The sequence below is a fragment of the Streptomyces griseorubiginosus genome (assembly GCF_017614965.1).
Taxonomy (GTDB): domain Bacteria; phylum Actinomycetota; class Actinomycetes; order Streptomycetales; family Streptomycetaceae; genus Streptomyces; species Streptomyces griseorubiginosus_B.
In genome coordinates this window covers 1-42,995 of sequence record NZ_WVUG01000038.1, presented here as the reverse complement: position 1 = coordinate 42,995, position 42,995 = coordinate 1, and the positions used below count along the sequence as shown (strand labels likewise).

Sequence of the window (42,995 nt, the reverse complement as noted above, 5' to 3'; positions counted from 1 at the left end):
CCCCCTGTACCGCGACCCCTGCGCCCCCCTCGACGCCCGTGTCCAGGACCTTCTGGCCCGTATGACCCTCCGGGAGAAGGTCGGGCAGATCAATCAGCGGATGTACGGGTGGGACGCGTACCGCCGTTCCCCCGACGGCGGTTACGAGCTCACCGACGCCCTGTACGCCGAGACCGACCGCTTCGAGGGGCTCGGGGCCCTCTACGGGCTGATGCGGGCCGACGCCTGGTCCGGGGTCGCCCACGGCAGCGGGCCCGGAGCCGAGGACAGCGCCCTGCTCGCCGAGCTCGTGCAGCGGCACGTCGTCGAGCGCAGCCGTCTCGGCATCCCCGCCCTGTTCGTCGAGGAGGTCCCGCACGGCCACATGGCCCTCGACGGCACCGTCCTCCCCGTCAACCTGGCCGTCGGCGCCACCTGGGACCCCGCCCTGTACGAGCGCGCCGCCGCCCACGCGGCCGCCGAACTGCGCGCCCGCGGCGGCCACGTGGCCCTGGTCTCCGCGCTGGACATCTCCCGCGACCCCCGCTGGGGCCGCACCGAGGAGTGCTTCGGCGAGGACCCCTGCCTCGCCGCCCGCCTCACCGAGGCGCTGGTGCACGGCATGCAGGGCGATCCCGGCGAGTACTTCGCCGCCGACAAGGCCCCCGTCGTCCTCAAGCACTTCGCAGGGCAGGGCGCCACCGTCGGCGGCCGCAACTCCGCCGAGTCCGAGCTGGGTCTTCGGGAGCTGCACGAGATCCACCTCCCCGCCGCCCACGCGGGCGTCCGCGCCGGGGCCGCCGCCGTCATGGCTGCCTACAACGAGGTCGACGGCATGCCGTGTTCGGGCAACCGGTGGCTGCTCACCGAACTGCTCAGGGCGGACTGGGGGTTCGAGGGCCTGGTCATGGCGGACGGGCTCGCCGTCGACCGGCTCGCCCGGATCACCGGCGACCACGTCTCCGCCGGGGCCCTGGCCCTCGACTCCGGTGTGGATCTCAGCCTTTGGGACCGGGGGTTCACGCTGCTGGAGGAGGCGGTCGAGCGCGGCCTGGTGAGCGAGGAGACCCTCGACCGGGCCGTCGCCCGTGTGCTGCGCCTCAAGTTCCGGCTGGGGCTCTTCGAAAGGCCGTACACCACGGCCCGGATGCCGGCCGGCGGCGAGGAGCTGAGCAGGGAGGTCGCCCGGGCCGCCGTCACCCTGCTGCGCAACGACGGCGTGCTGCCCGTCGCCGCGAGCGTCACCCGGATCGCCGTGCTCGGCCCCCAGGCCGCCACCACGGCACACCAGTCGGGCGACTACACGGCCCCGCAACGCCCCGGCACCGGCAGCAGCGTCCTCGACGCCCTGCGCCGGCTCGCCCCCGTCGGCCTCGACGTCCGTCACGCCCCCGGCTGCTCCCTCACCGGCACGGACCTCTCGGGCATCCCGGCCGCGATCGCCGAGGCCGCCGCGTCCGACCTCGCCGTGCTGGTGCTGGGCGGCAGCAGCGCACGCGCGCCCGAGACGGAGTTCGACGCCAACGGGGCCGCGCTCACGGCCCCGTCCGAGATGACCTGCGGCGAGGGCGTCGACCTCGCCGGGCTCCGGCTTGGAGACGCGCAGTACGCGCTGCTGGACGCCGTCGTGGCGACGGGCACCCCCACCGCGGTCGTGCTGGTCCAGGGGCGGCCCCACCTCGTGCCGGACACCGCCGCCGCCCTGCTCACCGCCTGGTACCCCGGCCCGTGGGGCGGCGACGCGATCGCCGAGGTGCTGCTCGGGCTGACGGACCCGAGGGGCCGCCTGCCGCTCTCCGTACCCCGCTCGGCGGCCCAACTGCCCGTGTACTACAACCACAAGGACACCGAGTACCGCGGTTACGCCGACGAGAGCGCCGAGCCGCTGTACTCCTTCGGGCACGGGCTGTCGTACACGAGTTTCGCCTACGGCACACCGCGCACCACGGGGCGCACCGTCGAGGTCGATGTCACCAACACCGGGCGGCGGTACGGGCGTTCCACGGTCCAGGTGTATCTCCGCCGGCTGGTCACCGCATCCTGGCCGCGCACCCTCGAACTCTGCGCGTTCGAGGGTGTCGGCCTGGAGCCGGGCGAGTGCCGCACGCTCACCCTGCCCCTCCCGGAGCTCACCGGCACGGCCGAGATCAGGGTCGCCGCATCGGCCCGGGAAGCGCTCGACGCGCCGGGTCAGAGCTTGACGGCGCCCGCCGCCACTCCCCGGTAGAACCACCGCTGGGTGATCACGAACAGCACCAGCACCGGGATGACCGAGATCACGGAGCCGGCCATCACCACCCGCTGGTCGTAGCCGAAGGACGAGCTCTGCAGCCGGGAGAGGCCCAGCGTCAGCGTCATGTGGTTCTCGGAGCGCAGCACGATCAGCGGCCACAGGAAGTCGTCCCAGGCGCTGATGAAGGTGTTGATGGTGACCACCATGATCGCGCCCCAGGCGGAGGGGAGGTAGAGGTGGCGGAAGCGCTGCCACTCGTTCGCCCCGTCGAGCATCGCCGAGTCCTCGATCTCGCGCGGGACCGCGAGGAACGCGCCGCGCATCAGCAGCACGTTGATGGCGCCGACGAAGCCGGGCAGCCAGACGCCCGCCAGGTTGTCGACCAGGCCCAGGTCCCGGATGCTCAGAAACAGCGACACCATGATCGACTCGAAGGGGAACATCATGGAGGCGACCAGCACCACCCAGACCGCCTTGCGGCCCTTCCAGCCGGGCTTGGAGAGCATGTAGCCGGCCGTGGTGGAGAACACCAGCTGGCTGGTGATCGACAGGGCCACCACGATGAGGCTGTTGCGGATGTACGTCGCCACCGGGACCTGGTCGAAGACCTCGCGGTAGGCGCGCAGGGTCGGATGGTGGGGCAGGAGGGAGGCGTTCGCGCCGAACACGTCCTCGCCCACGCCCTTGAGTGAGGCCAGGAACTGCCAGAGCAGCGGGCCCACCGTGATGCCCAGCACGAACAGCAACAGCAGGTAGCGGACGACCAGTTCACGGGGGCGGCCGTAGTCCCGCCAGCGCGGTACGAGGCGCCGGGGCTTGTCGACGGCGGTCGTCATGCCTCGTCCTCCTTCGTCAGGCGCTGCGCCAGCAGGGTCAGGCCGAGGGTCAGTACGAACAGGGCGACGCTGACCGCGGAGCCGTAGCCGGCGTTGCCGGTGATCGGGTCGAGGCCGACGTCGCGGATGTAGAACGGCAGGGTGCGGTCGGCGCCGCCGGGGCCGCCGGTGGAACTGCCCAGCATGAAGATCTCGGTGAAGACCCGCAGACAGCCGATGCCGGTGAGCGTGCCGACCAGCATCATGGCCTGCCGCACGCCCGGCACGGTGATGTGCCAGAAGCGGCGGACCGTGCCGGCGCCGTCCATCTGCGCCGCCTCGTGCAGCTCCTTGGGGACGTTCCCGAGGGCGGCCAGGTAGAAGATCATGTACCAGCCGAGGCCCTTCCACAGCGTCAGGCCCATCGCCGACAGCAGGATCAGCCAGGAGTCCGACAGGAACGGGATGGCCGACCTGATCAAGTGGGCCTTCTGCAGCCAGGTGTTGACCAGTCCGTCGTCCGCCAGCAGCCACTGCCAGCTCAGACCCACGACCACGCTGGAGGCGAGCACGGGCGTGTAGAAGGCGGAGCGGAAGAAGCCGATGCCGGGGAGGTTCTTCTCCACCAGGACGGCCAGCATCAGCGGCAGGAACACCATCAGCGGGACGACGACCACGGCGTACAGGACGCTGTTGCGGGTCGCCAGCCAGAAGTCCGGATCGCCCAGCATCCGGCGGTAGTTGTCCAGCCCGACGAAGCCCGCCGCGCCGCCTAGGGGCTTGGCGTTCGTGAACGACAGGATGACGGTGTTGAGGAACGGGAACACGCCGAAGACGACCGCGCAGCCGATCGCCGGGGCGGTCCACAGCCAGGGCAGCCACCAACGCCGGTACAGGGCCGCTCCGTTGGCGCCCGCGGCCGGGCCGGGCAGCACGGCCCCGACGACGCGCCGGGCACGGGAGGGGGCCGTGACCGGCGCGGAGGCGATGCCCTCCGCGCCGGACACGGACACCGGCTTCGCGGTCTGGGTCGCCACCATCAACCCGCCTGCTTCAGCAGCTCGTCGGCCTTGGCCTGCGCGTCCTTGACGGCCTGTGCGGGGCTCTTCTTGCCCTGCATGGCCAGCTGCACCTGCCCCACGATCGCGTTCTGCACGGCCGGGGAGAGGTTGGTCTGGTTGGTGTCGGCCGTCTTGAGCTGGTCGGCGACGAGCTTGCGCGCCTGGGAGAAGGGATCACTGCCGGTCACGTTCTGGAAGAACGGGTCGTCGAGCGAGGCGGTCGTCGTCGGGAAGATGACGACGTCCGGGTCCTTGCACCAGGCCGTCTGGTTCTCGGCGTCGGTGAGGTACTCCGCGAAGGACAGCGCAACCGCGGCGTGCTTGCTGGTCGCGGCGACCGATATGTACTGCGGGGCACCGGCGGAGGCGCGGCCGAGGGCGTCGTAGGGCTGCTGGCCGACGGCCGTCTTCGCGTAGACCGAGGGGCTGTTCTGCTTCACGAACCGCACGAAGCTCGGGTTCGTCGAGCCGTACGCCACCTTGCCCTGGCTGTAGAGGGTGGACGGGTGAGGCCGCAGCCGGCGGCCGTCAGCGTCAGGGCGATGATTCCCGCCACGGATGCGGTGAGTCTTCCAGCGCGCATGTCCACCCTCCTGGGACCAGCCGAGGTGGCTGGTTCAATCAACCAACTTCGACTCCGATTGATGAAAAGGTGGACCAGAATTCATCGGAGGTCAATGGGTTCCCGTGTTGCGTTTGGGTTCCGGCCGTGATCAGTGGCGGTGTTCGTGGTCCTGGTGCGAGGGATCGCCGGGGTGTTCGTGCCCGGCTGCGTACACCACATCCGCCCGAGCCTGGTCGAACCAGTCGAAGAAGGCCCGCCGCCCCGCCGCGCGCCGAAGGTCGCGTTCTATGCCGTCGCGGACCTGCTCGTACGCCAGGAAGTCGGTGGGTGCGGCGCGTCCGAAGGGATCGACGCCGCGCCGCAGGGCGTCCCGGGTGAGAAAGCGGTCCGGATTGCGCTCGTAGTAGTCCCGTACGGCCGTCTCGGGCACGGTCTGCTCGGCTTCCAGCTCCGTCAGCAGCAGACGGGCGGCTGGGGAGTGGGTGAGGGCGGCGGCGACGATGCTTCCCACCTCCTCGACGGTGAGCAGATGGGCCGGGGACACCTCGTCCGGCAGGGCGAGGTTCCGTTCCTGGCAGGCTCGCCGGGCGAGTTCGTCCGCGACCACCACTTGCGTGGCCCAGCGCCGTCGCTGGCGTTCCGCGGAGCCGGAGAGCGCGGCGGCGGGTGGCCGGCCGGCCGGCCCGTCGTCGTGGCCGGTCGCGCGGTTTCCCGCGCCGGCGGGGGGCGCGGAGGTGACCGTCTGCAGAAAGGCGTCCACGCGGGCCTTCGCCACCGGACTGCCGTGCACCACCGCCGCGTGGTCCGTCACGGGGTCACCTCCAGGGGGATCGCCTCGGTGTAGGCGACCCGGCCGTGGCAGGCGATCTTCGCCAGCAGCCAGTAGGAGCCCGGGGGTGTCGCGGCGCCGTCGACGTCGACGAAGACCTCCCGCCGCTCGCCCGGGGGCACGGTGAAGCCCTGGCAGGCCGGGGTGACGCCGGCCCAGGTGCCCCACGAGGAGACCGCCCACACGGTGCCGCCGACCGGACCGCGGGTGGGGTTGTGCAGGGTCACCGGGACGCGGGCGCGTTCGTCGCGGGCGACGGTCAGGCGGTCGACGCCCAGGCCGGTGACCAGAGTTGGGCCCGGCGGCGCACCCGGGACGTCGAGGGAGACCACGTCCTCGTAGGTCTGGCCCTCGTACGTCAGACGGGCGGTCAGCCAGTGGCGGCCGGGGACGGCGTCGGGCGGGGGTGTCACCGTGACCTCGGTGAGGGTGAAACCGCCCGGGGCGAGGCCGTACGGCAGTTCTGCGGGCTCGGCGGACCAGCCGGGCGGGACGCCGACCGACACGGTGCCGTAGACGGGCGCGTCGGTCAGCTCCGAGGCGACGCGGACCGTCGCGGTGACCGGCCGGCCGCCGGGGGCGGTGAGCGAGCCGGGCGAGAGGTAGACGGTGACCGGCATGTTGCCGCGGGGCGCCGGGCCGGAGTTGTGCAGCCAGTAGCGGGTGGCGACCGGCTGGGCCTGTTCGTGGGCGGCGATTCCGGGATCGTAGGGGGATCGCGCGGTCTCGGGCGGTGTGGCCAGCACGGTCGCCACCTCGAAGCCGGTCAGGCCCAGGCCCAGCGCCCCCTGCCCGTCCGGCGCGAGCGCCTCACCCGGGGTCTCCAGCACGTCCGCCCGGGCGCCGCGCACCCACCCCCTGGGCCCGTGCACCCGGGCCCGTACCGGACGCCCGTTCACCTCGTGCATCCGTACGACCACCCCGCGCCCCGGGTCGACCGGTGCCACGCTTCCCCGGGCGAGCGGTGAACCGGCCGGCTTGAGTGCGTCGAGCAGCACCTCGCCCGCCGGTTCCAGGGACAGCAGGACCGACTGGCGCGGCAGCGGGCCGCCGTCCGCCGTCCCCCGCACCCGGGCGGTCAGCGGGTGGTTGAACTCATGGCCCAGGCGCGGCAGTCGCTGCTGCCGCCAGTCGCCCTCGCCCGCGACGACCGCGTACTCGAAGGTGTGGGACCAGCGTTGGAGCTGGAAGCCCGAACCGTCGGGGGCCGTGCGGCGCGGCGGATCGACCCAGACGCCCGACGGCCAGCCGGTGCAGGAGCGCATCAGGGACATGTGGAGATCGCCCGAGGAGGTGACCACACAGCCGGGCGTGCCCCGGTTGAGCACCGCGAAGCCGCGCCCGTCCCAGGCGTCGCCCGGCGGCAGTGCCTCGCCGCCGCCCGCCGCCGTCGCCGTGACGACCGCGTCGTCCAGGTCCGCGACCAGCGCGTCCACCGCCTTCGCGTCCCCGTCCGCGTCGGCGCCCGCGATCACCAGCATCGGAAGCCGCTCCAGGTCCCGCAGATCGGCCCCGGGCACCCATTCCTCGCGCAGCCCGGCACGCGGCGCGACCCACACGGCGGCCACCCCGGTCTCGGCCACCTGCCGCCGCAGCTCGCGCCCGGCCGCCGGATCCCAGGCCAGCGCCTCGGCCACCACGGCGTTGCGCTCCGGGGCGCCGACGGCGATCCGGATGTCCGGCAGGTTGGAGTCGACCTCGAGGTCGCCGTAGCGGGGACCGCCGGCGATCGTCGAGGTCGCCGTGACCCCGGCGCGGACCAGCGCGGCGGCGAGCGGGGTGCCCAGCTCGCCGGCCTCCTCCCAGGAGGCGTACACCAGCTCGGCGACCCCGATCGACCGCCGGCCCGCCACCTTCCCCGTCTCGTCCCGCAGCTCCACCCGGGCCGTGGAGCCGAGCCCGAACCAGGTGTTGGCCGGGTTGTCCAGCGTCCACGGGAACCGCTCGCTGTCCACGTCCACGAACCCGAAGCCGCGCCCGATCACCGCGTCCGCCACCTCGTGCACCGGCAGCCCGCCCCGCACGTCGGAGGGCCAGCGGACGCGGATCAGCCGGTCGGCGCCGTCGTAGCCGTCGATCGTGGTGGTCACGTCGAGGCGCGGCACGCCGGTCCAGAGCGTCAGGCGTTGGGTGTACCGGAAGAGGCCGAGGTCGGCGCGGACGGTGATGCGGGAGCCGGCCGGGGAGTGCTCGACATCGATGTCCGCGCGCACGTCCCGGCCCCGGGCGGCGGTGGTGCCGGTCGGAGTGAGGTGCCAGGGACCCTCGCCGAAGCGCGGGTGTCTCGGGTACTCCTCCTGGACGACCAGCTCGTTGCCGATGTCCCCGGCGCGCAGCAGCTCCCGGCCGCCCTCGGCGAGCGCGCGCAGGCTGCTGACGCCGCCGCCGCGCGCGGGGTCGACCGTCACCTCGTAGAACGCGTTGCGGATGGTCGTGCCCTCGCCGAGCGCCCACTCGGGGACGGAATCGTCGGTGAGAGCAAGGGCCTTGTAGCCCATGCCCGGCAGGTCCGGTACGACGACGTGCAGGTGGCCGTTCTCGCGGACCGCGGGCAGGCCGGCGGGGGCGAGCCCCGGGTCGTCGATCGTCAGCACGTCCCCGCGGGTCCAGGTCGAGGGGTTGAAGACGACCAGATCGGGTCCGTCGCCGGGCGTGACGTGGTCGGCGAGGGCCTGGGTCGCGTCGGCGTGGACCAGCCGGGCCAGGTCGTACAGTTCGCGCCAGCCGGTCATCAGGTCGATGTAGACCTGGTCCGACTCCGAGCCGGTGATGGCGTCGTGGTGGGCGCCGTAGACCAGTTGCCGCCAGGCCTTGTCGAGGGCGGCGTCCGGGTAGGGCCGGCCGGTGACGAGGGAGGCGAGGGTCGCCCAGGCCTCCGCGTCGGCCAGCAGCGTCTCGCCGTATCGCTGGGCCTGCTTGGTGTCGATGTAGGAGACGTCCTTGCCGGTGTAGACCGGGTTCATGTCGCGTGTCTGGGGCGAGGCCTTGCGGCCCTCGGCGTCGAGTTCGGCGCGGACGGCGGCGAAGAAGTCGCGCGGGGTGCCGCTGACGAACCGGGGCCAGACGTAACGGGCGTTCCAGTCCCGGTGGATGTCCATCACCCAGCGGCACGGGGGCGCGTAGTCACCGCCGACCGGGAGCAGGACGTTGCGGGTGAGGGCGACCGACCTCAAGCCCCGGAACAGCTTGAGGGCGGCCGCCTCCGCCGCCGGCAGGGAGGGGGCGTTGTCGATCGCCCAGCCGGCGCCGTAGTGGTTGACCATGTAGGCGGTCAGAAGTCCCCGTCCGGACGGGGCGATCCAGCTGAACTCCGCCGGGAACTGCATCCGCCCGGGATCGCGCGGCTCCTCGCCGAACACCGACAGGGCCGGCCCCCACTGGTGGAACGGGCCGCGCGCCCAGGAGCTGGAGCCGATCCCCGCGTCCGCCATCAGCCCGGGGAACTGCGGATCGTGCCCGAACGCGTCCAACTGCCAGGCCGTTTCCGGCGATCCGCCCATGATCCCGCGCTGGAACCCGTCGCCGTACAGCGCGTTGCGCACGGTCGCCTCGGCGCCGGTGAGGTTGGTGTTCGGCTCGTTGTAGGTGCCGCCCATGATCTCCACGCGGCCGGTGCGCATCAGCTCGCGCAGGAAGGCGCGCTCCTCCGGGAAGGCGTCCCAGTACGGCTTGAGGTAGTCGACCTCGGCCAGCACGAAGGTGTACGCCGGGTCGCGCCGGGCCAGGTCGCAGTGGGCGCGCACCAGGCTCATCCCGGACTGGCCGCGCGAGTCGAAGGTGCGGGCCGGCAGGCCGGTGACGGCGGGCTCGTCGGCGACGTCCCAGGTCTCGGTGTAGGCGCCCTGGGTGTTCCACCACACCGGGTCGTAGTGGAAGTGGCTGACCATGAACATGGTCCAGCCGGGCTCGGCGGTCGTGAACTCGAAGCTGTGCCGGGCCACTTGGGCACCGTCGACAGCGGTGAGCGTGACCTCGCGCCGGTCGCCGGGCACCGGTCCGTCGACGGTCACGGGTATCTCCGCGCGTACCGTCTGGTCGTCGCCGGTGTCGACGACCGCGTCACCGGATACGCCCGGGCCCTCGACGGTCAGCAGCACCGTCCGTCCGGGGGAGTGCTCGATCTCGACGGCCACCACCTGCTGCGGATGCTCGGCGGTGCCGACGAACAACTCGGTCGACTCGGCAGCGGTGACGCGCATGGGTCTCCTACCAGGATGCTCGGCGGAGCCCCATCCTGGCACCGTGGGGATGATTCAAACAACCATCCCCACGTTTTATCGGTGGTTCATCCATACAGATCCGCCCACCGCCGGCCGCCGCGGCACGGATGCGCTCATCGCGTCCGGCGTGACTTCGCCGCGTGCTGCGGGGTGATGTGGTCGGTCAGGGCGAGCGAGGCGCTGGCGCGCTGGTAGGAGAGCTGGCCGACCCGGACGTAGAGACAGTCGACGATCATCAGGACGGAGTGGCGGCCGCCGATGCTGCCGGTGCGGAAGCTGGTCTCGGAGGTGGCCGAGATCAGCCGGATGTCGGCGGCCCGGGCCAGCGGAGAGCGCGGATCGGTGGTGATCGCGATCGTGGTGGCGCCCCGCTCCTTGGCCATCTCCAACGGCTCGAGCGTCTCGCGCGTCGCGCCGGAGTGGGAGATCCCTATGGCCACGTCCGCCGGGGTGAGCAGGGCCGCGGAGGTGGCCGCGCCGTGCACCTCGGTCCAGCCGCGGACCTGGCAGCCGATGCGGAACAGCCGCGTCTCCGTCTCCTGGGCCACCGCTCCGCTGCCGCCGACGCCGTACACGTCGATACGGCGCGCCTTGGCCAGCGCCTGGGCCGCGCGCTCCAGCGCGTCGAGGTCGATGCGGTCGATGGTCTGCTGGATCGCGCGCAGATCCGCGCTGCCGACGACCTGGACCACCCGCTCCAGGCTGTCCTCGGGGGAGATGTCGGTGTCGATCTCCGTCGAGCCCCAGGCGGAGACCTCTCCGCGGCCGCGCTCCTGGGCCAGCTCGATCAGCAGATGCTGGTAGGAGTCGAGGCCGATGGCCCGGCAGAACCGGGTCACCGTCGCCTGGGAGGTGCCGGTGCGGCGGCCGAGTTCCGCGGCCGAGCAGTGGGTGACGGCCGCCGGATCCTCCAGGATCAGCTCGCCGACCTTTCGCAGGGAGCCGGCCAGGCGCGGCAGCTCGGTCCGGATCAGTGTGGTGACGTCCGTGGAGGGCATGCACAGAAGGTATCAGCCACCCTTTGGGGCATGGATTGAATACCAGGACCACAAAGGAGAGCAGTGTTCAACCATTGTCCGCGGCCATTGCTCGCCGCATGAGCCATATGATTTATTGATTCATCTGTGACGGTGTACGGGGTGGTTCAATCCACCAGTGGGGAGTGTCGTGTGTCCGACGAGTCCGTGAGCGCCGAGGGCTTCGCGCGGGAGAGTCTGGCCGTCCTGCGGGATCTCACCGAGTCCGCGCGCGAGGAGGTCGCACGCGCCGCCGAACTCATCGCCGGGTGTGTGCGCTCCGACGGGGTGATCCAGGCCTTCGGCACCGGCCACTCCCAGGCGATCGTCCTCGAACTCGCGGGCCGCGCGGGCGGGTTGGTGCCGACCAACCGGCTGAGCATCGCCGATCTGGTGCTGTACGGCGGTGACGGCCCCGGGGTCCTCGACGATCCGCTGCTGGAGCGGCGGGAGGGTGTCGCCGAGCGCATCTACCGGCTCGCCGAACCCCGCCCCCAGGACCTGTTCGTGATCATCTCCAACTCGGGCGTCAACAACGTGATCGTGGAGACGGCGCTGCTGGCCAAGGAGCGGGGGCACCGGCTGCTGGCCATCACCTCCCTCGCCCACACCCGGGCGGTGCCCGCGGGGCATCCCAGCGGCAAGAAGCTCGCCGACCTGGCCGACGTCGTCCTCGACAACCGGGCTCCCCGGGGGGACGCGCTGCTGGAGCTTCCGGGCGGGGGCGCGGTGTGCGCGCTGTCCACGCTGACCGGCGTGATGCTGGTCCAGATGGCGGTGGCGGAGGCGTCGAAGCTGCTCCTGGACGCGGGGGAGCGGCCTCCGGTCTACGTCTCCGCCAATGTGCCCGGCGGCTTCGAGGGCAACCTGGAACTGGAGAAGCGGTACGCCGGGCGGATCCGGCGCACCGCGAGTTGACTGCCGTCGGCGGTGCGGGTGCCAAGCCGCGGGTCGGTGGGGGCTGGTCGCGCAGTTCCCCGCACCCCTGGGGGGTGAGGGTCACCCCCAGTGGATAGGGGCCGGGCGCGAAGGAGGGTTCCCGCCGTCCTGCAAGTGGTCGAGGTTGTGGCCTGTGTCACAGTGGGTCTACGGTGATACGGCCTGGAGGAAGTGATCGCGGTGTCCGTCGCCTGGGACGACATCGGCGGGCTCGTCGATGCCCACGAACGTTTTCTCGCCGGCGCGCGCGTGGAAGCGGACGTCCGGGGCGCCGTGCTGGAGTCCTGGAAGCGGTGCCGCTCCGCGGGGCTCGAACCCCACCAGCTGCTGGTCCCGTACGCGCAGGACCTGACCCTGGACGATCGGTTCCTGCGGGCGGCCGACCCGGTGCTGCAGCGGCTGACCGAGTCCCTCGCCGAGGTCGGCATGACCATCGCGCTGTGCGACGCGCACGGGCGCATGGTCCAGCGGCTCGGCGGTGACGCGCGGCTGCGCGACCGGCTGGACGCGGTGAACTTCGCGCCAGGGTTCGACGCCTCCGAGCCGGTGGTCGGCACCAACGGCGTGGGCACCGCGCTCGCCGAACGCGGGCCCGTCTACGTCGTCGGCCGTGAGCACTTCGCCGACTGTCTGCAGCCCTTCGCCTGTGCGGGGGCGCCGGTGCGGGACCCGCTCAGCGGGCACATCGAGGCCGTGCTCGACCTGACCTGTCTGCGCGACGACGGCGACCCCACCATGGTGCGGCTGGTCCGCGAGGCCGCGCGGAGCATCGAGGCGCGGCTGCTGGAACAGTCCACGGCGCGGGAACGCGCGCTGATCGCCGCCTACCGGCGCGCCGATCTCGCGACCGGCGGACGGCCGGAGGGGCGCGGCGGGGAGGACCTCGGCCGGATCGACCTGGCCCTCCTGCGCGAGCGCGCCGAGGAACTCATCGCCTCCCCCAACCGCACCCTGGACGAGGTGGCCCTGCCGGGCGGACGCGTGGCCACGCTGCTGCGCCGCCAGGTCATGGGCGCCGCGGGGGAGTCGGGGGTGGCGGTCGAGGCACGGATCCTCGGCGGGCCCCGGCTCGGCGGGCCGGCCCTGAGGCTGCCGGGCGCATCCACCGCAACGGCTCCGGCGCGGGACACACGGGCGACGCCCCCGGTCCCCGCCGCGCGCCCCGTCGCCGTACGAGCCGTCGTACCCCTGGTGAACCGACCTGCCCCCGCTCCCCCCGAGACCGTCGGCGACATCATCGACGACGGGGAGAGCCGGCTGCTGCTGGTCGGCGAGCCCGGGGTCGGGCGGCTGGCCGTGCTGGCGCGCCGGCGGCTGGAGTGGCTGCACGACGCCGGGGTGCGGGTCGGGACCACGCTCGACGTGACCCGGACCGCGGAGGAGCTGGCCGAGGTGACCGTGCCCCGGTTCGCCGACTTCCTCGCCGTCGACCTGCCCGACGCGGTGCTGCGCGGCGAGGAGCCCGGCCCGCTGGGCGCGGACACCCCGCTGCGCCGGGTCGCCCTGGGCGCCGTCCACGAGGAGTCGCATCTGTACGGGGTCGGCGACACCGTCGAGTACGTGCCGTCGACACCGCAGGCCCAGAGCCTGGAGAGCCGGCGGTCGGTGCTGGAACCCGTGCTGGCCGACGCGGGCGGCTGGATCGCACAGGACCCCTCCCGGCTGGAACGCACCCTCGCCGCGGGCATCCACTCCCTGATCACGGTGCCGCTGCGGGCGCGCGGCACGACCCTCGGCGTGGTCAGCTTCTACCGCTCGGAGAAGCCCGCCCCCTTCGAGGACGACGACCTCTCGCTGGCCCAGGAACTGGTCGGCCGCGCGGCGATCTGCATCGACAACGCCCGCCGCTACACCCGCGAGCACAACACCGCACTCGCGCTGCAGCGCAGCCTGCTGCCGAAGGGGCGGCCCGAGCAGAGCGCCGTCGAGGCCGCCTACCGCTATCTGCCCGCGCAGGCGGGAGTCGGCGGCGACTGGTTCGACGTGATCCCGCTGTCCGGCGCGCGGGTCGCGCTGGTCGTCGGGGACGTCGTCGGGCACGGTCTGCACGCCGCCGCCACGATGGGCCGGCTGCGCACCGCCGTCCACAACTTCTGCTCCCTGGACCTGCCCCCGGACGACCTCCTCACCCACCTCGACGACCTGGTCGGACGGCTCGACCGGGGCGAGGGCTGGGCGGTGGACAGCACCCAGGCCGACTCCGGCATCGTCGGCGCGACCTGCCTCTACGCCGTCTACGACCCGGTGTCCCGGCGCTGCACGCTCACCCGTGCCGGGCACCCGCTGCCCGCGGTCGTACGGCCGGACGGCACCGTCGACTTCGTGGACCTGCCCTCAGGTCCGCCGCTCGGCCTCGGCGGCATGCCTTTCGAGACCGCCGAGCTGGAACTGGCCGAGGGCAGCCAACTGGTGCTCTACACCGACGGGTTGGTCGAGGACCGGCTGCGGGACATCGACTCGGGACTGGACCGGCTGCGCAGCGTCCTCGCCGTGGCCGACCGGGCTCCGGAGGACACCTGCGAGGCGGTCCTGGACGCGCTGCTGCCGGCCCGGCCCGGCGACGACGTGGCCCTGCTCGTCGCCCGCACCCATGTCCTCGGCCCCGAACGCGTCGCCGAGTGGGTGCTGCCCAGCGAGCCGGAGGTCGTCTCCCGCGCCCGCACGGCCGTCACCGAACAGCTCGCCGCATGGGACCTGGACGACCTCGCCTTCACCACCGAACTGGTCGTCAGCGAACTCGTCACCAACGCCATCCGCCACGCCACCGGCCCCCTCCAGCTCCGCCTGCTGCGCGACCGCGCCCTGATCTGCGAGGTCTCCGACGGCAGCAGCACCTCACCCCGGCTGCGCCGGGCCCGCACCGAGGACGAGGGCGGCCGCGGACTCTTCCTGGTGGCCCAGCTCACCGAGCGCTGGGGGACGCGGTACACCCCCGACGGCAAGGTGATCTGGACGGAACAGCCGCTGCCCGCTGCTCACCAATACGTCAGCAGCAGGTGATTGACGAGCAGCGCCAGAACCGCCTGCGCGGTCAGCCAGGCCCGCGGACGCGGCAGGAGCGCGCACGCCGGGAGCAGCCACACCGCGAACGGCAGCCAGATCCGCTCCGTCTCCGCCTTGCTCATGCCGGAGACGTCGGCGATGAGCAGGGCGAGGAGAGCGGCGGCCGTCACAACGGCCAGCCGCAGGGCGGGAGTCGGGGCGCGCTCGACCAGGGCGGTACCGGCGCGCCGCAGGGCGGCCGCCGTCGCCGGGCCCACGACGAACACCGTGCAGGCGAGGTTCGCCCACACCCAGTAGGCGTACGGCCTCACCCCGCCCGATCCCTGGTAGTAGCGGGTGACCAGCAGGCGGTACGCCTCCCACCAGTTGAATCCGAGCGCGGTGAACACCGCCGGGACGACCGCCAGTCCGGCCAGGAGGAAGGGGAGCGGGCGGGCACGGCGGGAGCCCAGGAGCAGGACGGCGGCGACGACGAGGGCGAGAAGCGTCAGGCCGTAGGAGAGGTAGGCGGTCAGGCCGAGCAGCAGGCCGGCGGCGAAGCCCGTCGTCCGTGGGCGGCGCCCCGTCACCGCGAGCGCCAGCAGCGCGACCGCCCACGCGGAGACCCCCGTGAAGTAACCGTCCGCCGAGGTCCCGACCCACACCGCGCCCGGCATCAGCACCAGGAACGGCGCGGCACGCCGGGCCAGGTGCTCGTCGGCCAGCGCCCGTACGGCGACCAGGACCGCGGCCGCCGCTGTGGCACCGACGGTGATGACGAAGGCGCCCGCCCAGCCGCCCCCGCTCAGCCCGATCCGGTCCAGCAGGACGAAGCTGACGGTCGCACCCGCCGGATGCCCGGCCACATGGGCGGGCCAGTTGTCCGGACTGCCGATCAGGATGTGCCGGGTGAAGTCCCGCAGGGTGTCGGGGATGTCGTGGAAGCGGCCGATGACCTGGAGGTACTCGTTCCTGGTGGTGAGCCGCCGGGCGACGCCCCGGTCCCAGCCGTCGACCAGCGCGAGCGACCATGTCCAGGCCATGGCCCCGCCCCAGGCCGTCAGCAGCAGCGGGCGCCAGGGCAGCCGTACGGCGAGGGCGGGGCCGTACGCCACCACGGCGACCGCCACCACGATCGCCGCCGGGGTGCCGGGACCGAGGTGCGGGTCCCAGTCCGCCAGCAGCGGAGGCCAGCCGACGCGCAGTGAGCCGTCACGGTGCTGGATGCCGGTGCCGACGACCGCGGCCACGACGACGAGCACGGCGGCGGCCGAGGCGGCGTACAGGTCTCGGTTCAGGTCGCGGTTCACGCTCGACACGCTAGGCCGGGGAGCGGCGCCCGGACGCCTGACGTGCGCGGACGTCAGAGTTTCGTCATGGTTCGCAGCGCCGCTCCGGGGCCCGTGCGGACCTACGGTCGGGACATGGCACGGTCACCCTTCTCACCCGCCTTCTGGCGCAGCCCCCTGCGCGGCCCCTGGCTCACCTCGGTGCTGGGCCTCGTCCTGCTCGGCGGCATCACGGTGCTGTTCGTGACGGGACTGCTGTCGTACGCCGCCTACAACCCGGACCTGTCGCCGGTGAACGACAAGACACCCGGCAAGGGCCTCCTCGGCTTCTACCTCTTCGCCTGGCCGACCGACCCGCACTGGCTGTACCGCCTCACCCAGGGCGTCCACGTCACGCTCGGCATCACCCTGATCCCCGTACTCCTGGCCAAGCTGTGGTCGGTCGTGCCGAAGCTCTTCACGCTGCCGCCGGCCCGTTCCGTGGCCCACGCGCTGGAGCGGATCTCGCTGCTCCTGCTCGTCGGGGGCGGCCTGTTCGAGTTCGTCACCGGCGTGCTCAACGTCCAGCTCGACTACCTCTTCCCCGGCTCCTTCTACCCCCTGCACTTCTACGGCGCCTGGATCTTCTTCGCCGCGTTCGCCGCACACGCCGTGCTCAAGACACCGGCCGCCTTGCGCAACCTGCGTCGACTGAAGGAGGAGCGGAGCGAGTTGACGTCTCCGGCGCCCGACGCGCCGACCGTCACCCGCAGGGGCGCGCTGGGGCTGGTCGGGGGCGGCTCGCTGCTGCTCTTGGCCACGACCGTCGGGCAGGACTTCGACGGACTGCGCTGGACCGCGCTCTTCGCCCCCCACGGCCGCCGCGATCCCGGCACCGGCCCCGGCGGCTTCCAGATCAACAAGACCGCCGCGTACGCCGGCATCCACCCGGCCGAGACGGGCGAGGAGGCGTGGCGGCTGGTGGTCACGGGACGCACGGGCACCGTCCGCCTGAGCCGTGCCGAACTCCTCCGACTCCCCCTGCACAGTGCCGCGTTGCCCATCGCCTGCGTGGAGGGCTGGTCCACCTCCGACCAGTGGTGGCGGGGCGTACGGCTGCGGGATCTCGCGGCACTCGTCGGGTACGACGGCGATCCGCCCGACGTGTTCGTGGAGTCGCTGCAACGGCACGGCTCCTTCCGGCGGGCCGCCCTGCGGGCCAACCAGGTCGCCGACCCGCGTTCCCTGCTCGCCCTGTTCGTGAACGGCGAGGACCTGACCCCCGACCACGGCCACCCCGCGCGGATCATCGTGCCCGCGGCACCCGGTGTGCTCAACACCAAGTGGGTGGCCCGGCTGACCTTCGGAGACCTGTGATGCGCCCGCGGATCGTCATCGGCAGCCCGCTGCAACTCCTGCTGCTCACCTGCACGTTCGCGCTCGCCGCCTACGCGGGGCTGCGCCTGTTCGACGGGGACTGGTTCGGGATCGCGCTGTGGGTGGCGGGCGCGGCCCTCCTGCACGACCTGGTGCTGCTGCCGCTTTACGCGGCGGCGGACCGGGCGCTGACCGGGGTGGCGGGCCGGGAACGGGTCATGTACGTCCGGGTGCCGGCCGCGCTCTCCCTGCTGCTCCTGCTCGTGTGGTTCCCGCTGATCGGCGGACAGGTGGCGGCGCGCTACACCGCCGCCACCGGGCTGTCCGCCGACGGCTACCTCGCCCGCTGGCTGCTGGTGACCGCCGCGCTCTTCGGCGGCTCCGCGCTGCTGTTCGTGCTGCGCCGAGTGCGTCCGCCGCGCCGGTCACGCCGGGCGCGCGGGCTGCGCAGGGCGACGAAGGAGCGGCCGCCGGTCGTCCACTGAGCGACGGCCCGCCAGCGCGGTGCGTGCCGCAGCAGGGCGGTCGTGCCGAGCCGGGCCCAGGGGAAGGGGGTGCCGGCGGCTCCCCGGGCGTCGGTGACGTGCACGAGGACGCGTTCGTCGACGTCCGGGTCCGGGACCGTCTCGACGATCAACAGACCTGCTGGAGTGAGGAGTTGGCTCATCCTGTCGAGCAGGACGCGCGGGTCGCCGCCGATGCCGATGTTGCCGTCGATCAGCAGGGCCGTGCCCCAGCGGCCCTCGGCGGGGAGCTCGTCGAAGACGCTGCGGTGCAGGGCCCGGCCGCCGAGGGTTCTGGTGCGGCGGACGGCCTCGGCGCTCACGTCGATGCCGAGGGCGGGGTGGCCGCGGGTGGCCAGGGCCGCGACGAGGCGGCCGGGACCGCAGCCGACGTCCAGGACCGTGCCCTCGCAGTGGCGCAGTACGTCCAGGTCGGCGGCGTCGGCTTCGGCGCACCAGCGTTCCACGTCCAGGGGGAGGAGCCAGCCGTCGGGGCGGCGCAGGAAGAGGGGGCCCTGGCCGGTGTGCAGGGCGTGGGTGTAGGGGTCGGTGGACCAGGGGTGGGTGTCGAGAGTTGTGGGTGCTGTGGTCATGTGGCCGCGGGTTCGTCGTGGTTGATCGCGCCCCGCGGCGGAGCCGCACATTGATACAGCCCCGCGCCACTGAGGGGCGGCGCGTTCAGTTGCCGTAGCTTTTCAGCGAACCGGCTGTTCGGGGCCTCCTCGGCGACCAACCTCGCGTCCTGCGCCGTGTCCACGTCCCGCAGGGGCGGTAGGTCCCGGACGTGCAGGCCCGTCAGTCTTGCCCTCTGGGCCGCGCCCGTGTGGGGAGTCGACATGGGGACGCCCCGGAGCAGCCGGGGATCCGGAACCGCCAGTCCCAGCGCCCAGAAGCCGCCGTCCTCCGCGGGGCCGAAGTACGCGTCGCAACCGGCCCAGTCGAGGGTCAGGAGGGGCGGAGTCACCTGGGGGGTGTCCATGCCGATGAGGAGGGTCGGGCCCGTGCAGTGGGCGAAGGCGGCGGCCAGGCGTTCGTCGAGGGTGCCCGCGCACTGCCGTACGACCTCGAAGCCGGGCGGCAGCCAGGGCCCCGGTTCGCCCTCCAGGGCCAGGACGCGGCGGTGGGCCGGGGTGCGGGCGACCGTGTGCAGGGTGTCCGCCAGGGACGCCTCGGCCAGCGCGGCGGCCTGCCGCGGGGTGAACGGCGGAGTCAGGCGGGTCTTGACCCTGCCGGGGCGGGGTTCCTTGGCGATGACGAGCAGGGTGGTCACGCGCCGGCCTCCTTCTCGGCCAGGACGCGGCTCATGTCCCGTACCGCCTGCCAGGTGCCGCGCCAGGTCCCCGTGACCTTCGAGACGCCCGTACGGGGGCGGTACGGGACGTCGTACTCGGCGATCCGCCAGCCCGCGTCGGCGGCGCGGACGACCATCTGGAGCGGGTAGCCGCTGCGCCGGTCGGAGAGGTCAAGGGCGAGCAGCGGCTCGCGGCGGGCGGCGCGCAGCGGGCCGAGGTCGCGCAGGCGCAGGCCGGTGCGGCGGCGCAGGAGGCGGGCGAGGGCGAGGTTGCCGGCGCGGGCGTGCGGTGGCCAGGCGCCCCGGGTCTGCGGGCGGCGGCGGCCGAGCACCAGGTCCGCCTCGCCGGTGATGATGCGCCGGGTGAAGGGCACCAGGTCGGCCGGGTCGAGGGAGGCGTCGCAGTCGCAGAAGCAGACGAGGTCGGCGGTGGCCGCCAGCAGTCCCGCGTGGCAGGCGGCGCCGAAACCGCGCCGCCGCTCGGACACGACGGTCGCGCCGAGGGACCGGGCGAGGTCGGCCGAGCCGTCGCTCGATCCGTTGTCCACGACGAGCGCGCGCCAGCCGGGCGGGATGCGGCGCAGCACCCACGGCAGGGCCTCGGCCTCGTCGAGACAGGGCAGGACGACGTCCACGGACGCCGCGAGCTGTTCTCTTTCGTCGGAAGGGGTCGTCACCCGTCTCACCCTACGGACGTAAAACCGGCGAAACGGGCGGCGGCTCCTTACGAAACACGGACGTCGGAAGCCGACGGGCCCGCTCGCGCGCGCGGGGTGCGAGGCTGGCTCCATGGAGCAGCAGCAGGATGGACGGGCCGGGGCCCGGGTGCTCGTCGTGGACGACGATCCCACCGTGGCCGAGGTCGTCACCGGGTATCTCGACCGGGCCGGATACGTCGTCGACCGGGCCGGCGACGGCCCGGACGCGCTCGCGCGGGCCGCCGCGCACTGGCCGGACCTCGTGGTCCTCGACCTGATGCTGCCCGGCATGGACGGGCTCGAGGTGTGCCGGCGGATGCGCGGGTACGGGCCCGTGCCGGTCATCATGCTCACCGCGCGCGGCGACGAGGACGACCGCATCCTCGGCCTGGAGGTCGGCGCCGACGACTACGTCACCAAGCCCTTCAGCCCCCGCGAACTCGTCCTGCGCGTCGAGTCGGTCCTGCGCCGCACCCGGCCCGCCCAGCCGGCCGGTCTGCTGCGCGCGGGCGGGCTCTCGGTGGACCCCGGGGCCCGTCGCGCCCTCAAGGGCGGCACCGAACTCGCCCTCACCATCCGCGAGTTCGACCTGCTCGCGTTCTTCCTGCGCCATCCCGGCCGGGTCTTCAGCCGGGAGGACCTGATGCGCGAGGTGTGGGGCTGGGACTTCGGCGACCTGTCGACCGTCACCGTCCATGTGCGGCGGCTGCGCGGCAAGGTCGAGGACGATCCGGCCCGGCCCCGGCTGATCCAGACCGTGTGGGGCGTCGGCTACCGCTTCGACGCCTCGGACCAGGGGGCCTGACCGTGCGCGCCAACCTGCTCATCGCCCTGTTCGCCTTCCTCGGCGCCGCCGTCGCCGGTCTGCTCGGCGCCGGTGTGCTGCTGCTGATCCGGCGCCGATCGCTCGCCCTGCACCTCGGTGTCGTCGCGGCCGTCGGCGTCACCGCCATGTTCGCGGGCACGCTCGCGGTCGCGCAGGCCATGTTCCTGTCCGGGCACGACCTGAAGGTGGTCACGACCGTCGTCGCGATGGCCGCCGTGGTCTCCCTGGCCACCGCCCTGCTCCTCGGCCGCTGGGTCGCCGCCCGCAGCCGTGCCCTCACCCTCGCCGCCCGGTCCTTCGGCGACGGCGGCGACTTCACCTCTCCCGCCGGTCCCGCCACCGCCGAACTCGCCGAGCTCAGCCGCGAGTTGGAGATCACCAGCGCCAAACTCGCCGAGTCCCGGGAGCGCGAGCGGGCCCTTGAGTCCTCGCGCCGCGAACTGGTCGCCTGGATCTCCCACGACCTGCGCACCCCGCTCGCCGGCCTGCGCGCCATGTCCGAGGCCCTCGAGGACGGTGTCGCCGCCGATCCCGACCGCTATCTCAAGCAGATCCGCACCGAGGTCGAGCGCCTCAACGACATGGTCGGCGACCTCTTCGAACTCTCCCGCATCCACGCGGGCGCGCTGGCGCTGAGCCCGAGCCGTATCTCCCTCTACGACCTCGTCGGCGACGCGCTCGCGGGCGCCGACCCGCTGGCGCGCGAGCACGGCGTACGGCTCGTCGGTGACGGGGTCGAGCCGGTGCCGGTGGAGGTCGACGGCAAGGAGATGAGCCGGGTACTGGGCAACCTGCTGGTCAACGCCATCCGCCGGACCCCGGCCGACGGCACGGTCGCCGTGGCCGCCGAGCGCTCGCCCGAGGGGGTCGTGCTGTCCGTCACCGACGGCTGCGGCGGCATCCCCGAGGAGGACCTGCCCCGCGTCTTCGACACCGGCTGGCGCGGCACGCACGCCCGGACTCCCCCCGCCGGAGCGGGACTCGGCCTCGCCATCGTCCGGGGAATCGTGGAGGCGCACCGGGGCACGGCGACCGTGCGCAACGTCCCGGGCGGCTGCCGCTTCGAGGTGGTGCTGCCCGCCGCCGCTTCCTGAAAGGCGGACAGCACCACCGGTCGTGGAGGGGCCGGACCCTATGCCTCCCGCATCCCGGCCCCCGCGAACTCCCGCATCCCCTCCGCGAAGCCCACCTCGGGCTTCCAGCCCAGTTCGGCGCGGATGCGCGTCGAGTCCGCGGTGATGTGCCGTACGTCGCCGAGGCGGTACCCGCCCGCGACGACCGGCTCGGGACCGCCGTAGGCCGCCGCCAGCTCCCGTGCCATCTCGCCTACGGTGTGCGGTTCGCCGCTGCCGGTGTTGTACGCCGTCAGCGCACCCGGGCGCGCATCCGCCCGCAGCGCCGCCACGTTGGCCTCCGCGACGTCACGTACGTGCACGAAGTCACGGCGCTGGCGCCCGTCCTCGAAGACGCGCGGGGACTCGCCGCGGGCCAGGGCCGAGCGGAAGAAGGAGGCGACCCCGGCGTACGGGGTGTCGCGGGGCATGCCCGGTCCGTACACGTTGTGGTAGCGCAGCGACACGGCCGAGCCGCCCGTGGCACGCGCCCAGGCGGCCGCGAGGTGTTCCTGGGCGAGCTTGGTCGTGGCGTACACGTTGCGCGGGTCGACCGGGGCGTCCTCGCCGACCAGCCCGGGGACGAGGTCGTCGCCGCACTCCGGACACGGCGGCTCGTAGCGGCCCGCGTCCAGGTCGGCGACGGCACGCGGACCGGGGCGTACGACGCCGTGCCGCTCGCAGACGTACCGCCCCTCGCCGTAGACCACCATGGACCCGGCCAGCACCAGCCGCCGCACGCCCGCCTCGGCCATCGCGGTGAGCAGGACGGCCGTACCCAGGTCGTTGCGGGAGACGTACTCCGCCGCGTCCGCGAAACCCGTGCCGAGTCCGACCATCGCCGCCTGGTGGCACACGGCGTCCACTCCGGCCAGCGCCCGGCCGACGGCGTAGGGGTCGCGCACGTCCGACGGAGGCTCGGAGCGGACGTCGTACACGACCGTCTCGTGCCCGTGGACCCGCAGAGCGCTGACGACATGGGACCCGATGAATCCGGCACCGCCGGTGACCAGTACGCGCATGCCGCCACGCTAGGGCCGGGAGCGGCCCGAACCGGCGGGCCGCGCACGTCATGTCACCGGTCCGTAAGACCTCGCGGCGGCAGCCGCACCGTGAAGACGGTCGAGCCGGGCTCGCTGCTCAGCTCGATCGTGCCCCCGTGGGCGCGCACCAGGGCGCTCGCCACGGACAGTCCCAGACCGCTGCCGCCCCGGTCGCGGCTGCGGGCCTTGTCGACGCGGTAGAAGCGGTCGAAGATCCGTTCCCGGTCGGCGGCCGGGATGCCGGGACCCGCGTCCTCGACCCGGACGACCGCCGTCTCCTGCTCCAGCGCGACCGCCACCGACACCTTGGTGCCGGCCGGCGTGTGCACGGCCGCGTTGGTCAGCAGGTTGTCCAGGACCTGCCGGACGCGGTGCGGGTCCAGGCGCAGCCGCAGCGCGGCCGGACCCGGCAGCACGGTCAGCGGGCGCTCCGGGTGACTCGCCCGGAAGGCGGCGGCCGCCTCCCCGACCAGCTCCACCAGGTCCGCGTCCTGCACCCGCAGCGGCGCGTCCACCTCCGCCGCGTCCAGCCGGGCGAGCAGCAGCAGGTCGTCGAGGAGCACGCCCATGCGGGCGGCCTCGGCACGCAGCCGGGCCAGGTGCCTGTCGCGTTCCTCGGGGGCGTTGGCGGCCGCGTACTGGAAGAGGTCCGCGTAACCCCGCACGGACATCAGGGGCGTACGCAGCTCGTGCGAGGCGTCGGCCACGAACCGGCGCAGCCGCTGCTCCGCCTCCGCGCGTACCGCGAGGGAGCGGTCGATGTGCTCCAGCATCGTGTTGAAGGCCGTGCGCAGCTCCTCCACCTCGGGCGCGCCGCCCCGCTCGCCGGCGCGCAGCGGCAGCCGGGCCGCGGACTCGGTCAGATCGTGCGAGGCGATGCCGTGCGCGGTGTGCGCCATGTCGCTGAGCGGGTTCAGACCGCGTCTGAGCATCCTGCGGCCGAACACCACCAGCGCCGCCAGCGCCAGCCCGAAGGCGACCACCTGCACGGTGATCAGCCGCCGTACGGTGGCGTCGATGTCGTCCATCGGCGCCCCGCTGACCAGCACCACACCGGGCTCCACCTCGCACGCCCGCAGCCGGTACTCGCCCTCGCCGGAGATCCGCGCGGTGCGCAGCATCTCCGTCCTCCCGCCCGCCTGGGCCCGGGCCAGGGAGGTGAGGGGGGCGATGTCCGCGGGCAGGTCGCCGGGCTCCTCCGGCCTGCGCAGCACGGCGGTGCCGCCGGAGACGTCGTACACCGCGTAGTACCAGCGGTAGTACTTCTTGCCCTGCAGCGTGCCGTTCTCCGCGATGCTCTTGGACTGGGCGACCTGGGCGAGACCCAGCTGGTCGTCGAGCTGGGCGGAGAGATAGTCCCGCATGTAGGTCGTCAGGGCCGTGCCGACGACCGCGAACACCACCAGCGCCAGCGCGCCAAGACCCAGCGCCAGCCGGGTCCCGAGCCGCATCCCGCGGTACGCCCGGCGCAGCCGCCGTATCACTCGGCCGCCTGCCGGACGACGTAACCGAAGCCGCGCACGGTGTGGATCAGCGGTGCGCCGGTGTCGTCCAGCTTGCGGCGCAGCCGGCTGACCACCAGCTCGACGACGTTCGAGCGGCCCCCGAAGCCGTACTCCCACACATGGTCGAGGATCTGCGCCTTGGTCATCACGGTCGGCGACTTGCGCATCAGGAAGCGCAGTACCTCGTACTCGGTGGGGGTGAGCGTGAGCAGCCTGTCGCCGCGCCGCACCTCGCGGGTGTCCTCGTCCATCGTGAGGTCCGCCACCCGCAGCACGGAGCGCTGGAAGGCGGGCCCGGCACTGCGCCGCAGCACCGTGCGCAGCCGCGCCATCAGCTCCTCCACCGCGAACGGCTTGATCAGGTAGTCGTCGCCGCCCCGGGTCAGCCCCGCCACCCGGTCGGCCACCCCGTCCCGCGCGGTCAGGAACACCACCGGCACCATCGTGCCCGAGCGCCGCAGCCGGTCGAGCACACCGAAGCCGTCCACGTCCGGCAGCATCAGGTCGAGCACCACGATGTCCGGGCGGAACTCGCCGGCCAGCGCGACCGCCTCCTCGCCGGTGTTCGCGGTGACGGCGTCCCAGCCCTCGTAGCGGGCGACGGTCGCGACGAGATCGGCGATGGGCGGGTCGTCGTCCACGACGAGGAGGCGTACTTTTTCCACCCGCTCATAGTGCGGCACCCGGCCGGGCGGACCGTGTGGTCCGGCACACAGCGAGCACATCGATAAGTACTTGAAAGTTGTCCGACAGCTTCTCGACAGCTCCCACCGGCCAAGCTCGGTCACCCAGGACCCGATCAAGGAGCTGCCGTCACCGTGACGACCGTCCAATCACCCCCTGCGCCCCCCACGGCGACACGCCCCAGGGTGGTGGCCCGCACGGGCCTGTTCGCCGTGCTCGCCGCGAACGCGGCCGTGGTCGCCTACTTCTTCGCCCAGGCGGGCTTCGCCTCCAACGCGCTCATCGTCATCGGCCGCCTCGCCGGTCTGTACGGCGCCCTGGTCATGGCCTTCCAGCTGGTGCTGGTGGCCCGGCTGCCCTGGCTCGACCGGCGCATCGGCATGGACCGGCTGACCTCCTGGCACCGCTGGACCGGCTTCGCCCTGCTGTGGACCCTGCTCGCACACGCCGTCTTCATCAGCTTCGGGTACGCCGACGGGGCGGGCGTCGGCCCCGTCACCGAACTCGTGGACCTCGCCGAGACCACCGAGGGCGTGCTGCGCGCGATCGTCGCCCTCGGCCTGATCCTCGTGGTCGGCGCCGTCTCGGCCCGCTACGCCCGCCGCCGGCTCGCCTACGAGACCTGGCACTTCATCCACCTCTACACCTACGTCGCCGTGGTGCTCGCCTTCACCCACCAGGTCGCGGTCGGTACGACGTTCACCTCCTCGTCCGCCGCGAAGACGTACTGGTACGCGGTGTGGGCCGTGGCCCTCGGCGCCCTGGTCCTGGGCCGGCTCGTGCTGCCGCTGTGGCGCAACACCCGCCACCGATTCCGGGTCTCCGCGGTCGTCCCCGAGTCCGACAACGTCGTCTCGGTCCACGTCACCGGCAAGGACCTGGACAAGCTGCCCGCCCGGGCCGGCCAGTTCTTCCTGTGGCGGTTCCTGACCGCCGACCGCTGGTGGCAGGCCAACCCCTTCTCCCTCTCCGCCGCGCCCGACGGCCGCACCCTGCGCCTGACGGTGAAGGCGGCCGGTGCGGGCAGCGCCGCCCTGCGCCATGTGAAGGTCGGCACCCGCGTCTTCGCCGAGGGCCCCTACGGCGCCTTCACCGCCCTGCACCGCACCAGGCCCCAGTCCCTGCTGATCGCGGGCGGTGTCGGCGTGACCCCGATCCGGGCCCTCCTGGAGGACATCGAGGGCCACGCCATCGTCGTCTACCGCGTCGCCGGCGAACGGGACGCCGTGCTCTACGACGAACTGCGCGACCTCGCCGTCGCCAAGGGCGCCGAACTGCACCTGGTCACCGGCCCGCCCGTCCCCGACAAACTGGCCCCGCGCGAACTGGCCCGGCTGGTGCCCGACATCGCCGAGCGGGACGTCTTCCTGTGCGGGCCGCCGCCGATGATGAAGGCGGTCCTGGGCAGCCTGGGCGAGCTGGGCGTGCCCAAGCGGCAGATCCACTTCGAACGCTTCAGCCTGGCGGGATGAGGAAGAGAACGTGAAGCGAGCCATACCCGTCGTCGTCCTCAGCATCGCGGGCCTGGTCCCGGTCTGGCGCTACGAGCCATCGGCCGGGGGTACGACGTCCACCACCGCCGAGGCCGCGGTGACACCGTCCTCCTCGGCCTCGGCCTCGGCCTCCAGTTCCGGTTCGGGTTCGTCCTCGGCCTCCGGGAAGGTCGTCAAGGGGACGACCGTGAACACGGACAAGGGGCCCGTGCAGGTGCAGGTCACCTTCGAGGGCGACCGGATCACCGCCGTGTCGATGCTCCAGCAGCCGAACCACCCCCAGACCACGGCCGCCGTACCGAAGCTGATCGCGGAGACGCTCAAGGCGCAGAGCGCGGACATCGACGCGGTGTCCGGGGCGACCGTCACGAGCGAGGGGTACAAGCAGTCCCTCCAGGCCGCGATCGACGCCAAGGGCGCCTGACGTGCGCCGCGTCGAACACGTCATGGGGTTCCCCGTCTCGCTGCGGGTGGACGACGAGGGCGCGTGGGAGGAGGCCGCGGACGCGGTGTTCGCCTGGCTGCGCGAGGTCGACGCCCGGTTCAGCCCCTTCAGGGCGGACAGCGAGGTGTCCCGGTACGGCCGGGACGAGCTGGAGGGGGAATCACCCAGCGCCGACCTGGCCGAGGTGCTCGACCTGTGCGAGCACTACCGGGTCGCCACGGGCGGCGCGTTCGACGCGCGGCTGCCGGGGCGGGGGTTCGACCCGTGCGCGGTGGTGAAGGGCTGGTCGGTGCAGCGGGCCGCGCAGCTGTTGCGGACGGCCGGTGCGAGACGGTTCGTGCTGAACGCCGGCGGTGACGTGGTCGCCTCCGGCGGGCCCTGGCGGGTGGGCGTACGACACCCCGAACAGGCCGACCGGCTGTGCGCGGTGCTGGAGCTGACCGACGGCGCGGTGGCCACCTCCGCCCGCTACGAGCGCGGCGACCACATCGTCGACGGCCGCACCGGGCGTCCGGCGACCGGACTGCTCAGCATGACGGTGGTCGCCGCCTCGCTGACCGTGGCGGACTCCGTGGCCACGGCCGCCTTCGCGCTGGGCGCCGAGGGCGTCGCGTGGGCCGCCGCGCAGCCCGGGTGCGAGGTGTTCGCCGTGGACACGGCGGGACAGGTGCTGCGGACGGAGGGGTTCCCGGTGGCCGCGCGGTCCCGGGCGGCATGATGCACCGGGCTGACTAACCTGGCCCGGTGACCATCGAGTTGACGCTCCTGTCCGCCGTCGCCCACCGGGGCCGGGAGATCACCGCGCCCCGGCTGCGGGGGCTGCTCGCGCTGCTGGCCGGGGAGCTCAGGGCGGGGTGCGGCACGGCCCGGCTGGTCGAGGGACTGTGGCCGCAGGAGCGGCCGGAGAACCCGGCCAAGGCCCTGCAGATCCTCGTGTCGCGGGCCCGCCGTCAGCTCGGCGCCGACGTCATCGCCAGTACCCCCACCGGCTACCGGCTCGCCCTGCGAGAGGACCAGGTGGACACCGCCGCCGTCCGGCTGTTCGCCGCCGCGGCCGCCGAGAAGAGCCGCGCCGGGGACCACGCGGGCGCCCTGGCGGAGGCGGAGGAGGGGCTCGCGCTGTGGGACGGCGCCCCGGCCGTCGCGGAACCCGCTCTCGGTGACCCGGTCGCCGAGCTGCGCGCCGAGCGCGCCGGCACCCACCGCGCGCTCGCCCGCTGCCGTGCCCTCGCCCTCGCCCGCACCGGCCGCCGCGAGGAGGCCGTCGGCCCGCTCACCGACCTGGCCGCCGCGCGGCCGCACGACGAGGAACTCCTGCTGGAGCTGATGCGCTGCCGCACCGCCACCGCGGGACCGGCCGCCGCTCTCGCCACGTACGACACCCACCGGCGCCGGCTGCGCGACGAACTCGGCACCGATCCCGGGCCCGCCCTGCAGGAACTGCACCAGGAGCTGCTGCGCGGCGAGGCCCCGGCCGTCCGGCGCGGGGTACCGCACGAACCCAACCCGCTGCTCGGCAGGGACGCCGACGTAGCCGCCGTGACCCGCCTGCTGCACGGCGCCCGCGTCGTCTCCGTCGTCGGCGCCGGCGGTCTCGGCAAGACCCGCCTCGCGGCCGCCGTCGCCCGGGACGCCGAACAGCGGGTGGTGCACCTGGTGCCGCTCGCCGGTGTCCGCCGGGACGCCGACGTGGCCGCCGAGGTCGCCTCCGCGCTGGGCGCCGGCGAGAGCCCGCGGCCCGGTGGGGGAGGTGACGCGGTCACCGGGATTCTGGGCACCCTCGGTTCCGGGCCGGCGCTGCTGGTCCTGGACAACTGCGAGCAGGTCGTCCAGGGCGTCGCCGACCTCGTCCAGGCCCTGGTGTCGCGGACCCGGGACCTGCGCGTCCTCACCACCAGCCGCGCTCCGCTCGGCCTGTCCTCCGAGACGGTCCACCCCCTGCCCGAACTCGATCTCGCCACCACCGTCGAGCTGTTCGGTCAGCGGGCCCGCGCCGCCCGCCCCGACGCCGACCTGCCGGCCGACACCGTCGCCGCCCTCTGCCGCCGCCTCGACGGACTGCCGCTCGCCGCCGAACTGGCCGCCGCACGGGTGCGGGTGATGTCGGTCGCCGAGATCCACAGTCGGCTGCAGGACCGGTTCGCGCTGCTGCGGGGCGGGCGCCGGGACGCGCCGGAACGCCACCGCACCCTGCACGCCGTCGTCGACTGGAGCTGGAACCTCCTCGACGAGCGGGGGCGGTCCGCGCTGCGGGCCCTGTCCGTCTTCCCGGACGGCTTCACCGCCGGGGCGGCGGAGCAACTCGTTGGCGATCCGGACGTGTTGGAGACCCTGGAGGACCTTGTCGACCAGTCCCTGCTCAAGGTGACCGACACCGCGACCGGCACCCGCTTCCGGATGCTGGAGACGGTACGGGAGTTCACCGCCGCCCACCGGGAGGCGGCCGGGGAGGACGCGGCCGTCACGGAGCGGTTCCTCGACTGGGCGCGGGAGTTCGGCGCCGCCCACCACGACGCGCCCTTCGGGGCCGAGCCGTTCGATGCCTGGCGGCTCGTCCGCGCCGAGCAGGACAACCTCGTCCACGCCCTGCGGCACGCGCTCGACCTCGCCGACCAGGACACCGTCGTCGCGGTCACGGCCGTCCTGGGCAGCCTGTGGTCCACCGAGGCCGGCGCCAACCACGCCCGCCTCCTCGCCCTCACCGAGGACACCGCACCGCTGCTCTCCCACTACCGGCCCGCCCCCGGATACGTGGAACCCGCGCGCACCGCGGCCGCCCTGCTGGCCGCCAACTCCCTGCTGGGCCTCGGCCCCGGCGCCGGGCGGGTCCTCGTCACGCTGCGCCGCCTGCCGCCCGCCCCGCCGGACACCGTCATCCGGGCCGTGGCCGCCGTGCTGAGCGCCCTCCCCGAAGTGCTCGCGCCCGGCGGCAGCCGCATCCTCGACGCGCTGTGCGACAGCGACCTGCCCCTGCTCGCGGCCATCGCCAACGGCGCCGCCAGCTACGTCGGCGAGCACGACCGGGACCCCGAGCGGGCCCTCACGGCCGCCCGCCGCATGCTCGACGCGGTCGCCGGCCAGGACATCCCGCTGCTCAGGATCTGGCCGCGGGCCCGGTTCGCCGAACTGTGCCTGCAGACGGAACGCGGCGCGGAGGCGATCGGCCCGATGAAGGCCGCCCTCGAAGCCCTGGAGGAGTACGGCGAGTGGACCGACACGATCGGACTGCGCTGGGGGATCATGCTCGCCAACCTGCAGGCCGGGGACATCGACGAGGCGGAGCACTGGCTGGAGCAGGCGCTGCGGCACCAGCCCGAGGGCGCCGTGTCCGACCCCTTCACCCCCGACCTGGGAGCCCGCGCCGAGATGGCGCTCGCGCGCGGCGACATCGAGACGGGACTCGGCCTGTGGCGCCGGGCCCTGGACCGGCTGACGCGCGCCGCCGACCCGCCACCCGGCGGGGAACCGGTGATGGAAGCCTGGGGACCGGAGCTCCAGGCGGTAGCCGTGACCGCCCACGCCCGTCACGGCCGCATTGACCTCGTCGACCGTGTCCTCGCCGCGTTCCCCGGCCGCGTCACGCGTCTGCTGGCCCGCTCCCCGGCCGCCCGGCCCGCTTGTTTCCCGCTGTGCGGCGCCCTGCTGCTCGCCCTCGGCACGGCCGACCTGGCGCGGGGGGACACGGGCGGCGTACGGCTGATCGCGCTCGCCGAGCGGCTGCGCTACCTGCGCAACTTCCAGCCCACCATGTCCCTGGCCCGGGCCCGCGAGGACGCCCGGAACGCCGACAGGGCGGCGTACGAGGACGCGGTGTCCCGGTACGCCGCCCTGGACGACGACGGGCTGAGCGAGGCCGCGCTCGGCCTGGTGCGGCAGCGCGTCACAGACTGACCGGCAGCGCCAGCAGGTGGAAGCCGTCGCCGGGCCAGTGCCCGAAGGCGAGTTCGGCCCGGTCCACGGCGAGCTTCGGGGCGTTGGGCCGCCGTACCACCAGCTCGTCGAGGACGACGCCCGTCACCAGCCGGCCGAGGGCCGCGCCGATGCAGTAGTGCGGGCCGTGCCCGAAGGCGAGATGACCGTCGCCCCGGCCGAACTCCCTGGTCACGTCGAGGTGTTCGGGGGAGTCGTAGGCGGCCGGGTCGTGGTCGGCGGCGAACAGCGCGACCGTCACCGCCTCGCCCGTCCTCAGGAGGGTCCCGGCGAACTCGAAGTCCTCCGTGGCGTAGAGCGTGGCGCCCATGCGCACCAGCGTGACGTGGCGCAGGAGTTCGGGCACCGCCCGGGTCAGCAGCTCCGGGTCGGTACGCAGCCGCTCCAGCTGGTCGGGGCGGTCCAGCAGGGCGAGCATCGCGTGCGCCAGGAACAGGGCGGGCGGGGTGATGCCGGTGTTGATCAGCAGGAAGAAGACGGTGACGATCTCGTCGTCGCTCATACCGCCGTCGGCGAGCAGCGCCGACACCAGATCGCCGGCGGGCTCGGCCCGGCGCCGGGCGACCAGCTCCTTGGTGTACTCCACGAGCGCGCCGAGCCCTTCGAGGACCCGGCTGCCGTCGCCGTACGCGAAGTCCCGGATCCAGCCGCAGACCCTGTCCTGGTCGCCCGCGTCGACACCGACCAGCGCGCAGATCACCGCCGTGCTCAGCGGATAGGCGAACTCGCCCAGCAGATCGGCCTGTTCGCGCCACGCGAGGGTGTCGGCCAGCTCCCGTGCCGTCCTTTCCACGAAGGGGCGCAGGGCGGCCACCCGGCGGGCGGTGAAGGCCCGGGTGAGGGGGCCGCGCCGTCTGCTGTGCTCGTCGCCGTCGAAGAGGGCGAGGTGGCCGGAGAGGTACCGGGCGTACTCGGGCGGGAGACCGTCGGCGCCCTGGGCCAGCAACTCGGCCTGGGGGTCGGGCATGTCGGAGCCGGAGACCGTCGACCGGTCCCGGACCAGGCGCGGTTCGGTGAGCGCGGCCTTCACGTCCTCGTGCCGGGTGACCAGGCGGACGGGGGTGCTCAGGCCCGGCAGGACGACATGGCCGAGGCCGGGCCGGGAGCGCAGGCCGGCGTAGGCGCCGACGGGGTTCTCGACGAGTTCGGGGGTGAGGGACACGGCGTTCATGGCAACTGCCTTTCTGCGGAGGGAGGTTCAGCGGGGGTCGCGGTCGAAGAGGCGGAGGGACCACACGAGGCCGAGGACCGCGATCGCGATGCTCCACGCCACGGCCATCCAGCCGTTGTGTCCGATCGGTGTGCCCGTCAGCAGGCCGCGCACGGTCTCGATGACCGTGGTGAAGGGCTGGTACTCGGCGAACCAGCGGATCCAGGACGGCATCGAGCCGACCGGCACGAAGGTGCTGCTGACGAAGGGCAGCAGGAACGAGATCGGCAGCGGGGCGTTGCTGGCGCCCTCGGGTGTCCTGCTGATCAGCCCCAGGGCGACCGAGAGCCAGGTCAGCGCGAGAACGAAGAGGACGAGCAGACCGCAGGCCGCCAGCCACTCGACGGGGCCCGCGTCGGGCCGGAACCCGATGGCCAGGGCGACCGCCGTGACCAGGGTCAGGTTGACGACCGTCTGGAGGACGCTGCCGACCACATGGCCCACCAGGATCGACGCCCGGGAGATCGCCATGGTGCGGAAGCGGGCGACGATGCCCTCGGCCATGTCCGTGCACACGGCGACCGCCGTCGGCACCGACCCGGTGCCCGCCGTCATCAGCAGGATGCCGGGGACGAGATAGGCGAGATAGGCGGGGCGGTCGCCGCCCTGGCCGATTCCGGCGCCGAGCGCGGAGCCGAAGACGTACACGAACAACAGCAGCAGGAAGACGGGGATGAGCGCGACCTGGAGCGTCATGGAGGGGTAGCGGCGGGCGTGCAGCAGGTTGCGCCGCAGCATGGTGAGGCAGTCGCGCAGGTGCGGGGTGGCGGGCTGGACGGCGCTGCTCATCGGCTCTGCACCTTCTCGTGCTCGGGGCGGCCGGTGACCGCGAAGAAGACGTCGTCGAGATCGGGGGTGTGGACGGTGAGGGAGTCCACGGCGACGCCGTGCGCGTCGAGGACGTCCAGCAGGGCGCGCAGGGTGTGCACGCCGCCGTCGCCCGGCACCTGGAGGGTGAGCGCCTCCTCGTCGCGCAGACCCAGGTCCAACACCCGGGCGGCGCGGTCGAGTTCGGCCGGGTCGAGGAACCGGAGGCGGACATGGCCGCCGGGGACGAGACGCTTGAGTTCGTCGGGCGTGCCCTCGGCGACGATCCGGCCGCCGTTCAGCACCGCGACGCGGTCGGCGAGTTGGTCGGCCTCCTCCAGGTACTGCGTGGTGAGGAAGACGGTGACCCCGCCGTCGACGAGCTCGCGCACGATCCGCCACACGGCGTGCCGGGAACGCGGGTCGAGCCCCGTGGTCGGCTCGTCGAGGAAGATCACCCGGGGTGAGCCGATCAGCGTCATGGCGATGTCGAGGCGCCGCCGCATGCCGCCGGAGTAGGTGGCGGCGGGCTTCCGCGCGGCCTCCACGAGGTCGAAGCGGGCCAGCAGTTCCGCGGTGAGGCGGCGGCCCTCGGCGCGCGGGAGGTGGTGCAGGTCCGCCATCAGCGCCAGGTTCTCCTCGCCGGTGATCAGCTGGTCGACCGCGGAGAACTGGCCGGTGACGCCGATCGCGGCACGCACGGACTGCGCAGCCTCGCGCACGTCGTGCCCGGCGACGCGGGCCTCGCCGGCGTCGGCGCGGATCAGGGTGGAGAGGATCTGGACGGTGGTGGTCTTGCCGGCGCCGTTCGGGCCGAGCAGCGAGAAGATCGTGCCGCGCGGGATGGAGAGATCGATCCCGTCGAGGACGACCTTGTCGCCGTACGCCTTGCTCAGGCCGGTCACCTCGATGGCCGGTGTCGTCGTCTGGTTCATGCCGCAGAGCGTGCCGGGGGCCGGCTTCAGGGTGGCTTCAGGGCGGTTTCAGCGGGCCATGGCGATCGGGGCGGTCGCTGTGGGCTCGCTGAGCGGCCGCTGAGGGGGGCGTGGGAATCAGTGGACTCACAGGGCGGTCACAGAGTGATACCGCCTCGGTGCATACCGGTTTTCGCCAGGTTCCCGACTGAATTCGGAAACACATGCGGTCTAGAATCTGCACCCAACGATCCAGTCCCGAAGGGCGTTCGGCGTTTTGATACGGATAGATTCAGTCACCAAGCGCTACCCCGATGGCACGGTGGCGGTCGACAACCTCTCCCTGGAGATACCCGACCGATCCATCACGGTCTTCGTGGGCCCGTCGGGCTGCGGCAAGACGACGACGCTGCGCATGATCAACCGGATGATCGAGCCGAGCGAGGGCACGATCACCATCGACGGCAAGGACATCAGCCGGCAGCCCGTGAACACGCTGCGCCGGTCGATGGGGTACGTCATCCAGAACGCGGGCCTCTTCCAGCACCGCACGATCATCGACAACATCGCCACCGTGCCCCGACTGCTGGGCTGGGACAAGGCCAGGGCCCGGGCGCGCGCCGGCGAGTTGATGGAGCGGGTCGGGCTCGACGGCTCCCTCGCCAAGCGGTACCCCTACCAGCTCTCCGGCGGCCAGCAGCAGCGCGTCGGCGTGGCCCGGGCGCTCGCCGCCGACCCGCCGGTCCTGCTGATGGACGAGCCCTTCTCCGCCGTCGACCCCGTGGTGCGCAAGGGCCTCCAGGACGAACTCCTGCGCATCCAGGACGAGTTGGGCAAGACCATCGTCTTCGTCACCCATGACATCGACGAGGCCGTGAAGATCGGCACCATGGTCGCCGTGATGCGCACTGGCGGCCATCTCGCCCAGTTCGCCCCGCCCGCCGAGCTGCTCACCGATCCCGCGGACGCCTTCGTCGAGGACTTCCTCGGCGCCGACCGGGGCATCCGGCGCCTGTCCTTCTTCTCCTCCTCCGGCCTCGACCTGCTGACCACCCCGATCGTCGCCGTCGACGCCACCGCCGAGCAGATCGCCGCCCGCACCGCCAAGGACGTGCCCTACCTCCTCGTCACCGACGTCGACGGCCGTCCCCTCGGCTGGAGCGAGCCGGCCGCGCTGACCGCCGGGTCGGTCGACCCGGCCCGACTCCTCTCCCACGGACGCCCCTTCGAGCACGGCAGGGAGTCCCTGCGCGCCGCCCTCGACGGTGCCGTGCTCTCGCCGACCGGCTGGGCCGTCGCGGTCGGCGCCGACGGCAGGGTCACCGGCGTGGTCTCGCAGCAGACCATCGGCGAGGCCATCCGCGCCGCGCACGCAGAGGGCACCACGGAAAAGGTCGCCGGATGAGCGGCGGCCTCTTCGACATCCCGAGCGACCTGCAGAACACGTACTGGGGCCTGGTCGGACTGCATCTGCGCGAGGCGCTGATCCCGGTCGCCGTCGGCCTGGTGGTGGCACTGCCCGTCGCCCAGCTCTGTGTGCGGCTGAGATGGCTGTACCCGCCGGTGCTGTGGGTGACGACCGTCCTCTACGCCATCCCCTCGCTGGCCTTCTTCGTCGTGCTCATCGACTACACCGGCCAGACCGAGACCACCGTGATGATCCCGCTGGGCGTCTACAGCCTCGTGGTCTTCGTCCCGGCCATCGTGGACGGCGTCCGCTCGGTCCCGCAGGAGACCCTGGACGCGGCCACCGCGATGGGCCTGGGACCCGTACGACGCTACTTCCAGGTCCAGTTGCCCATCGCCGCGCCCGCCATCATCGCCGGCCTGCGCGTGGCGACCGTCTCCAGCATCTCCCTCGTCAGCGTCGGCATGCTGATCGGCAACCAGGGCGGGCTCGGCAACCTGCTCAACGACGGCATGATCTACCACCAGTCCCGGCTGATCTGGCTGTCCGTGGTCGGCACGGCCGTTCTCGCCATCCTCGCGGACGCCCTGCTGGTCCTCGTGCGCGTCCTCGTCACCCCCTGGATGCCGCGCGGAAACCGCAAACCCCGCCCCGTCGACGAACCCGAACCCCTGCAGGCCGCCCTGGAGGACGCCGTCCGATGAACGTCCTCCACTTCATCAACAACTTCTTCAGCGACAGCGCCCACTGGCACGGCTACGACGGCATCCCCACCCGGCTGCGCGAGCACATCCAGTACTCCCTGATCGCCCTCGCCATCGCGGCCGCCATCGGCCTGCCGGCCGGCCTGCTCACCGGCCACACCGGCCGGGGCGGCAACACCGTCGCGTTCGTCGCCACCGCGGGACGGGCCCTGCCCAGCTTCGGCCTGCTGGTGCTGATGTTCGTCCTGCTGGGCCTCGGGCTCACCCCGGTGATGATCCCGCTGGTCGTGCTCGCCGTACCGCCGATCCTGGTCACCACCTACGAGGCGGTGCGCTCCGTCGACCCGTCCCCGGTGGACGCGGCCCGCGGCATGGGCATGGCCGAGTCACGGGTCCTCTTCCAGGTCGAACTCCCCGTCGCGCTCCCCCTGATCCTCAGCGGCCTGCGCTCGGCAGCCATCCAGATCGTCTCGACGGCCACGATCGCGGCCTATGTCTCCCTCGGCGGCCTCGGCCGCTACATCGTCGACGGCCTCTACCAACGCAACTACGAGAAGGTGGTGGGCGGGGCGACCCTGGTGGCCGTACTCGCCCTGGTGACACTCGGGTTCTTCTGGCTGGTGGCCCGTCTGGCTGTCTCGCCCGGAGTGCGACGGGGCAACTGACCGGCACCGTGGAGGGGCCCGGGGCGCATCGTCCGCCCCGGGCCCCTCCCGCGTGTCACCCTCCGCTACGCGCGAGCGCCTGCTCCAGCACAACCAGCAGAGCGTCCCGCACAGACCCCCGCTCGCGCGCGTCGAACACCACCACCGGCACCCGCTCGGCGACGTCCAGCGCCCAGCGGACCTCCTCCAGCGTGTGCTCGACCTTCCCGTCGAACGCGTTGACGGCGACCGCGAACGGGATCTGCTTGTGCTCGAAGTAGTCCACGGCGGCGTAACAGTCGTCCAGACGGCGGGTGTCGACGATGACCAGCCCGCCCACCGCGCCCTCGACGATGTCGTCCCACATGAAGCCGAACCGCTCCTGACCGGGCGTGCCGAACAGGTACAGCTTCAGCGTCGGGTCGATGGTGATGCAGCCGAAGTCCATCGCCACCGTGGTGGTGGTCTTGCGGGGCGTGTGGCTGAGGTCGTCCACGCCCGCCGCGACCTCCGTGATGGCGGCCTCGGTGGTCAGCGGCTCGATCTCGGAGATCGAGCCCACGGCGGTGGTCTTGCCCACGCCGAAGCCGCCCGCGATCACCAGCTTGACCGGCAGCGGTGGTGCTACGGCGGCCACCTGGGCGGCCACGGCGGGGGCGGCCGGTTCAGTCCGAGTCACGGAGTACCCCTCGGGAGTCGGGGATGGCACGCAGGGCCTCGATGACCCTGCGCAGGACGGAGGCGTCGTGGGTGACGCCGGAGTCGGGTACGTGCACCGTCAGGTAGCCGGCCGCACGCAGGTCCTCGGCGAGGACCCGGACCACGTTCAGGTGCAGCCGCAGCCGGGCCGCGAGTTCCGCGACGGACTGCGGCCGCCGGCAGGCGGCCACGATGTCGTGCTGCTCGAAGTCGAGTTCGTCGAGCACGACGAGACCCTCGGCGGTGGCCACCACCTGGGTCTCCACCGGCACCGGCCGGCCGGACGCGGTGGGCGCGACGCGGCCGGCGGTGACCAGGAACGGCCGTACGGCGGGGGCGGGGCCGACCGGGTCCGGGTCGCCCGGCGGTGGGGAGCCGTCCGCCATGGGGTGTCTTCCTCCTCGATCGCGCCCTCAGGACGGGTCCCGGGGGCGGCAACCGGTCAGCGCGCGGATGCCGCGCCGACGCTGTTCTTGAGCTGGAGCACCAGCTGCGGGCTGAGGGCGCTGCCGGCCCGGTTGGCGAACAGCGTCATCTCGTAGGCGATGTTGCCCAGCTTGGCCTCCTTGTCGGTGACCACGCCGAGCACGGCGCCGCTGCCGATGGCGGAGACCAGGACATGGCCGCCCTCGAGGTCGATGATGACCTTGTTGAGGGCGCCCAGGCCGTAGTTGCCGGAAGCACCGGCGGCCAGGGACGTGATGCCGGAGACGATCGCGGCCAGCCGCTCCGAGTCGGCGTGCTCACGCAGCTCGGAGACGGCGATGAGCAGTCCGTCGGAGGAGACGGCGATGGCGTCCACGACGCCCGCGGTCTCGGTCGCGAATCGGTTCAACAGCCAGGTGAAATCGGCTGCCGCGGCCTGCAGTTCGGCCGGCGTGGTGGCTCCCGCGGGGGGAGTGTCACCTGTCGACGTGCTCACTGCTCGGCTCCTTCCGGGAGGTGGTTCTGGTCGTGCGGGTCGGTGGTCCGACGGGCGGCACCGGACGTGGCGTCCGCACCGCCGGCGTTGCCGTTGGCCGCGACGGCACTGTCGCGGTTGGCCCGTTCGACGGCGGCCTCGAACTCGTCGAGTGCGTCGCGGACGGCGTCCGCGTCGGCGGGCCGGGCGACCTGCCGCGCTGCCTGCTGGGCGGCGGCGTCGACGGTCGTACGGAGGGTCGCGCCGCGCACCCGCCGCCGCAGCGGACGGGGTGAGCCGTCACCGGCGAACGCCGGGCCCGTGCCGCCGCTCGTGCCCTCGGCGGACAACGCCGTCTCGCCGCCCGGGGCTTCGCCCGACGATACCCAGTCGCCGGCACCGGAACGACGCGAGGGGCTCACGTCGTGCGAAGCCGGAGCGTCCTCGGCGGGGCGGGCGGACGCCGGGGCGTCGGTCCAGCCGGAACGCGGTTCGCCGGCCGCCTCGTGCGCGTGCGAAGTGTCCTCGGGGCGCGGGTCGGTGTCCCTGGCCCAGCTCGGGCGGGTGGCCTCCTTCGCAGCGGACCGCGGCGGTGTCTCGCTGCGGGCCGGGGGGATGAAGGGGGTGCGTTCACCGGTGGGCGCGGCAGCCGGAGTGGGGGCGTCGGCCGGAGCCGGCGTCACGGCGTCCGGCCGGGACGAGGAGGCGTCCGTGCCCGTGGGGATCTCGTGGCGCGGCACGCGGCGGGGCAGCGGCGCCGGCTGACCGCCCCGCGCGGTGTCGGACGACACCCGGGTGGTCTCCTCGACGGCGGACGACTGCCGGGGACCGGACGCGGCTGCCGACTCCGAGGCGATGGAGCCCCGTCGGCCCGTCGAACCGCCGACGGCGACCTCCACCGGGCTCATCGCGAGCAGCAGCGACGGCGGCACCGTCACCTCGGCCGTCACACCGCCGCCCGGGGTGCGGGAGAGGTTGACCCCGACGTCCCAGCGCCGCGCCAGGGTGCCGACCACGAACAGGCCGAGCACCTTCGTCGGTACGACGTCCAGTCGCTCGCGGCGGATCAGCCGGCCGTTCTCCTCGGCGAGCCGGTCGGCGCTCATGCCGAGGCCGTGGTCGGCGATGACGATCGCCGCGCCGCCCGGCGCCTCCTCACCGGAGGTGTCCCGCACGTACACCTCGACGGGGCTGCCGGCGGGCGAGAACGACACCGCGTTCTCGAGCAGTTCGGCCACCATCAGCGTGAGGTCGCCGATGATGTCCGGCTCGACCATGACCTCGGTGCGCGCGTGCAGCCGTACCCGCTGGAAGCCCTCGATCTGCCCCAGCGCGGCGCGCACGACGTTGGTCAGCGACGTCGGTCCGGAGTCCAGGACCGTCTCGCGGATGCCGGCGAGCAGCATCAGGCTGTCGGCGTTGCGGCGCAGCCGGACGGCGATGTGGTCGATGGAGTAGAGGCGCTCCAGCAGGGCCGGGTCGGTCTCACCGCGCTCCACCGCGTCGATCAACGCGAGCTGACGGGTTGTCAGGTTGCTGACGCGGCGGCCCACGTTGCCGAACATCTCGGCGACGTTGCGCCGGCTGAGCACCTGGCGTTCCAGCAGGGCGATCGAGGTGGTCTGCACGCGGTTGAACACCTCGGCCAGCTCACCGATCTCGTCGTCGGCGGTGACCGGCATCTCCCGCAGCTTCGGCGGGCTGTCGTCCTCGGCGTCGTCGTCGGCGACCCGGGCCAGTTCGCGCCCGGCCACGTCGGCGACCTCCTGCGCGGCACCGGTGAGGGCCTGCACCGGCCGCACCACCGAGCGGCGCACCAGCACCGAGAAGGCGATCCACAGCGCGAAGCCGAGCAGACCGATGGCGAGCAGCAGTCCGGCCCGCCACGTCGCGTCGCTGGAGGCGCGGTCGGCGCGGTCGGCGATCTGGTCGATGAGCGAGGTGGTGATCTTCAGCCGGCTCTGCGCCTGCTCGGGGTAGGCGGGGTAGTCGCTGAGGGCGTCCTGGAACGCGGTCTTGATCTCGGCGGGCGTGTCGGCCTGCAGGGTGCTGGGCGCGACCTGGAGTTCGGCGTACGCCTCGGAGATCTCCCGCATCGCGTCGGTGTGCTCGACACCCGTGAGCTCGTCGGCCTGGTCGGCGGTGGCGAACCGGGCGAAGCGGTCGGCCTGGTTGCCGTAGAGCTCGTAGGCGCCGACGGCGGTGGTGAACTCGATGAGCGCGTTGGTGTCACCGGTCGTCGCCGAGAACACGCCGGTCTCGAAGGAGCCGTGCGCTGCGTCGGCGCGCAGCAGGGAGTCCAGGAGGTTGCCGGTGAAGGTCGCGGCCAGCTCGGCGTTGCGGTCCAGACCGAGACCGTCGATCAGGGACTTGGCGGCGTTGTCGTAGGCGGGGTCGATGTTGCTGGCGGGCAGATAGCTCTGCTCGACCGTCCCGCGCAGGCTGGTGAGGCCCTCGACCTCCTTCAGCGCCTGCGCCTCGCTGTCCGGCAGCTCCCCGCCGAAGACCGACCGCACCTTGGCGATCTGGTCGTCCACCGCTCGCTGCGCCTTGCGGTAGGCGGTCCGGGTCTTCTCGGCGCCCTTGCCGCCGGCCTCGTAGCGCACCGAGAGCAGGATCGCCAGCTGGTGCTCGCTCTCCACCTCGTTGACCAGGGTGGCCACCTGCTCGCTGTTGCGCACCAGGTCCGCGGCGGACGAGGCGTCCTCCGCCTGGCCGATCTGGCCGGCGATCAGATACGAGAGCAGGGCGGCTACGACGGCCAGCGGAACGCCGACCAGGAGGTTGAGCTTGCGCCGGAACGGCCACCGGTCGGCGAACCCCCGGATGCCGCCTCTCGGCGACGGCGGGGCGGGCCGGGCGGTCGCGTCCACCTCTTTCGTGGACACCGGGCCTCCTTCGTGCGGTCTCGGTCGCGCGCGACGACGCGCCTTGACCGATTCTGATCGATGACTGGATCATGAGGAATGGTGCGGATGACACCGCAGCGGCCCCCGCACACCGCTGTGACCGACGCCAACTGCGGTGAGACTACCGTCTCTTTGAATGATCAAGGGCGTCGCCCTACGTCAAGAATCCGTTACAAAGCGCCTCCGCTTCCGCTTCAGTCTGTTCACACCGCATTCACAACCGATCACGCATTGAGGCCAATTGGTGACCAGGCTGCTCTTGACTGAGGGAGAACAGGCTGGATTGGATCAGTTGCAGCGCTTGCTTCTCATCAATCCCCCGAGTCCGGAACGGGAATCGTGACTTCCAAAGCCCCACGCCCCAGGTCCTTCAGGAGCTACCCCGCGGCGGCCGTCGCGCTCGCCGCGACCACGGCCCTGCTGGCGGGATGTGGTTCCTCCTCTTCCTCCGACAGCTCCTCCTCCGACCCGCTGCAGGGCGGCAAGTCGGACGGCAAGACCGTCGTCGTCGGATCCAACAACTTCGCCGAGAGCATCCTGATCGCCGACATCTACGGCGAGGCCCTGAAGGCCAAGGGTGTCAAGGTCACCTACAAGCCGAACATCGGCAGCCGCGAGACGACGTACGGGCTGCTGAAGAACGGCTCCATCACCGTGCTGCCGGAGTACAACGGCGCGCTGCTCGCCTACCTCGACCCGAAGGCCGCGCCCAAGACGGTCGAGGCCACCACGGCCGCGATCGAGGCCAAGCTGGACTCCAAGCTGACGCTCCTGGACCCCGCCTCCGCGCAGGACAAGGACTCCGTCACGGTCAACAAGGCCACCGCGGACAAGTACAAGCTGACCAGCGAGTCCAGCATCGCGGACCTCAAGAACGTGGCGAAGGACCTGACCATCGGCGCCTCGCCGGAGTTCCAGACCCGGCAGCAGGGCCTGGTGGGCCTGAAGTCGGTGTACGGCCTGGAGTTCAAGGGCTTCAAGGCGCTGGACGCGGGCGGCCCGCTGACCCTGGCGGCGCTGAAGAAGAACACCGTGCAGGCCGCTGACATCTTCACCACGGACCCGAACATCACCAAGGAGAAGTTCGTCGTCCTGCAGGACCCGCAGAACCTCTTCGGCTTCGAGAACGTCCAGCCGCTCGTATACAAGAGCGGTCTGTCCTCGGACGGTGTCGCCGCGCTGAACGCGGTCTCCGCCAAGCTCGACACCAAGACCCTGCTCGACCTGGACTCGCAGGTCCAGCTCGAGAACAAGGACCCGCTGGACGTCGCCAAGAGCTGGCTGAAGACGGCCGGCCTGAGCTGAGCCGTCTCGCACGGTCCGGCGCGGGTGCCCCCTCCACGGGCGGCACCCGCGCCGCCGTCCAGTGTCCGACGTGGAAGGTCGCGTCCTGCTGGTGGGTACGTTCATGGGTGCTCCAAGGGCGTGCGGGGGACGCCCGTTGACCGGCATGTCGAACACGGTTGTGCAGCGAGCTCCGCCTGCGCCCGGGCCGCCGCGCCGACCGCCACCCCGTCCTCGCCCAGACCGGCCGGCAGCACCCGCAACGGGCGTCCGCTGACCGGGGGTTCGGCGCTCAACGCCCGCCGGACGGCGGGCTCCAGGAGCGACCAGGACCGGCTGACACCGCCGCCGATCACGAAGGTCGGCACGTCCAGCAGGCCGGCCGTGACCAGCAGCGCCCGGGCCACCGCGACGCCCGCCGCCTCGAACACCGCGAGCGCGTCGGGGTCACCCCGGCCCGCCGCCTCGGCGACGTCGCGGCCCGTGCCGCCGCGGCCCGTACGCTCCCGGTACCGGGCGGCGATCGAACGGCCCGAGGCCAGCGTCTCCAGATGGCCCCGGCCCCCGCAGGTGCAGGCCAGTTCGCCGAAGCCGGGCACATGACCGATCTCGCCCGCCGCGCCCCCCGACCCGTCGTACAGGGCGCCTTTCAGCCACAACGCCCCTCCGACCCCGGTGCCCAGCGTCATACCGAGCACGTC

34 protein-coding genes and 2 pseudogenes are annotated in these 42,995 nt (G+C 72.9%); 15 read left to right on the top strand and 21 right to left on the bottom strand.

Translation table 11 applies throughout. The features are described 5' to 3' along the window. The coding region (locus GRC12_RS10595; RefSeq protein ID WP_244372584.1) for a glycoside hydrolase family 3 N-terminal domain-containing protein at positions 1 to 2,206 on the top strand (2,206 nt) is incomplete at its 5' end. Here GRC12_RS10595 and GRC12_RS10590 read toward each other — a convergent pair. The 6 genes and pseudogenes from GRC12_RS10590 to GRC12_RS10565 form a co-directional block, all read right to left on the bottom strand. Then, positions 2,170 to 3,048, bottom strand: coding sequence for a carbohydrate ABC transporter permease (locus GRC12_RS10590; protein WP_208778943.1), 879 nt, complete (start codon positions 3,046 to 3,048; stop codon positions 2,170 to 2,172). The genes GRC12_RS10595 and GRC12_RS10590 overlap by 37 nt on opposite strands. After that, complete coding sequence (locus tag GRC12_RS10585) at positions 3,045 to 4,067, bottom strand: carbohydrate ABC transporter permease (RefSeq protein ID WP_208778942.1); 1,023 nt, start codon at positions 4,065 to 4,067, stop codon at positions 3,045 to 3,047. The genes GRC12_RS10590 and GRC12_RS10585 overlap by 4 nt, the downstream gene beginning before the upstream one ends. Further along, positions 4,067 to 4,594 (bottom strand): annotated as a pseudogene (locus GRC12_RS10580) (extracellular solute-binding protein); the annotation flags it as partial. The gene GRC12_RS10585 and the pseudogene GRC12_RS10580, both read right to left, overlap by 1 nt. A 207-nt stretch (positions 4,595 to 4,801) precedes the next feature. Beyond that, positions 4,802 to 5,464, bottom strand: coding sequence for a peptidyl-prolyl cis-trans isomerase (locus GRC12_RS10575; protein WP_208778941.1), 663 nt, complete (start codon positions 5,462 to 5,464; stop codon positions 4,802 to 4,804). Beyond that, positions 5,461 to 9,681, bottom strand: a complete 4,221-nt coding sequence (locus GRC12_RS10570) for an NEW3 domain-containing protein (protein WP_208778940.1) — start codon at positions 9,679 to 9,681, stop codon at positions 5,461 to 5,463. The genes GRC12_RS10575 and GRC12_RS10570 overlap by 4 nt, the downstream gene beginning before the upstream one ends. Positions 9,682 to 9,815: 134 nt before the next feature. Next, positions 9,816 to 10,700, bottom strand: coding sequence for a MurR/RpiR family transcriptional regulator (locus tag GRC12_RS10565; protein WP_208778939.1), 885 nt, complete (start codon positions 10,698 to 10,700; stop codon positions 9,816 to 9,818). Positions 10,701 to 10,871: 171 nt separating this feature from the next. Between GRC12_RS10565 and GRC12_RS10560 the strand changes: the two genes are divergently transcribed. Together GRC12_RS10560 and GRC12_RS10555 are read left to right on the top strand one after the other, a co-directional pair. Beyond that, positions 10,872 to 11,636 (top strand): sugar isomerase domain-containing protein, encoded by a 765-nt coding sequence (locus GRC12_RS10560; RefSeq protein WP_208778938.1) that lies wholly within the window; start codon positions 10,872 to 10,874, stop codon positions 11,634 to 11,636. 192 nt (positions 11,637 to 11,828) lie between these two features. Further along, complete coding sequence (locus GRC12_RS10555) at positions 11,829 to 14,657, top strand: SpoIIE family protein phosphatase (protein WP_439959878.1); 2,829 nt, start codon at positions 11,829 to 11,831, stop codon at positions 14,655 to 14,657. Here GRC12_RS10555 and GRC12_RS10550 read toward each other — a convergent pair. Then, a complete protein-coding gene (locus GRC12_RS10550) occupies positions 14,633 to 15,949 on the bottom strand; it encodes a hypothetical protein (protein ID WP_208778936.1) in 1,317 nt (438 codons plus the stop codon). The genes GRC12_RS10555 and GRC12_RS10550 overlap by 25 nt on opposite strands. A gap of 114 nt (positions 15,950 to 16,063) precedes the next feature. Here GRC12_RS10550 and GRC12_RS10545 point away from each other — a divergent pair, with 114 nt between their 5' ends. Then, positions 16,064 to 17,284 (top strand): molybdopterin-dependent oxidoreductase, encoded by a 1,221-nt coding sequence (locus tag GRC12_RS10545; protein ID WP_208778935.1) that lies wholly within the window; start codon positions 16,064 to 16,066, stop codon positions 17,282 to 17,284. After that, positions 17,284 to 17,769, top strand: coding sequence for a hypothetical protein (locus tag GRC12_RS10540; RefSeq protein WP_244372583.1), 486 nt, complete (start codon positions 17,284 to 17,286; stop codon positions 17,767 to 17,769). The genes GRC12_RS10545 and GRC12_RS10540 overlap by 1 nt, the downstream gene beginning before the upstream one ends. Before the next feature lie 170 nt (positions 17,770 to 17,939). Here GRC12_RS10540 and GRC12_RS45460 read toward each other — a convergent pair. The 3 genes and pseudogenes from GRC12_RS45460 to GRC12_RS10525 all read right to left on the bottom strand — a co-directional run. Next, positions 17,940 to 18,380: pseudogene (locus GRC12_RS45460) on the bottom strand (class I SAM-dependent methyltransferase); the annotation flags it as partial. Next, positions 18,377 to 19,057, bottom strand: coding sequence for a TIGR04282 family arsenosugar biosynthesis glycosyltransferase (locus GRC12_RS10530; RefSeq protein WP_208778933.1), 681 nt, complete (start codon positions 19,055 to 19,057; stop codon positions 18,377 to 18,379). The gene GRC12_RS10530 and the pseudogene GRC12_RS45460, both read right to left, overlap by 4 nt. After that, entirely contained in the window at positions 19,054 to 19,764 is a 711-nt protein-coding gene (locus GRC12_RS10525; RefSeq protein WP_308286522.1) for a glycosyltransferase family 2 protein, read from the bottom strand. The genes GRC12_RS10530 and GRC12_RS10525 overlap by 4 nt, the downstream gene beginning before the upstream one ends. A 103-nt stretch (positions 19,765 to 19,867) precedes the next feature. On the opposite strand from GRC12_RS10525, the gene GRC12_RS10520 reads away from it, so the two are divergent. After that, positions 19,868 to 20,581 (top strand): response regulator transcription factor, encoded by a 714-nt coding sequence (locus GRC12_RS10520; RefSeq protein WP_208778931.1) that lies wholly within the window; start codon positions 19,868 to 19,870, stop codon positions 20,579 to 20,581. Positions 20,582 to 20,583: 2 nt separating this feature from the next. Beyond that, entirely contained in the window at positions 20,584 to 21,696 is a 1,113-nt protein-coding gene (locus GRC12_RS10515) for a sensor histidine kinase (protein ID WP_133041576.1), read from the top strand. Between the two features lie 38 nt (positions 21,697 to 21,734). On the opposite strand, the gene GRC12_RS10510 is transcribed toward GRC12_RS10515, so the two are convergent. The 3 genes from GRC12_RS10510 to GRC12_RS10500 are packed head-to-tail and all read right to left on the bottom strand — an operon-like array spanning position 21,735 to position 24,927. Then, positions 21,735 to 22,736 carry an NAD-dependent epimerase/dehydratase family protein gene (locus GRC12_RS10510; protein WP_208778930.1) on the bottom strand — a complete coding sequence of 334 codons (1,002 nt, stop codon included), beginning with the start codon at positions 22,734 to 22,736 and terminating at the stop codon, positions 21,735 to 21,737. A 53-nt stretch (positions 22,737 to 22,789) separates the two neighbouring features. Further along, positions 22,790 to 24,241: a sensor histidine kinase gene (locus GRC12_RS10505; protein WP_208778929.1), complete on the bottom strand. Its 1,452-nt coding sequence runs from the start codon at positions 24,239 to 24,241 to the stop codon at positions 22,790 to 22,792. Continuing rightward, positions 24,238 to 24,927 (bottom strand): response regulator transcription factor, encoded by a 690-nt coding sequence (locus GRC12_RS10500; protein ID WP_208778928.1) that lies wholly within the window; start codon positions 24,925 to 24,927, stop codon positions 24,238 to 24,240. Before GRC12_RS10500 ends, GRC12_RS10505 begins: the two co-directional genes overlap by 4 nt. A 153-nt stretch (positions 24,928 to 25,080) precedes the next feature. Between GRC12_RS10500 and GRC12_RS10495 the strand changes: the two genes are divergently transcribed. The 4 genes from GRC12_RS10495 to GRC12_RS10480 are packed head-to-tail and all read left to right on the top strand — an operon-like array spanning position 25,081 to position 30,775. After that, positions 25,081 to 26,418, top strand: coding sequence for a ferredoxin reductase family protein (locus GRC12_RS10495; RefSeq protein WP_208778927.1), 1,338 nt, complete (start codon positions 25,081 to 25,083; stop codon positions 26,416 to 26,418). Positions 26,419 to 26,428: 10 nt separating this feature from the next. After that, a complete protein-coding gene (locus tag GRC12_RS10490; RefSeq protein WP_208778926.1) occupies positions 26,429 to 26,863 on the top strand; it encodes an FMN-binding protein in 435 nt (144 codons plus the stop codon). A 22-nt stretch (positions 26,864 to 26,885) separates the two neighbouring features. After that, positions 26,886 to 27,602 (top strand): FAD:protein FMN transferase, encoded by a 717-nt coding sequence (locus tag GRC12_RS10485; protein ID WP_208778944.1) that lies wholly within the window; start codon positions 26,886 to 26,888, stop codon positions 27,600 to 27,602. Positions 27,603 to 27,628: 26 nt separating this feature from the next. Continuing rightward, positions 27,629 to 30,775, top strand: a complete 3,147-nt coding sequence (locus GRC12_RS10480) for an ATP-binding protein (protein WP_208778925.1) — start codon at positions 27,629 to 27,631, stop codon at positions 30,773 to 30,775. Here GRC12_RS10480 and GRC12_RS10475 read toward each other — a convergent pair. From GRC12_RS10475 to GRC12_RS10465, 3 genes are read right to left on the bottom strand one after another with little or no spacing between them, the layout of a single operon-like run. Then, positions 30,765 to 31,985, bottom strand: a complete 1,221-nt coding sequence (locus GRC12_RS10475; protein ID WP_208778924.1) for a cytochrome P450 — start codon at positions 31,983 to 31,985, stop codon at positions 30,765 to 30,767. The two genes, GRC12_RS10480 and GRC12_RS10475, sit on opposite strands and share 11 nt — an antisense overlap. A 27-nt stretch (positions 31,986 to 32,012) precedes the next feature. Next, positions 32,013 to 32,813 carry an ABC transporter permease gene (locus tag GRC12_RS10470; protein ID WP_208778923.1) on the bottom strand — a complete coding sequence of 267 codons (801 nt, stop codon included), beginning with the start codon at positions 32,811 to 32,813 and terminating at the stop codon, positions 32,013 to 32,015. After that, the gene (locus tag GRC12_RS10465) at positions 32,810 to 33,766 is read right to left on the bottom strand and encodes an ATP-binding cassette domain-containing protein (RefSeq protein WP_208778922.1); all 957 of its coding nucleotides are present in this window, start codon (positions 33,764 to 33,766) and stop codon (positions 32,810 to 32,812) included. Before GRC12_RS10465 ends, GRC12_RS10470 begins: the two co-directional genes overlap by 4 nt. Positions 33,767 to 34,022: 256 nt before the next feature. Between GRC12_RS10465 and GRC12_RS10460 the strand changes: the two genes are divergently transcribed. From GRC12_RS10460 to GRC12_RS10450, 3 genes are read left to right on the top strand one after another with little or no spacing between them, the layout of a single operon-like run. After that, positions 34,023 to 35,150 (top strand): ABC transporter ATP-binding protein, encoded by a 1,128-nt coding sequence (locus GRC12_RS10460; protein ID WP_208778921.1) that lies wholly within the window; start codon positions 34,023 to 34,025, stop codon positions 35,148 to 35,150. After that, positions 35,147 to 35,857 (top strand): ABC transporter permease, encoded by a 711-nt coding sequence (locus GRC12_RS10455; RefSeq protein WP_208778920.1) that lies wholly within the window; start codon positions 35,147 to 35,149, stop codon positions 35,855 to 35,857. Before GRC12_RS10460 ends, GRC12_RS10455 begins: the two co-directional genes overlap by 4 nt. Continuing rightward, positions 35,854 to 36,522: an ABC transporter permease gene (locus tag GRC12_RS10450; protein ID WP_208778919.1), complete on the top strand. Its 669-nt coding sequence runs from the start codon at positions 35,854 to 35,856 to the stop codon at positions 36,520 to 36,522. The genes GRC12_RS10455 and GRC12_RS10450 overlap by 4 nt, the downstream gene beginning before the upstream one ends. Positions 36,523 to 36,577: 55 nt before the next feature. Here the strand turns inward: GRC12_RS10450 and GRC12_RS10445 are convergent, their stop codons facing one another. The 4 genes from GRC12_RS10445 to GRC12_RS10430 are packed head-to-tail and all read right to left on the bottom strand — an operon-like array spanning position 36,578 to position 40,989. Beyond that, the gene (locus tag GRC12_RS10445) at positions 36,578 to 37,180 is read right to left on the bottom strand and encodes a GTP-binding protein (protein WP_208778918.1); all 603 of its coding nucleotides are present in this window, start codon (positions 37,178 to 37,180) and stop codon (positions 36,578 to 36,580) included. Then, the gene (locus GRC12_RS10440; RefSeq protein ID WP_208778917.1) at positions 37,167 to 37,586 is read right to left on the bottom strand and encodes a DUF742 domain-containing protein; all 420 of its coding nucleotides are present in this window, start codon (positions 37,584 to 37,586) and stop codon (positions 37,167 to 37,169) included. Before GRC12_RS10440 ends, GRC12_RS10445 begins: the two co-directional genes overlap by 14 nt. Before the next feature lie 56 nt (positions 37,587 to 37,642). After that, positions 37,643 to 38,122 (bottom strand): roadblock/LC7 domain-containing protein, encoded by a 480-nt coding sequence (locus tag GRC12_RS10435; RefSeq protein WP_133041590.1) that lies wholly within the window; start codon positions 38,120 to 38,122, stop codon positions 37,643 to 37,645. Further along, positions 38,119 to 40,989 (bottom strand): ATP-binding protein, encoded by a 2,871-nt coding sequence (locus GRC12_RS10430; RefSeq protein WP_208778916.1) that lies wholly within the window; start codon positions 40,987 to 40,989, stop codon positions 38,119 to 38,121. Before GRC12_RS10430 ends, GRC12_RS10435 begins: the two co-directional genes overlap by 4 nt. A gap of 360 nt (positions 40,990 to 41,349) precedes the next feature. Between GRC12_RS10430 and GRC12_RS10425 the strand changes: the two genes are divergently transcribed. Beyond that, positions 41,350 to 42,315, top strand: a complete 966-nt coding sequence (locus tag GRC12_RS10425) for an ABC transporter substrate-binding protein (protein ID WP_208778915.1) — start codon at positions 41,350 to 41,352, stop codon at positions 42,313 to 42,315. 101 nt (positions 42,316 to 42,416) lie between these two features. Here the strand turns inward: GRC12_RS10425 and GRC12_RS10420 are convergent. Further along, the coding region (locus GRC12_RS10420; RefSeq protein WP_208778914.1) for an ROK family protein at positions 42,417 to 42,995 on the bottom strand (579 nt) is incomplete at its 5' end.

Bases quoted from the DNA above. Each gene is read 5' to 3' on its own strand.
- GRC12_RS10590 (WP_208778943.1), bottom strand. From the start codon at position 3,048: ATGACGACCGCCGTCGACAAGCCCCGGCGCCTCGTACCGCGCTGGCGG.
- GRC12_RS10585 (WP_208778942.1), bottom strand. From the start codon at position 4,067: ATGGTGGCGACCCAGACCGCGAAGCCGGTGTCCGTGTCCGGCGCGGAG.
- GRC12_RS10570 (WP_208778940.1), bottom strand. From the start codon at position 9,681: ATGCGCGTCACCGCTGCCGAGTCGACCGAGTTGTTCGTCGGCACCGCC.
- GRC12_RS10565 (WP_208778939.1), bottom strand. From the start codon at position 10,700: ATGCCCTCCACGGACGTCACCACACTGATCCGGACCGAGCTGCCGCGC.
- GRC12_RS10545 (WP_208778935.1), top strand. From the start codon at position 16,064: ATGGCACGGTCACCCTTCTCACCCGCCTTCTGGCGCAGCCCCCTGCGC.
- GRC12_RS10540 (WP_244372583.1), top strand. From the start codon at position 17,284: ATGCGCCCGCGGATCGTCATCGGCAGCCCGCTGCAACTCCTGCTGCTC.
- GRC12_RS10520 (WP_208778931.1), top strand. From the start codon at position 19,868: ATGGAGCAGCAGCAGGATGGACGGGCCGGGGCCCGGGTGCTCGTCGTG.
- GRC12_RS10510 (WP_208778930.1), bottom strand. From the start codon at position 22,736: ATGCGCGTACTGGTCACCGGCGGTGCCGGATTCATCGGGTCCCATGTC.
- GRC12_RS10485 (WP_208778944.1), top strand. From the start codon at position 26,886: ATGGGGTTCCCCGTCTCGCTGCGGGTGGACGACGAGGGCGCGTGGGAG.
- GRC12_RS10475 (WP_208778924.1), bottom strand. From the start codon at position 31,985: ATGAACGCCGTGTCCCTCACCCCCGAACTCGTCGAGAACCCCGTCGGC.
- GRC12_RS10470 (WP_208778923.1), bottom strand. From the start codon at position 32,813: ATGAGCAGCGCCGTCCAGCCCGCCACCCCGCACCTGCGCGACTGCCTC.
- GRC12_RS10465 (WP_208778922.1), bottom strand. From the start codon at position 33,766: ATGAACCAGACGACGACACCGGCCATCGAGGTGACCGGCCTGAGCAAG.
- GRC12_RS10455 (WP_208778920.1), top strand. From the start codon at position 35,147: ATGAGCGGCGGCCTCTTCGACATCCCGAGCGACCTGCAGAACACGTAC.
- GRC12_RS10450 (WP_208778919.1), top strand. From the start codon at position 35,854: ATGAACGTCCTCCACTTCATCAACAACTTCTTCAGCGACAGCGCCCAC.
- GRC12_RS10440 (WP_208778917.1), bottom strand. From the start codon at position 37,586: ATGGCGGACGGCTCCCCACCGCCGGGCGACCCGGACCCGGTCGGCCCC.